The sequence below is a fragment of the Bradyrhizobium sp. HKCCYLRH2060 genome, from assembly GCF_051168135.1.
Lineage (GTDB): Bacteria > Pseudomonadota > Alphaproteobacteria > Rhizobiales > Xanthobacteraceae > Bradyrhizobium.
In genome coordinates, this window is sequence record NZ_JBNPUK010000007.1 from 115,344 (window position 1) to 171,587 (window position 56,244).

Here is a 56,244-nt window from a genome sequence, read left to right on the forward strand (position 1 = left end):
CCGCCGCGAGGTCGTGGGCGTGCATCTGCGGCGGCTGTTGTCGGGGCAGGAGAGCTAGGCCATGACAAAGACTCCCCTTCAATTCCGGCACAACGGCCGCGACGTCGCGCTGTTCGTCGAAGGTGGTACCAACCTCCTGGTCGTGCTGCGCGAGATGATCGGCGACGTCACGCCGAAATTCGGCTGCGGCCAGGGCGGATGCGGCGCCTGCACGGTGCTGATCGATGGCGATGCTCATCTCTCGTGCCTGACCCTGGCGGAGTCCGTCGAGGGCCGTGTGGTCGAAACGCTCGACGGCATCAAGGCCGGGCCGAACCTGCATCCACTGCAGCGGGCGTTCGCCGACGGCTTCGCCGCGCAATGCGGCTATTGCACGCCAGGCATGATCATGGCGGCCAAGGCCCTGCTCGACAAGACCCCGCAGCCGAGCCGCGAGCAGGTCGTTGAGGCCATCTCCGGCAATATCTGCCGCTGCACCGGATACGAGCCGATCATCAATGCGGTGTTGGCGGCGGCCGCGTCGCTGCGCGCGAGCGCGTGAGGAGAGATCGCCATGCTGGAATTGCGCAAGGACATCTTCGCCGACGAGCGCGACGACAATCTCAACGAGGTCGGCAAGGGCACCCAGCGCCAGGACATGCTGGGCCATGTCACGGGAACCTCGACCTATTTCAACGATCACAAGCTGCAGGGCATGCTGCATCTGAAGGTCGTCAGATCCACGCAGCCGCATGCGCGGCTGCGCCGCATCGACACCAGCGAGGCCGAGCGGAGCGAGGGCGTGCGGCGGATCATCCGCGGCGCCGACGTGCCGCGCAATCTCAACACGCTGCTCAGCCTGATCAATTTCGGCAAGGACGACGAACCGACGCTCGCCGTCGACAGGGTGCGCTACCGCGGCGAGCCGATCGTCGCCGTGGTCGCCGAGACGCCGCGCGCGGCGGCCGAGGCGGCGGCCAGGGTACGCGTCGACTATGAGACCTTGCCGGCGGTGTTCGACGTCGAGGAGGCGCTAAAGCCGGGGGCGCCCGTCGTCAACGAGACCTATCCGAAGAACACATTCACCTATCACGAGCGCTACGATCATCAGAAGCTGCGCTTCGGCGACGTCGAGCGTGGCTTCTCCGGCGCCGATCATGTCTTGGAACAGCGCTACCAGATGTCTCCGATCGAGCATGCGCCGGTCGAGACCAACGGCTCGATCGCCGCGCCCGACACCAACGGCCGCTACGTGGTCTATACCTCGACCCAGGCGCTGTTCTTCTCGCTCGACACCTGCGCCAAGATCCTCGATCTGCCGTCGAACACATTCCACTTCATCGGCGGCACGGTCGGTGGCGGCTTTGGTGGCAAGGTCGACACGCTGACCGAGCCGCTCGCCATTCTCGCTGCGATGTTGACGGGGCGCCCGGTGCGCTACGTGCTCGGGCGAGAGGAGGAGATGCAGTTCGGGCCGCCCCGCGGCGCCGAGCGCATCTACATCAAGGACGGGGTCATGCGCGACGGCCGCATCGTGGCGCGCCAGATCCGCGGCTATTTCGACTCTGGCGCCTATACGCGGCTGTCGAGCTACGCGGTCGTCAAATGTGCCGCGCACCTGCCGGGGCCCTACACGATCCCGAACGTCCATGGCGACATCTACTGTATCTTCACCAACCGCACGCCGGCCACCGCGATGCGGGGCTTCGGCATCACCGGTATGGACTTCGCGCTCGAATGCCAGATGGACAAGCTCGCGCATCTGATCGGCATGAACCCGATGGAGTTTCGTATCCTCAACGCCTATCGCGACGGCGATATGAAGGCGCATCGCCGCGAGGCCAAGAACACCGCCCTGATCGAATGCGTCCAGGTTGCGGCCGAGAAGGCCAAATGGCCGATCCGCGAGGAATTCCGCCGCATGTCGTCGCGCAAGGACGGCGGCGGCGCGCGGGCCGCCGTTCCCTCCACGCCGCGTGAGCCGGTGAGCGCGCGGCCTGCGCCGGCGCAGCAGCGCACGAGCTATGACCGGGGGCTCCCGGTTTCTCCACCTCCTGAGCCGCCGTCACCACCCCCACAGAGCCCGGCACCGGCTCCCGCACACGGCGCGACGCGGTTCTCGTCGGTATTCGGCACGAGGAGGCGCTGACATGACCAGGCACCGCGGCCGCGGCATGGCGGCGATCAACTATCCCATCGGCATGAATCTCGGCGGCGATCCGAGCCAGGCGCTGGTGCACTCCAATCCCAGCGGCAAGTTCACCGTGGCGCTGTCTTCGATCGATCTCGGACAGGGCATGAAGTCGGTGACGCGGCAGATCTGCGCCGAGACGCTCGGCGTGCCGGTCGAGGACGTCTATGTCGACACCGCCGATTCCGACACCGGCCCGCATTGCATGGGCTCGTTCGCCTCGCGCGGCACGCATCGCGTCGGCAATGCCGTGATGGCTGCCGCCAAGGAGGCGCGCGGCGTCATGATGGAGGCGGCGGCCGAGGAGCTCGAGGTCAACGCCAGCGATCTCGAGACCGATGGCCGCGGCAACATTCACGTCAAGGGCGCGCCGCATCGCTCGATCTCGGTGAAGGACGTCGCCATCGCCGCGCAGTTCCGTCAGGGCAAGACGATCTCCGGCCGTGGCATCTTCCTGGTGCCGCTGTCGGAGGTGGATCCTGAGACCGGCGAAATGTCCCCGGCGACCTGCTACGCGCATGCGTGTCTCGTTGCCGAGGTCGAGGTCGATGACGAGACCGGCGAGGTCGGTGTGGTCAGGATGGACAGTGCCTATGAGCTGGGACGCGCGCTCAATCCCCGCCTCGTCGAGCAGCAGCTGGTCGGCGGCGCCTGGATGGGCATGAGCCACGCGCTCTACGAGACGACGGAGCCGTATTACCCGGACCCGAAGCAAGGACCGCGCGACTTCGTCGAATACCTGATGCCGGGACCTGGCGACATCTGTCCGCACGACATCGCCGTGCTGGAGCGGCCGGCGCCCGACGGGCCGTTCGGCGGCAAGGGCCCTGGCGAAATGTGCGCCAATCCGGTGCTCCCTGCCATCGCGAATGCGATCTTCAACGCCGTCGGCGTGCGCATCGACGAGCTGCCGATCACGCCGGAGAAGGTGCTGCGCGCGATCAGGGCCCAGGGTGGCGCCCGGCCACAGACGCGGCGGTGACGCAGCATGGTGGTCCGCAGCAACATCGTCGGCATCGACTCGCCGCAGGCGCTGGAAAAGGCACTGCGGGCGGCCTACTATCTCGCCGATGACGGGCTCTCGACCGCGGCCTATCTCGCCCTCGCGCTGGGCAAGCCGCTGCTCTTGGAAGGCGCACCCGGCGTCGGAAAAACCGAGGCGGCGAAGGCGATCGCTGCAGTGCTCGGCCGCAAGCTGATCCGGCTGCAATGTTACGAAGGCATCGACGCCGCGGCGGCGCTCTACGAGTGGAACTATCCGCGCCAGATGCTCGCGCTCCGCCAGGCCGGCGAGGAGAGCATCGACATCTATGGTGAGACGTTCCTGATCGAGCGGCCGATGCTGGCCTGCCTGCGCGCGCCCGACTCGACGGTGCTGCTGATCGATGAGATCGATCGCGCCGACCAGGAGTTCGAGGCCTTCTTGCTCGAATTCCTCTCCGACTTCCAGATCTCGATTCCAGAGCGCGGCACAATCCGTGCCGCGGAGCGGCCGATCGTGGTGCTGACATCGAATCGGACCCGTGACCTGCACGAAGCGCTGCGCCGCCGCTGTGTCTATCATTGGATCGACTATCCCGATGCGGAGCGCGAGGCGCGGATCGTGATGATGCGCGCCTCCAGTGTGGCCGAGGCGACCGCGCGGGCCGTGGTGGCTGCAGTGGCGAAGCTCAGGCGCGAGCCGCTGAGCAAGGCGCCGGGGATCGCCGAGGCCGTCGACTGGGCCGAGGCCGCGACCTTGCTCAACCAGACCGGCGCGCGCTGGCCGGATGCGTTCAGGCGATCGATCGGCGTGGCGCTGAAGGACGAGGAGGATCTGTCCTTCATCGCGCCGCGGCTCGACGCGCTGCTCGCGGAGGCGATGACATGAGCGAGCTCCGGCTGCCACGGGCCACCGAGATTTTTGTCTCATTCGCTGCGCTGTTGCGGCGAAACGGCTTCGCGATCGCACCCGAGCAGACCACCGCCTTTCTCGCTGCGATCGAACTGCTGGGGCCGACCAGCCTCGACGATATCCGGCGGGCCGGGACGGCGACCCTGGCGCCGCCGCCCGAGCGGCTTGCGACCTACAATCTGCTGTTCGACATCCATTTCGGTATCTCGGAGACGACAGCCCTGAGCGAGACGGATCAGCAGGACGATGTCGTGCGTCTCCAGGAGGAGGGCGACGGCGCTGTCGATCCCGATATCGCCGAGGAGCAGAACGAGTCCGGTCTGGCGGCCACGCGTGCCGAGGCGCTGGTCGCGCGCCGCTTGGCTGCGACCACAGGCGGCAACGTCCTGCAGCGTCTCGCGCGCCAGGCGCGTGCCAAGCTGCCGAAGCGGCGCGGCCATCGGCGCATGCGCGCGCGGCGCGGCAGTTTCGTCGACCTGCGACGGACCCTGCGTGAGAGCGTAAGGCGCGACGGTGAGGTGCTGTCGCTGCGGCGGCTGAAGCGACGGCCTCGATTGCGACGATTGCTGCTGCTGATCGATGTCTCCGGCTCGATGAAGGCGCGGACCGAGGACAACATGCGGCTCGCCCACGTGCTGGTGCAGGCCGTACCCCAGGCCGAGGTGTTCACGCTTGGGACACGGCTGACACGTGTGACGCGGCCCTTGCGGCTCAAGCGGCGCGAGCAGGCGCTGCTCGCTGCCTCTCATCTCGTCAGCGACTGGGACGGCGGCACGCGTATCGGCGAGGCGCTGCAGGCCCTCGCGGTGCCGCGGTTCTCGACCTACGCGCGGGGCGCCGCCGTGCTGGTCATCTCGGATGGGCTCGAGCGTGGTGACCATCACGTGCTCCGTGACGCCGTGTGGAAGCTGTCGCTGCGCGCCTGGCGCCTGAGCTGGCTGACGCCGCTCGCGACGGGGCCCGGATTCAAGCCTCAAACCGAGGCGCTGCAGGCGATCGCGCCATTCGTCGACGACATCGCAGCCGGCGGGTCGGACGAGGCCATCGTCGCGCATGTGCTGTCGCTGGCACAGAGGAGGGCGGCATGACCGGATACGTCGATGCACATCATCACATCTGGCGGCAGGCCGATCTGCCCTGGCTGGTCGGGCCGATGCAGCCGCGGATTTTTGGCCCCTACGAGCCGATCCGGCGCGACTACGCGATCGGGGAATATCTCGACGACATCGCCGGCAGCGGCGTCAGGAAGTCGGTCTATGTGCAGACCAACTGGGCGAAGGACGGCTTCGAGGACGAGGCCGCCTGGGTGCAGCGAACTTCTGAGCAGCATGGCTTTCCGCATGCGATCGTCGCCTATGCCGATCTGAGCGTCGACGATACGCGGCCGCAGTTCGACCGGTTGGCGCGCTACCCGCTGCTGCGCGGGGTCCGGATGCAGCTCCACTGGCATGAGAACCCGCTCTATCGTTTCGCTTCGTCACCAGACCTTTGCAGCGATAACCATATCCGCGCCAACATCGCCCGGCTCGCCGACTACGGCTGGTCCTTCGACCTGCAGGTTTTCGCGCCGCAGATGGCTGGCGCCGCGGCGCTTGCCGAGAGCTGTCCGTCCGTGACTTTCATCCTTCAGCACGCCGGCATGCCGGAGGACCTGTCCGCACATGGTCGCGATCAATGGCGAGCCGGAATGCAGCGGCTGGCGAACTGCAGCAACGTCGTCAGCAAGCTCTCGGGCCTCGGCACCTTCATTCGCCGCAACGATCCGGCGCATGTTGTCGAGGTGGTGCGGGAGACGATCGGAATGTTCGGGCCCGAGCGCTGCCTGTTCGGTTCGAATTTTCCGATCGAGAAGCTCTGGACCGACTATCGCGCACTGGTGGGAGCCTATGAGGCTGCCATCCAAGACCTCGACGAGCATGCACGCGCGCAGGTCATGGGAGGGACGGCGCAGCGCGTCTATCGGCTGGAATGATACCGCCTGCAACGACAACAAAAGCAACAGGGAACGCTCATGGCGCTGGAAATCAAGATTCTCGACTATGGTGACATCGAGCTCGAATCGAGCTTCCTCGTGCTCGGTCGTGATTGCGGCCGCACCCGCCGGGTGCTGACGCTCGGCTTCCTGATCCTGGGCGGCCCGTATCCGGTCGTGGTCGATACCGGCTACCGCTCCAACCAGATCATGGAGACGCTGGGCATGCGCGGGCTGCAGTACCATGAGAACATGATCGAGAACCAGCTGGCGCGCCACGGCGTCCGCATGGGCGACGTCCGCTATGTCTGCCACACCCATCTGCACATCGATCACGCCGGCAAGGACGACCTGTTCCCGATGAACACGACGGTCGTGCTCAACCGCCGCGAGCTCGAATACTCCGTCTCCGGCCTGATGCATCCGCAATATCCGGCGCCGGACATCAAGCATCTCATCGACCGGCTGCATACCAAGAGCGCGCTGCGCTTCCTCGACCTCGAGCTCACCGGGCCAGTCGAGCTGATGCCGGGCGTCTATTGCGATGTTGCGAACGCCCATACCGAGGGCTCGATGAACATCCACGTCCACACCGCCGACGGCATCGCCACCATCTGCGGCGACGTCATCTACGATTTCAACGACCAGATCGTGACGCCGTTCAACGAGATCCAGGATGGCGAGCCGCGCACCACCGGCAATCACGGCACCACCAAGCGTGCCGAGAAGGCGGCGATCAAGAAGCTGTTGTCGAGCTCGCGCTATCTGCTGCCGGTGCATGATCGTCCCGCCAAGATCGAAGGCGGCGTCGTAACGGGGCGGCTGCACGACCAGGTGCCGGGTCCGATCGTGCAGTCGCTGCCGCAGCGGCACTGGTTCCCGGCGTGATCCGCACGAGGCACAACGATGACACACGTGACATTGCGCCCTGAGTTCGAGACCCTGGTCGACCCCTACGCGCCGGTGGCGCAGGTGGCGACCGGCTTCGAGTTCACGGAGGGGCCGATCTGGCATCCCGTCGAGCAGTTCCTGCTGTTCTCCGACATGCCGGCTGATGTCCGCCGCCGCTGGGATGCGAAGCACGGCGTGGTCGAGATGCGGCGGCCCTCGAACAAGTGCAACGGCATGACCTATGATGCCGAGCTCAACCTGATCGTCTGCGAACACGCGACGTCGTCGCTGGTGCGCGAGCGTCCCGACGGCCGCCGCGAGATCCTGGCGTCGCATTTCGAGAACCAGGAACTCAACAGCCCCAACGACGTGTGCGTCCACTCGAGCGGGGCGATCTACTTCTCCGATCCGTGGTATGGCCGCATGCCGGTCTATGGCGTGGAACGGCCGCGCCAGCTCGGCTTCCAGGGCGTGTACCGGGTGGCGCCGGGCGGCGGGCCACCGTGGCTGCTCGTTGACCGCCATCTGTTCGACCAGCCCAACGGGCTGTGCTTTTCGCCGGACGAGAAACTGCTTTACGTCAACGACACGGTGCAGGCGGTGATCCGCGTGTTCGACGTCGGCGGCGATGGTGCGCTGTCGAACGGACGCATCTTTGCAAGCGGCATCCGTTCCGAGCTCGAGCCCGGCGTGCCCGACGGTATGAAATGCGATCAGCGCGGCAATGTCTGGGTCACCGCTCCCGGCGGCGTCTGGGTCTACGCGCCCGGCGGCGAGCTGCTCGGCAAGGTCCGCGTGCCGGAGCTCGTCGCCAACCTCGCCTGGGGCGGGGCTGATTTCCGCACGCTCTATCTGACCGCGACGCATTCGGTCTACGCGATCGCAACCAAGATCGGTCCGCGCCACGAGACGTATATGAGCGGGCGGACTGGCAGCAACGCCGCGCCGGCCACCGCTTCTTCGGCCCCGCAGCTCGCTGCTGGCGACATGCAGCTCGACCCGCGCCGCTGCGCCATGATCATCCAGGACCTGCAGAACGATGTCATCATGGATGGCGGCGCCTTCGCCGAGTCCGGAGCGCCGGGGCACGCCAGGCAGCAGCGTGTTATCGACAATGTCCGGCGGCTCGCTGAGGCCGCCCGCGCGCGCGGCGTCGTCATCATTCACGTCTGGTTCGTGGTCGAGCCCGGCGCCCCCGGCGTGACCCTGAACGCGCCGTTGTTCGAGGGTTTGGTCGACAGCAAGGCGATGGTGCGCGGCAGCTGGGGGGCCGCGCCGGTCGCGGGGCTGGAGCCGCGGAGCGGGGACTTCGTCGTCGAGAAGATGCGGATGAGCGCCTGGGAGGGCACGCGGCTCGAGACCATTCTCAAGGCCACCGGGCGCGACGTCATCATCAACACCGGCGCCTGGACCAACATGTCGGTCGAGCACACCGCGCGGACCGGGGCGGACAAGGGCTACTTCATGGTGGTGCCGGAGGATTGCTGCTCGACCATGAACGCGGACTGGCACAATGCGTCGATCAACTTCGCCATGCAGAATGTTGCTGTCGTGACCACGGCCGACGCGGTGATCAGGGCACTTGGGTGAGGCATGCCAAAGCTGCTGCATCTCGTCGCCTCGCCGCGGGCGGATTCGGAATCCAGCGCCGGCGCGCGCGCCTTCCTGGACCGCTTCAGGCAGGCCCGGCCGGGATGGGACGTCGACGAGATGAATCTGTGGCGCGAGAATCTGCCGGAGTTCGACGGTGAGATTTTGCAGGCGAAGTATGCCCGCATGGGCGGCCGCACCTTCACCGACGGCCAGCGCGAGGCGTTCGCGGCGGCCGAACGCATGGCGGTGCGGCTCGATCTGGCCGAGCGCGTCGTGATCTCGACGCCGATGTGGAATTTCGGCATTCCCTACAAACTCAAGCACTGGCTCGACATCATCAATCAGCCGGGCCTCACCTTTCGCTTCGATCCGTCGCGTGGCTACCTGCCGCTCCTGAAGGATCGTCCGACGCTGGTGATCCTCGCCAGCGGCGGCGACTTCACCACCGGCATCAGCCGGGGGCGGACCGACCTCGCGACGCCCTATTTGTGCGAGGCGCTGCGCTTCATGGGTCTTCGCGACCTCCACTTCGTGGCGATCGGGCCGACCAGCGGACCGGCGACGCACACCGCCGCCGCACGTGAGCGGGCGCACAGGCGGCTCGTCGAGATGGCCGCACGATTCTAGCTGATGTGACGTTCCCGATTGCGGTCCGACGGCAGACGAGACGGACTCAGCCGACGAGGTCGACTGCGGCTCCGGCCTCGTCGATCAGGTGAACACGTTCGATCTCGGTGCGGGGCAGCAGCGCACGGATCTCGGGCTCCGACATCAGGCTGAACGCGGTCGAGAGCGCGTCCGCCGCCGTTGCATTGCCGGCGACCGTGGTCACGCTGCGATAGCGCTGCGCGCAGCCGCCGCTGTGCGGATCGAACAGATGATTGAAGCGGCCTTGTGGATCGAAGCGGAGGCCATAGGCGCCTGACGTCGATACGGCCCGATCGATGATCGGTAGCATCGCGGCGATCCGATCGGGATTGTCAGGGTCGGCGATCCCGACCTCCCAGGGCCGTGCGTCCGGCCGTGCGCCGATGGCGCGGGCTTCGCCCATGTCGACCAGGCTGTGCTGTACGCCCTCGCCGCGCAGCAGCTCGACGATCCTGTCCGTGACATAGCCCTGCGCGATGCCGTTGAGGGTGAGCGCCATGCCGCGCGGCATGACGATGCGATCGCGACTGACGCCGAGCCGCTGATGGCCGACCCGCGTCAGCGCCTCTTGCACGGCCGCCTGCGGCGGGCCGTCGGGATTGGCATCCGGGCGCGAAAAATGATCGGCGTAGAGCGTCCACAGCGGCTGCACGGTCGGGTCGAAGCGGCCGTCGGTCATCGCGGCGTAGCGCTGCGAGCGTGTGAGGATGTCGACCAGCTCGGGCGCGGGGTCCACCAGCACGCCGGTGCGGTTCAGCGTCACCAGCGCCGATTGCTCCAGATACAGGCTGAACAGGCGCTCGAGCCGCCGGGCTTCGCCGATCGAGACCGTGATCAGCCGTTCGGCTTCTTGCCGGTCGCGGTGATGAAGCTTGATCGTGGCGACGGCGCCGAGCAGCGTGCCGCGCCATTCGACCAGTCCGCTTGTGCTGTCGGCCGCATGCGCCCTGGAAGGAGCGACCGCGAGGCCCGCCAATGCGGCGCTGATGCGGATGAAGCGCCGACGCGAGAGCTGATTTGTCATCGTTGCACCCCAGGCGTGTCCTTGTGGCCCGGCTCGATCGCGCCGGCGTTGTCGTCGGGCGAGCTCAGCACATAGTCGCGCGGCACCCCGGTGAAGCCGACGATGCGGCCGCCGTGCTCGGCAGCGAATCGCTCGGCCGCGCTCCGATCCGAGAACGGCACCGCCTCGTCGCTGCCCATGCCGCTCCTGACCCGGCTGCCGATCACGAACACCGCCTTGCGCGCCTCGACCCAATTGTCGGCGCCCGGATTGTCCCAGCTCGCGGCTTTGCCCATGTCGGAGACGTAGATCGCCTGGATGTCCTTGGGCTCGTCTGGCAGCATCGTGAAGGCGATGGCGTCGCGCGCGGAGGAGAACCACACCGGCTCGATCAGGCTGGCGGCGAAGATCTGTCCCTTGGGACCGGAATGCTCGAGCAGGTTCATTCCGCAATAATGCCCGATCGCCTCCGCCGTCAGCTTGACCGGCGGCGGCGGCGCGGCGGCCTGCTTGTCGTTGCAGGCGGCGAGCGCAAAGGCGGCGATGAGCGCGCCGGCGTAAGCGAGGCGTTTCATAGCTCTCTCCGGGAGAAGGCCAGCGCGGCGCCTGCGAGCGGCACCAACGTCCACAGCACCAACGCGGTGAGCAGCACCTCAACCGACAGCGTACTGCTGCCGGCGAGCCCGGCCATGCCGGAGAACAGGCTGACATTGGCGAAGCCGGTCAGGTTGAACAGCCGGTAGGCGTCGGTCGGGTTGAGCAGCAGCAGCGCGCTGAGCAGGCCGCCGGAGACGTTGCGGCCCTGGTCGATGACCAGAAGGCCGAGCAGCGCCATGTCGTAGATCAGGACGAGCGCGAGCCACAGGCCAATGCAGACACCCGCTGCGGTGCCGCGGTCGCGCACGACTGCGCTGACCAGATAGCCGATCGCGACGAACACCGCGCCAAGCAGAACGGAGGAGCCGATCATCGCGGCGAAGGCGGTGAGCCCGTCGCTGTCGAAGTGGCTGCCGGCGATCAGCAGCGCCACCGCGGCTGCGCTATAGCCGAGGCAGGTCGCGAAGGCGAGCACGGCAAGATGTCCGAGGAACTTCCCGAGCAGCACCTGCCAGCGCGCCACGGGATAGCTGAGCAGCAGCAGCATGGTGCCGCGCTCCATGTCGCCGACGATGGCGTCGTGCGAGATCAAAAGCGCGATCAACGGGATCAGGAAGATGGTCAGGCTCGACAGGCTGACGATGACGACGTCGAGTGCGCGCGCGCCCACGGTGCCAGTCGGTGCGCTGCCGAGAAAGGTCAGCGACAGCGCGAGCCCTGCCAGCAGCAGGGTCGACGCCAGCACCCAGCGGTTGCGGATCGCCTGCTGGATTTCCTTCGCGGCGATGGTGATCACGGCATTCATTGCGAACGCTCCGCGTGGCGCAGGAAATGCGCGTAGAGCTCGTCGAGATTGGGCGGGATGAGCTCGAGATCCTGCACGGCGGTGCCCTCGGCCGTCGCACGGCGCAGCAGAGCGATCTTCTCGTCCGGCGCCGCGTCGATCTCGACAATGTGGCCGTTGATCCGACGATAGGAGGTCGCCTCCGGCAGCCACGAGGGCCGGCCGGATAGCGGCAGGTCAGCGACCTTGACCCGGATCCGAGTCGGCAGTCGCGCGAGGCGGCGCAGTTCGTCGAGCGTGCCGTCGGCGACCTTGAGGCCCTTGTTCATGATGATGACACGGCCGGCCCTCTCCTCCAGCTCGGTCAGCGCATGCGATGACAGCAGCACCGTCGTGCCCTCGGCGGCGAGCTTCTGGATCACCTCGTAGAACGTCTGGCGCAGCTCGGGATCGAGACCGGTGGTCGGCTCGTCCAGCAGCAGCACGCGTGGCCGGCCGATCAGCGCCTGCGCCAGGCCAAGCCGCTGGCGCATGCCCTTCGAGTAGGTATTGACGCGGCGCCCGGCAGCGTCGCCCAGCCCGACGACATCGAGCAGCGCCAGTGCGCCGCTCACCGGCTCGCGTTTGAGGCGGGCGTAGAAGGTTTGCGTCTCGCGGCCGGTGAGCGCGGCATCGAAGGCGACGTTCTCCGGCAGATAGCCGAGCCGACGCCGCGAGGAGAACTCGCCGGCGGCCGGGTTTTCGCCGAGCAGCGCGATCGTGCCCTTGGTCGGCCGGATCAGGCCGAGCATCATCTTCATCAGCGTGGTCTTGCCGGCTCCGTTGTGGCCGATCAGGGCCACCATCTCTCCGGCCGCGAGATCGAACGACACGCCCTTGACGGCTTCGACCTTGCCGTAATGCTTGATCACGTCGGCGATATGGACGGTCGCGCTCATCGGGCGCTGCTCCCGGCGGCAGTGCGGCGCGCCGGCGGTGGCGACATCAGCGGATGGCTATCGACCACCCCGCCGGGCAGGATCGCCGGAAACTGCGCCTGCGCCCAGCGGATGACCTGCACGGCCGGGCTGTTGATCAGGACCTTGGCGGCCGGCGCCGTCCACAGCACGCGGTCGATCAGATCGTTCGGCCGGTAGGCGGTGTCGGCAACGCCGTCGCCGTTGAGGTCGAAGCCGGGATTGTCGCTCCAGTAATTGCCGCGGCCGTTCTTCGACCAGTCGAGATGGCGGGTGCCGACATATTTGATCTGGCTGGCGTTGTTGACGAAGGCATTGCCCCGGATGTCGTTGCCTTCGGAGCCGGCGGTGAAGTGCACGCCGATCTCGCAGCCCTCGAACCAGTTATTGGTGATACGATTATTGTTCGTGTTGTAGATGAACACGCATTTCTCGGGGCCGGGACGGACGCCGCCGCTCGGCGTGAACACGCTCTTGTCGGTCAGCGGCACGCCTTCGTCGGTGCCGCGGTTCTCGGCGGTCGCCCAGCGCTCCGCCGGCTGCAAGCCGCCGATCACGCTGTTGCCGGAGATCTGCGAGCCGTTGGTCGCGTTGAACAGCATGCCGCGATCGCGGTCGTGGTCTGAGACGTTGTCCTTCACGACCAGGTTCTTCGAGAACATCATCGCATAGCCGATGATGTTGCCGACCGAGACGTTGCCGGTGATCTCGCCGTCATTGGCGTACATGTAGTGGACGGCAAAGCGCAGCTCGCTGAAGCGGTTGTGGCTGAACGTGTTGTTGCGGCTGGTAATGGCGAACACGCCATCGCGGCCATAGCGGATGTCGTTGTCGATCACCTTGGCGCCCGGCGCGTTCCAGACCGAAACGCCATTGCCGGTGCCGCCGGGCTGCGTCGCGCGCAGGCCGATGACGCTGTTGTGGCGGACCATGGCATTGGCTGATCCGTGCAGATAGACGCCGAACAGATTGCCTTCGATCCGGTTGTTCTCGATCAGCGTGTCGTGCGCGCCCTGGTCGACGAAGATGCCGGAATCCATCTTCTCGAGCGAGCGGCCGGATCCTTTGAGGACGAAGCCTCGAATGACGGTACCCGGTGCCGTGACGGTAATGACGCTCCCATGCCCATCGCCGGTGATCACCGCGCCGTGCGCGCCTGTCAGTGTCAGGCGATGGGTGATCCGCAGCGGCCCGCGATAGGTGCCTGCGGCCAGCGCGATCTCATCGCCGTCGGCGGCGCGATCGAGGACGCCCTGCAAGTCGGCAATATCGGCCGCGATCTGTCGTGTCGCCGCTGTTGCGCGGAAGGGCAGGCCGGCGACGACGAGCGCCGCCAGCCCCAGAGTCTTGATATGGCGCATGCGCCGCATCGCTCACGCGTTCTGCGGCGAGACCAGCATGCGTCCGCGCATTTCCATGTGCATGGCGTGACAGAACCATGTGCAGAAATACCAGTACACGCCGGGCTTGTCGGCGATGAACGTCACCGACGAGGTCTGCTGCGGATCGATCTCCATGTTGACGCCGTAGTTCACGATGCAGAAGCCGTGCACCAGATCCTCGACGTCGTCGATGTTGGTGACATAGACGGTCACCTCGTCACCCTGCTTGACCTCGAACTTCTCGAGCGCATAGGCGGGCGCGCTGGACCACATATAGACGCGCACCTTGTTGCCGTCGCGGATCACCTTGGCGTCGCTCTCCAGTGTGACGCCGTCGGCTGCGGCCTGCTTGCGGGCGTCGGCGAAGAACGGGTCGTCGCGCTTCCAGATCGAGGTCACGCGGCCCTCGAGCTTGGAGCGGTGCACGATGACGGCGTCGTGCGGCTCGGCGAAGCTCGGGCCGTCGTGCACCAGCTCCATCTTGTCGCCGGTGATGTCGATCAGCTGGTCGTTTTCCGGCTTCAGCGGCCCGACATTCAGGAAGCGGTCCTTGGAGAACTTGTTCAAGGACAGCAGCCATTTGCCGTCGGCTTCCTTGGTCTCGCCCATCGAGGCGTGGTTGTGGCCCGGCTGATAGTGGACGTCGAGCTTCTGGATGATGGGGTTGACCTTCTCGCCCTTGAAGGCTCGCTTGGCGAGATCGATGCTCCATTTGCAGACCTGGCTGTCGAGGAACAGCGTAGTGTAGGCATTGCCCCGGCCGTCGAAGGCGGTGTGCAGCGGCCCGAGGCCGAGCTCCGGCTCGGCCACGACGACGTCGCGCGGCTTGATCTTGTCGTCGAACAGGTTGTCGATCAGGCGGACGTCGATCACCGTGACCGTCGGCGCCAGCTTGCCATTGGCGACGACATGGATGCCGTCGGGGGCGGTGTTGAGGCCGTGCGGGCTGTTCGAGACCGGAACGTAGCGCGTGTAGGGCGAGCCCTTGCGGCCGTCGATGACGGGAACGCCGTTCATCTCCTTGAAGTCGCCCTTCTTGACGGCTTCCTCGATGCGCTTGATGTTGAAGATCGTCACCCAGTCCTGCTCGCTTGCCGTCATCTCGGCCAAGGTAACGCCCTTTTCCGAGTTGTAGCAGGTGGAGAAGGCATATTTGCCCTGGTAGTCGCAATCGGTGTTGTCGAGATTGCCGTCGACGATCACCTGCCAGGCAACCTTCATGGTATCGCCGTCGACGGCCGAGAACATCGACCAGTATTTCGACTTGTCGTCGAGCACCTTGCCGTCATTCGGTAGCGGCACCTCATATTCGCCGTTGCAGAACACGTAGCCGGTGCGCGGGAACTTCTGCGGCCGCATGCCGTGGATGGTGTACTGGTTCGGCAGCTCGATGATCTTGTCGCATTTCATCACGTCGGTGCGAATGCGGGCGAGGCGGGTGTTGGCCTTGTCGTTGATAAAGATGTAGCGGCCGTCATATGTGCCATTGGTGAACGACATGTGCGGATGGTGGCAGTCGCCGTTCATCCAGATGCCGAGCCTGTCCTTGAGCCGCTCGCGCGTCTCCGGCAGCAGCCCCTCGGTCATGATCTTGCGGCTCTCGTTGGTCTGGCCCCAGCCGGTGGCGCTGCACCGGTTGAAGACGGGGATGCGCATCAGCTCGCGCATCGACGGCATGCCGATGATCCGCAGCTCGCCGGTCTGGCCGCTGGAGAAGAACACGTAGTATTCGTCGAGCTCGCCGGGGGCGACCTCCGCCTTGCCGGCGCCCTGGGCCGAACGTGGTTGCGCGGCGGCCGGCGCGGTCTCGACGCTCTTGCCAAGTCCAATGCTGCCGGCTACGCCGGCCGCGCCCAGTGCGGCGGTGCCGACGATCTGCCGGCGGCTGATTTTTGTCTGGTCGTCGTCTTGCGCCATCGTCGTCTCCTTATGATGGATGGGTGAGATCGTTGGAGGGGGCCGTCGCCGCCATCGGCTGGCCGGCATGGGTGATCACGGTCTTCGGACCGGATTTCGCGGCGCGCATCGACGGCGATGACATCGCCTCGAATTTCTCGCGCTTGAGCCGGACCTGGATCATGTGCGGGCAGCGCTGATCGTCGTAGTAGAGCTCCTGGCAATGCATGCAGTAGATGCATTCATTGACGTTGATGTGTCCCTCGGGATGGATCGACTGCACCGGGCATTCCTTGGCGCAGCGCTGGCAGGGCGAGCCGCACTCCTTCCAGCGACGCAGCCATTCGAAGGTGCGGATGCGTCCGGGAATCGCCAGTGCCGCGCCCAGCGGGCAGAGATAGCGGCAGAAGAAGCGTTCGATGAACAGGCCGATGCCGAGCAGCGCCGCGGCATACAGCACGAACGGCCAGCTGCGCGAGAATTTCAGGATGATCGCGGTCTTGAACGGCTCGACCTCCGCGACCTGTTCGGCGAGCGCGACCGAATAAAGCGACAGGCCGAACAGGCCGAGGAAGATGATGTATTTGATCGGCCAGAGACGCTCATGCAGACCCCAGGGTACCGTGATCTGCGGCACCTTGAGCCATTTTGCCACTGTGTTGGTGAGCTCCTGCAGCGCGCCGAACGGACAGAGCCAGCCGCAGAACGGCCCGCGGCCCCAGAACAGCAGTCCAGCCGCCGTTGCCGCCCACAGGATGAAGATCAAGGGCGCCGCGAGGAAGAACTCCCAATGGAAGCCGGTCAGCAGCGCGTTGACGAAGGTGACGACGTTGACGACCGAGAGCTGGGCGTTGGCGTACCAGCCGAGCCAGACCAGCACGAACAGGAGATAGGCGCGGCGGACCCAGGTGTAGAGCCGGGGACGGCGCACCAGAACGTTCTGGAAGAAGAAGATCCCCGTGAGCACGGCCAGCGCCAGCGCGGTGATGCCGATGGCGACCATCTGCGAGCGCCAGATGCGCATCCATAACGGCTCTTCGGTGTCGTCGGCGACCGGTTGCGCCGTGGCCGGGGCGGGACGTGCGGTCGTCGCCTTCGCTGCCGGCACAGCGGGGCGCGTCTGCTGCTTCAAGTAGGCGTCGGGCACCGTGTAGTCGATATCGAAAGTCAGGAACGCCTTGTCGTGGCTGCCTGTGCTTCGTTGCACCAGGAGCTGGAGCTGCCATGGCTCGGTCGGGTCGAGCGTGAATTCGGGCGGCGTGACGAACAGTCCGATCTCGCGCAGGGCAGGGGCGCCGGCCGCGGCCAGCGCACCGAGGCGCATGTGGTTCTTGTCGCGGAACCGTGTGCTTCCGCCCTCCTGCAGCACCTCGATGCGGTCGAAGATGCCGCCTCGGACATAAGCGGAGCCCTTGAACGAGTAGATGCCGTCGCCGGCGACGACGATCGCCTGCTGTCCGGGCTGCAATCGCTGCTTGAGTCGCTGATAGCCCTCGTCGCCGAGCAGGCTGCGGCCGATGGTGGGCACGCTGACCATGGCCACATACAGATCAACGAAGGTGTCGCCGGCATCGCCGGGCTCCGGATTTTGCGCGGCCGCCGCATTGCCCGACTTGGCGAACGCATCGTTGACGTCGCCGATGCTGAGGTGCAGGCGCCGCACCGAGCCGTCGCCGAGCAGGCTGCTCCAGTCGCGGATCTCGCTCTTGTCGGGATCGACCGTCTTGGTCACGCCCGGCTGTGCCGCGGCGGCGCTCGCCGCAGCGCCGGCACCGATGCGGCCGCTGCGGATCAGGCGCGTGGCCGCGCGCACGATGCTGTCGTGCATCACCAGCACGGTGACCGTTGCACCTGAGACGATGTCGGCCTGCGGCGCGTGTTCTGCGCCTTGCGCAATCGGCATCATGTCCTTGCCGAGCAGGCCGTTGAGTGCGGCAACGATGCGTGGCTCGGGAATGCCGATCAGCACGATCGGCTCCTTGTGATCGACCAGCTTCAGCCCGGTGATGACGCCCTTGGGATCGATGCCGACGAGGATGTGGATCGGCTTGCCCGAATAGCCGACGGAATTGGCGAAATCGGAGTTGAGATAGACGTAACCCTTGAGCTGATCGCCGCGATACACCGGCATGATCGGCGGCTCGCCTTGCGGCACGCCGAAACGGTCCGCATTGGGGAAGAGATCGCCCGGCGTGATCTTCGAGAGGTAGGTTGCGAGATCGCCGGCCGCATGTGCTGCGCGCGGGGCCGCGATGGCGCAGAGCCCGATGAGGATTGCTACCAAGATAGCAGGCATGCGCCACCGATTGGTGGCGACATCACTCGCAACCATGATCACCTCAAGCAGAACAGCCGGCCTCCCGAGGGGGCCGTATTCCAGTCAGGACTGTTTCGGGGAAGGAAGGATCGTCGCCATTGACAATCCTTGAGCAGATAGAGTCAGGCTAAATTGACTCCTTAACGTGCCGGTTGTCTAGTGGGTCCCAATCCGACGGACGTTGCGCTGGATCAAACAGGCACGGACAATCAGGCGGACTATTATATGTTGTTGTCACGCACGCTCTCGCTCAAGTCGGAACCGGCCGGGAACCTGCATTCGATCGACGAGCTGTTCGCGCTCGCGAATGCGATGGAGCGGGAGGCGGCCGATCGCTACGACGAGCTGTCCGGAGAGATGCAGCGTCAAGGCCGGCTCGATCTGGCCGACGTCTTCGCAAGGCTGGCCGCGGCCGAGCGCGAGCATGTCGACAGTGTCGCACAGTGGTCGCAAGCGCGTACGGGGCGTGCCCCCGATGCGTCGCTGGTGCGCTGGCAGCCGCCAGAGACCTTTGAGCCCGACGCGGTGCGCGAAATCCAGGACTCGCAGTTGATGACGCCGTACCGCGCACTGTCGATGGCGGTGCGCAACGAGGAGCGGGCTTTCGCGTTCTGGTCCTATCTCGCGGCATTTTCCGACGATCCCGAGGTCAAGAGGGCGTCCGAGGCCATGGCGCGGGAGGAGCTCGGTCATGTCGCGACGCTGCGCAAGGAGCGGCGCCGCGCCTATCATCTCGAGACCGACGCCAGGCGCGCGGCGTCGGTGGCGTCGGACGCCGGCACGATCGACGCCGGCCGGCTGGAGCGTCGACTCGCCGAGCTGCTCGACGCGATGGCGGTGCGCGCCGCAGGCCGCCCGGCAGATCGCTTGCGCGAGCTTGCGCGGGAAGCCGCGGCAATGGCGTCGGACGTTGTGGACCTGTTGCGCCTGCCGGCTGAGCTCGCGCAAGCCGATGCAGCCGTGCTGGCGGAAGCGCTCGCTGACGCGTATCTGGAGCATGCGGAGCGAGCGACCGAATCGGACCGGCTCGGTCTCATGCTGCGGCTGGCGTCGCAGGCGATCGCGCGGCTGGCCTGGCTGCGGTCGCTCGGTTGAGTCCGACTGCAGCGCTGCTCGGCGAAAGACAAGGGTCGCCCAGCCAGGCTGGACGACCCGGTCATCATGAGGCTCAGTTGCGGGTCGGCGCCGGCACGGCGGTGCGGTTCGCCGGCACCGTGACGGGCTGGAAGGAGAACACGTCGCGACTGCGCGGATCGACGGTCACCTTGAGCCAGCGCACGTCGTTGTTGCCATTGCCCTGATTGTCGCCGAAGGTTTCGACGCGAACGAAGTTCTCAAGCCGCTGGCCGGCAGCGTTGAGGAACGGCTGGTCGATCCGGAAGTAGTGGGAATCGCCGTGGACGTAGGCGACCGGCTTGCGGAACGCCTCGACCTCGGTACGCAGCGCAGTCAGGAAGCTGACGAAGCCGTCGGGCTGCCCGTCGGTTTCGGCGAGCGTCTTGGGATCGCGCAGCGGCGCACGCGTCGGGTCGGCCTGGTCCCAGCCCGGGTTGCCCTGGGTGATGAACATCACAGCAGCGGAATTGCGCCTCTTGGCTTCAGCGAAGGTCTGCTGCATCCACAGAATCACGGCCGTATTGCGCGCATTGTATTCGTCCGGATCGGGGTTGGTGTCGCAGAGATTGTTGCAGGATCCCTGGATGTTGAGCGTCGCATAGGTCACGCGGCCGACGGTCCAGCGGCGATTCTCGACGCAACCGACCTTGGTGCCATTGGCGCTGAGGCACAGCGGATCGGTCTGCACCTCCTGGCGCAGCTTGCGCTGGCCGAGCGAGAACGGTGTCGAGAAGAATATCTTGCGCTCGTAGTCGAGCCGGTCGCGCGAGTTGAAGCCGCCGTTCGACGGGCGATCGCAATCGACCCAGTCGTTGTCGCCCGGCGTGAACATGGCCGGTGCCTCCAGGCTGTTGAAGAAGGCGAGCGCCTGGGCGTAGAGGCCGGCATCGCAGGCGGAATTGGAGCCCTGCTTCAGGTCGCCGTCATGCGCCGTGAACTTCAGCCGGTGGGCGTTCATGTCCGCGATCAGGTTCGGGACGCCGACGGTGGCCTGCAGCGTGGAGTAGGGTAGGTCGCCCCAAAGGCCGATGGCGTAGCTGTCGTCATCGTCGTCGAAGCCGTGGTCGTGCGCGAGGCTTGGCGCGGCAGCGGCGAACGCGAGCAACGACACCGTGACCGACAATGTGAGCAGTTCGTGAAAGGCAGATTTGAATGATGATCGAAGTGACATTCTGCAAGATCCCCCAAGACCTCGGTTGTATCGCGCCGCTTCACTCAAGCGGCGGCGGGACGATGCGGAGGGTCGATAACGGGGGCGTGACGATCAGCTGACAATCCGCTGACGGATTCACGATGTTGCGGATCGGTGCGTCACTGAGAGATTGTCGCAGCTGGCGACGCAAAAAGGCCCGCCGCATCGTCTGCGGCGGGCTGTTTTTCACGGCAATGATGTCAGCCGTGGACGCTCGGTCGATCAGCGATCGTCGCCGGAGTGTCCGTCGTGGTCGTGGTGGTGCCAGCCGCCGTCATGATCGTGGTCACCATCGTCGTCGCTGAAGGCGAACAGGTTCATCAGGTCGCCGATCGCCGGACGGTTCTTCGGCACATAGCGGTGGTCATCCCGGTCATGGATCGGGTTGGGCAGCCGGTCGCGGCTGACGGCGGAGATCGTGGGCAGCCGCCAGTTGCGCTCGATGAATTTCAGCAGCGACACGTGATCGTAATAGGTGTGGTCGACATGGCCCTTCTTGGCCAGCGGCGAGACCAGGATGAAGGGGATCCGGGTGCCGTCGCCGAGAAAGTCGACCGGCTGGACATAGCCGGAGTCGTAGTAGCCGCCGCCTTCGTCGGTCGTGATGAAGATCGCAATCTTGGCCCAGAGCTGGGGATTGGCCTTGACCCGATTGATCAGCGCCTCGAGGAATTTCTCGTAGAGATCCGTGGTCGAATCGGCGGGATGACCGGCGAGCGCCTCGAACGGACGCACGAACGACACCGCCGGCAGCGTGTTGTTCTGCACGTCCTTCACGAAGGCGCCGTAGTTCTGCAGCTTAGCTTCCTCCGCCGGGGTCTTCATGATCTTGTTGAAGCCCGTGAGCGGGTCGCAGATGCCGCAATAGGAGTGGAACAGCAGCGGCACGCCGTCGACGCTGCTGGCGAAGGTGGTGGTGTCGTCACCGCGGTCGGCGCTGTAGTACTTCCAAGAAACGCCTTTCGCCGTCATCACGTCGGCGATGGTCGGCGCGCTCTGCGGCGGCAGCACGAACTTGTCCGAGCCGAGCGCGTTCGGCTTGGCGCTGGTCTGGTTCCAGAACATGCTATAGTTGTTGACGAGGTAATAGTGGTTCGGCGCGCAGTTGTTGCTGGTGACGCCGTTCTTGAACAGCTGCTCGTTGACGGCGGCAACGCCGGGCGCGCTTGGGTCGGAGCAGTTGACGTAGGATCCGCCGCTGTAGCCGTCCTGCTTGTAGTAGTTGTTGGTGCCGGGGACGGGATCGGGATTCTCGATCTGGTTGGCGTAGGGCACGGCGGGGGTGCCGTTCAGCGTCTCGGGATTGGTGAAGAACGCAGCGTGGCCGGTGACGAGGGCCTGGAAGTTGGCTCCGGTGCCGCCCATGATCGCTTGGTGATAGTTGTCGCTGATCGCGTACTCGTCGGCGAGCTGCTTGAAGAACGGCGCGTCACCCGGCTGGGCCTTGCCGGAGGCGTCGGTGAACGGGTTCATGTTGTAGAACCCCATCGAGATGGCGCCTTCCATCGGGTTGAACCCGCCGGACGGATAAGGCTGCCCGTTCGACCCGGTGCCGATGGTCTGTTCGACCCACACGAACTTGTCGTGCTTGCCGCCGTCGATGTCCTGCCACATCTGGAAGAAGCGGTGTACCGGATCTCCAGTATAAGCGGCGTATGAGACGTATTTCGAAATCTGGTACGGCCCATTGGGAAGATTGGCCGGGAAGCGGGTGTCGAGGACGTTCTGCGGCAGGCCGATTCCATAGGTGGTGTAGGGTTGCGGCAGCGTCGCATAGGCGCCCGTGGACGCGGTCTCGGCAGTATAGCGAACCTCGTCGCGGCCGATCCGCTGCTCTGCCTTCTTGAAGTGCCGGCCCGGCGTGCCGTCTTCGTTGACGATTCCCTTGCTGAGCAGATTGTCGATCGTCTGCCCCGGCTTCGGCTTGTACGTGCCGAATAGATTGTCGAACGTGTGGTTTTCGCCGACGATGATGATGACGTGCTCGATCGGTGTGCTCGTCGCCGCTCCGGCGAAGGCTGGCGCGACGCTGGTCGCGGTAAAGACGGCGCTGGTCGCAAGGGCGAGCGCCTTGGACCGGGTGACTGTTCTGGTCATGACATCTCCAGACGGAGTGGGGTAGCGGCGCGCACGTGCTGATGTGGGCTCGCCTGCGGCAATTTATCGCGGCAACAAATTGCAACGTGGTGTCGGTCTTGCTTCGGTTTTGTGAAATGCGCCGAGCAGCGCGAATGCAGGAGACAAATGCGCCCCACCGCGCCAGCCATCGCGTGCCGCGCCGTCTTCACTCCATTGCTGCAGGGAGCCCGCCTTCGCCGAGCCATGAACCGGCAATGCCGGTCAGAGCTGGCCCGGGACCCAGTCCAGCGCGAGGGCCTGGCCCTGGGCGATCTGGCTGGCCGACATCTTCGAGGCCACGGCGTTGCGAAGCCGCAGGAAGTAGCTGCGCTGTGTCGACTTGGCGTGCCCGGCGGCGAGGTTGAGCCACTTGTAGGCGAGCACGACGTCCTGTGGAACGCCATGTCCCTTGTCATACATCAGGCCAAGCATCGCTTGGCCGAATGGATTGCCGGCGGCGGCGGCCTGGCAATAGAGATCGCTGGCGACCTCATAGGCCTGCGGGGTCCCGAAGCCGTTTTCATACATGAAACCCAGCATCGCCTGGGCGCGCGGATCGCCGCGCAGCGCGGGCGCTGTCAGCACGCGGACGGCGCGGACGAAGTCGCCGCGCGCATAGGCGATCCGTGCGGTGCTGACCGAATCTGCGCGAACGGGCGAGGCCAGTGCACCCAGCAGCAGGCTGGCTGCGGTGCAGACGATGGCGACGCGCCGCATCGTCGACCGAATCACTTGGTTGGGGTTAGCGGGTGGTGCGGACACGCAAATCATCCGTGATGCTCGCTCCGACCGATCCGCGGAGCTTGGAACGGAGTTCTTCGGCCACCTGATGCGCATCGCTGCCGTCGCGAATGATCTGCGGCCGGATGAAGATGATGAGCTCGGTCCGTGTGCCCTTCTTGCCCTGATGCGAGAACGCGTCGCCAAGAACCGGAATCTCGTCGAGGCCCGGAATGCCGTTGCGATTGCCGTTCTGCTGCTCGCTGATCAGGCCGGCCAGCAGCACGGTCTGGCCGTTGGCGACGGAGATCGCGCTCTTGACCTTGCGCTGCGACACCGTCGGCGTGAGACTCGTGGCGGTCTGGGCCGCGACGTTGCTGATCTCCTGCTCGACCTCGAGTCGCACATTGCCGTTGGCGGCGATGCGCGGCACGACGCGCAGGATGATGCCGGTGTTGCGATAGTCGATGGTGTTGACGACAGTATTGCTCGACGACAGTACGGTCGCGCTCCCGGTCGAGACCGGCACGACGTCTCCGACCTGCAGGGTGGCGGTTTGGTTGTTGATCACGACCAGCGAGGGATTGGAGAGCACCTTGACGCTGGTGACAGTATGGAGTGCGTCAAGGATCATGTTGGGCGAGGCTTCGTGCCCGATCAGGAAGTTGAAGCCGGGCAGAGCGCGGTTGATCAAGGCCGTCGTCGCCGCGGATGTTGTGGCCGTGGCCACCGACGTGGCTTGCGTATTGGTGATCGACCCCTTGTCGGTCCCGAGGCCGAGCACCTTGCTCGAGAGATAGGCCTGCACGCCGTAGGACAGCTCGTTGGTGAGCGTCACTTCGGCAATCGTCGCGTCGATGCCGACCTGCAGCACCGGCTGGTCGAGCTGCTGCAGCGTGCTGGAGATGATGCGGTAGTTCTCGCGGTCGGCATAGATGAGCAGAGAGTTGTTCACCGTGTCCGGGGTGATCCGGACATTCGGCATGATGGCCTGGCCTCCGCCAGCACCACTGCTGCGAGGCTCCAGCCCGGTCGAGGACGGCGTGCTGCTGGAGGACGATGTGCTCGAGGATGACATGCCCGAGAGACCACCGCCTTGGGATCTGCTCGTCGGATTGGCGCTCGAACTCGATGAGCCGGCTGCATTGGTGTTGAAGGACAGCCGATCGGCGACCGACGTCGTCGTGCCGTCGGAGCCCGGCGCGGCCTGGCCGTCGGCGCTGTCGGTGGAGGACGAGCCGGCGCCGCCGAACATGTCGGTGAGCACCTTGGCGAGCTGGCGCGCGTCGCCGTAGCGGACCCGGTAGACGTGGACGCTGGTGCGCCCGGAGTCGGCCTGATCGAGCCGGCGGATCCAGGTCGCCGCGCTCTGCAGCAGCGCCGGCTTGCGCGTCACGACCATGATCGCGTTCAGGCGATTGACGACCTGCAGCTTGACGAGATTCTGGCTCAATCCGTTCTCACCAGAGTCCATGATCTTTTCCAGCTCCGCCATCAACGGCTCTGGCGCCGAATTGCTGACCGGGAAGATGCCGACGGACTGGCCGCGCATCCAGTCGACGTCGAAGCTCATCACGGTTTCGATCGCGGAGCGTCGCTCGGCTCCTGTGCCCTGGATCAGAAGCAGGTTCCGGGTGGTGTCGGCGCGCACGCTGCCGGCGCGGGTCGCGAAGCTGTCCATCAGCTTGAGGATCGTCTGCGCACCGACATATTGCAGCGGCACGACGGAGACGCCGTAGCCGGGCTCGGCGCGGCCGGCTTCGCCGTCGACGCGTCCGGCTCCGATGGCGTCGCCGAGCGGGGTCAGCTTGTAGCCACCGCCTTCGCGGACCAGCACGACGCCGGACAGGCGCAGCGCGCTCTCCAGCACGAACAGGATGTCTGATTTCGGCACCGGCCGCGCCGACACCAGGCTGACGCTGCCCTGCACGCGGGGATCGATCGCGTAGCCCGCGCCGAGGATGTCGCCGATCACGACCTTCGCGACCACTGCGATCGGCGTGTTCTCGAAATTGAGATCATAGCCCTTGCCGTCCGCCGCCGGCAGCGGTCTGACCTCGGCGACCTCCTGAACCGTGGTCCCTTGATAGGTCCGCGCGCTCGCGCGCTCGACCTCGGGGCGTCCCTGGATCGATGCGACCGGTGCATTGTCGCGCGGCAGGATGTCGAGCGAGCGCACCTTGTCGATGACATCGACATCGGCAGGCGCGCTGGCCTGGGAATTGAGCGTTGCCATGTTGCAGGAGGCGAGCAGCACCGCGATCGCCAGCAACGAGGCATGTCTGACAACCGCAGCGGACTGGCTTCGATTGCCGATACCAAACATGGACTTACCGATCTACTCGTGTTGACCGGCCGAAACGGGGCAGCGCCTCGGTTTGACCGCGCAGCCTGCATAACGGTCCAATATGACACTTATGTATAATTGGCGGCTGCCGTCCGACCTTTGCGCCGCGTGTGTGTCTGAAATGTCGGCGCCTCCGGCATTCGTACGGCCGTCATGTTCGCGATCAATAACGTGGGTCACCAGTAGCGGCGTGCCGAGACGATGGGCCGGCACGGGCGCCACCCGGATCACGCCATGAGCGGTACACTGTCGACCCAATTCCATGCCTATCTTCGCGAGCGCCATCCCCAGGCGGCGGGCGAAGGCGGAGCTGCGGCCGAAACGCAGATCGCGCTCTGGGACAGGTTCGGCCTGACCGCCGACGTTTTCGCGGAGGAGGTCGCCGGCTTCACCGGATTGGAGCGCGTCGCACTGCGCGAACTGCTGGCGGCACTGCCCGCGGTGAGCGAGTTCTCCGACCGCTTCCTCCGCGAGGTGCTCGGCTATCCCTACAAGGATTCTGACGGCGCCGCCGTGTTCGCGATGGCCGATCCGACCGATCAGGCCGTGCGCCGGGCCGCGGAGCTGGTGCTCGGCCCGCAGACTCTCTTCAAGGTCGCCTCGCATGAGGATATCGCCGTTGTCCTGGACCAGCGGTTAGAGGATTCCGGCGAGCCCGACATCTCGCCGGCGCAGGAGCTGCGCGACGACGACATCGAGAGTCTCCGCGATCTCGCCAGCGGCGCGCCGGTCGTCCGCGCGGTGAACGATCTGATCGAGAAGGCCGTGGAGATGCGCGCCAGCGACATCCACATCGAGCCGTTCTCGACCGGGCTCGTGGTCAGGCTGCGCGTCGACGGCCTGTTGCGTCCGATCGCGGCGCCCGCGGGCGTGTTGCCGCAGGCGGTGATCTCGCGCATCAAGATCGTCGCCGGCCTGAACATCGCCGAGCGGCGGCTGCCGCAGGACGGCGCCGCGCGCATCCGCGCCGGCCGCGCCGAGATCGACGTTCGCGTTGCGATCATGCCGACCCAGCACGGCGAATCGGCGGTGCTGCGCATCCTGCCGAAGGATCGCTCGCAGCTCGTCGCGAGCCGTCTCGGTCTCGCCACCCGCGACGACGCCGCACTCCGGCGCCTGATCACGCTGCCCCACGGCATGATCGTGATCACGGGGCCGACCGGCAGCGGCAAGACCACGACTCTGGCGACGATCCTGTCGCTGCTCAACACACCGGAGCGCAAGATCCTCACCGTCGAGGATCCGGTGGAGTACGAGATTCCCGGCATCAACCAGTCGCAGATCAAGCCGGCGATCGGGCTGACTTTCGCGAGCGCGCTGCGTTCCTTCGTGCGTCAGGACCCCGACGTCATCATGGTCGGCGAGATCAGAGACAGCGAGACGGCGCATGTCGCGGTCCATGCCGCGCTGACCGGCCATCTCGTGTTGACCACGCTGCATACCGAAACCGCGGCCGCGGCGGTGCCGCGCCTGCTCGATCTTGGTGTCGAAGGCTTCTTGTTGCGCTCGACCTTGCGCGCGGTGATCGCGCAGCGGCTGGTGCGTCAGCTCTGCGATCATTGCAAGGCGCCGGAGGCGCTCGATGAAGAGACATGCCGCCAGGATCCTCGTCTTGGTCATCTCGGCCTCGTCCCCGGCGACATCACCTGGCACCCGAGGGGATGCGAGCGATGCGGCCAGAGCGGCTATCGCGGCCGGGTCGGCGTGTTCGAGCTGCTCGAGCTGACCAACAGCCTGCGCGAGCTGATCGCGGACAGTGCCGACGGCCTCGCGATCGATCGGCTGGCGATCCGGGAAGGCATGACGACGATGCTCGACGACGGCGTCTCCAAGTGCCGCGCCGGCGTCACCTCGGCCTCCGAGCTGCTTCGTGTCCTCGTGGCGCGGTGAGGTGGATCGTGCCGAGCTACCGCTATCGCGCTCTGACGCAGTCCGGTGAAATCGTCGTCGGATCTCTCGTCGCGCCGTCGCGCAGCGAGGTCGAACGGCGCATCTCGTATCTGCAACTTCTGCCGATCGAAACCGTGGAGGAGAAAAAGGAGCGGACCGGCGCTGCGTCCGGGCTCTCGTTCGGCGCTCCGTCCGCGACTGAAGTGACCACGTTCACGCGCGACCTGGCCCTGCTTCTCAAGGCCGGCGCGCGGCTCGACGACGCGCTCGATCTGTTGTCCGGCGATTCCGATATCGGCCGCCTCCGTCCCGTGGTGGCGCGGCTGCGTGCGGCGATCATGGCCGGTGAAAGCTTCGCCGATGCGGCGGCCGCCCAGCCGCAGTTGTTCTCGCCGATGTATGTCGCGCTGATGCGCGTCGGCGAATCGTCGGGAACACTCGATCACGTGCTGACCGCGCTGGCCGGCGAACGCGAGCGGTCGGAGGCGACGCGCCGCAAATTGACCGACGCGATGCAATATCCTGCCTTCGTGTTCCTCGCGGCGATCGGCGTGATGCTGTTCTTTCTCGTGGCCGTGCTGCCGAATTTCTCGGCCGTGCTGCGTGACTTCGGTGGCCGTACCGATACGGCGCTCGGCTTCTTCATGACGCTGTCGGATCTGCTGCGCGCCAATGCAGCCGCGATCTCACTCGGCTGTGCGGCGCTGCTCGCGGCAGGCTGGTGGCTGTTGCGTCAGCCCGTGGTTCGCGCCGGCCTGGCCAGCGTCGTGGCCGTCATGCCCGGCATCGGCAGCCTGCTGCTGTTCTATCGGACCAGCCTGTTCTGTCGCAATCTCGGCCTGCTGCTCGGCTGCGGCGTCAATTTGAGCACTGCACTGCGCATCCTCGTTGACGTGATGTCCGTGACGTCTTCGCGCGCACCATGGTCGGCGGCGGCGGATCGCGTCCGTCACGGTGGCAAGCTGTCCCAGGCGCTGTCGGCCGACAACATGCTGCCGCCGATGGCGCTGCGCATGCTGCGGCTCGGCGAGGAGACCGGCCAGTTGCCGACGCTGTCGACACGGATCGCTGAGTTCTACGAAGCCAAGCTGCAGCGCGGCCTGGATCGCGTCGTCGGCATCGTCGGCCCCGCCGCCATTCTGCTCATCAGCGTGGTTGTCGGCGGCCTGATCGTCTCGATCATGACGGCTTTGCTTTCTGTGACGCAACTGGTCGGCTGATGGCTACCAAGGAGAATGACATGAGATCGGACACGCAGAGCAAGCCGGCCAAGAGTGCCGACCGTGAACACGAGCGCGGCTTCACGCTGGTCGAGATGCTGGTCGTGATCACGATCATCGGGCTGATCATGGGTCTCATCGGCCCGCGCGTGTTGAACTATCTAAGCGAGTCCAAGACCAAGGCGGCGCGGATCCAGTTGCAGAGCTTCTCGGCGGCGCTCGACCTGTTCTATCTCGATGCCGGCCGCTACCCCTCGACCTCGGAAGGTCTCGGTGCGCTGGCGCAACGGCCGGCCGGATTGAGCGCCTGGAACGGTCCCTATCTCAAGGGCGGAGCAGTGCCGAAAGATCCGTGGAATACGGCCTATGTGTATCGGGCGCCAGGCGATCACGGCCCGTACGACATCCTGTCCTATGGCGCCGACGGCCAGGAGGGCGGCAGCGGGACGGCGGCGGACATCGTGCTGGGAACGCCGACGCAGACGAGCGCGCGCAGTGAGTGACGGCGGCCAGCGCGGCTTCACGCTGCTCGAGATGGTTTGCGTGCTCGCGATCGTCGCGCTGCTGGCGTCCGTCGCGCTGCCTTATCTGCCGCGGCAGACGTCGCGGCCGCGGCTGCAGGCCTACGCGTTGCAGGCGGCGACACTGCTGAAGTCGGACCGTGCCTCATCGATGCGGACCGGCGCGCGCGTCGACACGGAGATCGACACGTCGCGCCGCTTGATCCGCTCCGGCAGCAGCGCGGCTGCGCTGAAGCTGCCCGACGACGTCGCATTCCTGGCGACGTTGCCGCGCAGTTGCCAGCATCGGCCGGTGCTGGCGACCATCACCTTCTTTCCTGACGGGCTGTCCTGCGGCGGCGCCATCACCTTGTCGCGCGCCGATCTGAGCCTGGAGATCAGGGTGAACTGGCTGACGGGGAGGATCGACATTGTCTCGCGCGTGCTCGCCAATGGTTGAGATCGACCGCCGGAGTGAAGCCGGATTTTCGCTGATCGAGGTGCTCGTCGCGCTTGCCATCGTGAGCGTGTCGATCATCGCCATCGGCGCCGTGGTGTCGCGCAACGCGGCCATCGTTCGCAAGCTCGAACAGCATGTCACTCTGGTCACCGACATGAGGCTGGCGTTGGCAACGATGCTGGCCGATCGCGGCCGGCTGCAGCCGGGCAGCATCGATCAGCGCTCCGGCTCCGGGTCGGTGGTGCTGCAGGTCAGGCCGCTGGGCGGCGATTGGAATGAGCCGGCGGGACAGACCGGCTGGATCCCGGAGGCGGTGACCTTGCGCGTCAAGACCGGCTCGGGCGCGGTCGCCGATGTGCAGACGGTTCGCCTGGCGCGAGGAGCGCGATGATGACCGCCCGATCCGATCGATCCCGAGAGCAGGGCTTCGCACTGATCGAGGCACTCGGCGCGCTCGCGATCGCCGGCATCGTGTTGTCGGCGCTTGCCGCGGTGACGTCGCAATGGCTACCGGCGTGGAAGCGCGGATTGGATCGCGTCCAGCGCGCCGAGATGGTGGCCGCTGCGCTGCGGCGGGTCGGCGATGATCTCGCTGCCGTGCAGTTCGTCTCGGCCAATCGCGAGCAGAAGGGACCGTTGTTCGTGGGCGACGAGGTCTCGGCGATGTTCGTGCGCGCCGAACTCGGCCCCAATGCCGGACATGGTCTCGACATCGTGCGCATCGGCGAGGAAGGGAGCAGGGGCGAACGCGCTCTGCGGCGATCGCGTGCCATGTTCGAGCCCGTGCCGGTCGGCCAGCCCGTGACCGAGCATTTCCGGTTCCGCGATCCCGTGGTGCTGCTGTCGGCGCCGTTCCGGATGTCGTTCGCCTATGCCGACGGGACGATGGCGTGGACGTCGGAGTGGCGCGATGCGACCAAGCTACCATCCGCCGTGCGCATGACGGTTTATGACGACAGCCGTGGCGGTGCCGCCGTTCTCGTCAGCGCAGTCCGTATTCACGTCGATGCGCCGGGCGGCGGCTTTGCGGATCCCGGAGCGGCAGGCACCGCGAATCCGTCGGCGGGTGCGGGCGACCCGCCGCAGCTGAACAAGAGCGAGCCGATCGACTGATGCTGGTTCGCTCCTTTACCAGAGGTTCTGCCCAGAGGCGCGGCGCACAGGATGGCTTCATCCTGATCGCGGCGCTGTGGATGCTTGCGGCGTTGGCGGCCCTGGTCGTTGTCGTCTCGCAGCAACTCGGCAGCTCGGCGCGGTTGCTGCGGCTCGAGGACGAGGCGGTCGAGGCCGATGCGCTGGTCTCGGCGGCCATCGAACTGTCGGCGTATCGTCTGCTGCTGTCCAAGGACGAGGAGCGGCCGAGGCAGGGCGGTTTCCGCCTGGCGCTTGCAGGCAACGACATTGCGGTCTCGTTCGTCAACGAAGCGGCGCGGATCGATCTCAATACCGCGTCCAAGGACATGCTCGAAAATCTCTTCGTCACGCTGGGCGTCGAGCGCGATGCTGCCAAGGATCATGCCGAGCGGATCGTTGCGTGGCGCTCCAAGCCGTCCGACACCGCCAAGGCGCAGGCGGAGGAGGCGCGCTATGCGGCGGCCGGTCTCAAGCGGGTGCCGCGCCTGGCGCCATTCGCGCATGTCGGCGAGCTGTCGCTCGTCCTCGGCCTTCCCGCATCGCTGGTTGATCGGGTGCTTCCGCTGGTCACCGTCTTCAACGGTTCTCCGGGAATCGATCCGACGATCGCGGCGCCGGAGGTCGTTGCCGCATTGCCGGGAATGACGCCGCTGATCCTGAAGGATTTCCTCAACGCACGGGCGTCGTTGTCACAGGATGCCGATACGCTCGCCAAGATGTTGGGGCCTGCTGCGAAGGACGCCGCCAAGGGCAAAAGCAAGGCTTATCGGCTGCGCATCGTCGTCGGTCCGGCGGGCGGGCTTCGTCACACTGCGACGGCGGTGATCGTTCCCGGCGAAGGCGAGGAGCCCTATCGGCTGCTGGCGCGCCAGGACGAGGGACCGCAGCCGAGGGGAGCGCTTCAGGCGCGGAGGATGCCATGAAGCTGACCGAAGCGATCGAGCGCGGACTGACGGTGTGGACGGAAAGCGTCGCTACAGCGATCGAGGCCGTCGCCGATCGGCAGCTCAGACGCCCGCGAGTCGTGATCCGCTACGATCAGCCAGAAGCGATCGTCATGACGGTACAGACGCCGCCGAAGGCGAGACCGATGCTGGCGGCGGCACGGCTGAATCCGGCTTTGGGAGCGGCGCAGGTCGGGCTCTCGCCGGAGTGGCTGCGAACCTTGCGCGGTGCTGTCCTGGACATCCATCTGGCCGCCGAGAACGTTCTGATCAGGCCTCTCGACTTTCCCAAGCAGGCGGAGCCTTTTCTGGACGGCATGATCCGGACCCAGATCGGCAGGTTGACGCCGTGGAATCTCGGACAGGTCCTCTACGGCTACAGCGCCCCGCGCGCAGCCAGTGATCGGATCGCGTTGACGCTCGCGGCAACGCCGCGCGCTCTGGTCCAGCCCTTGCTCGCCTTTGCCGATCAGGTCGGCATTGCCAAGCTCGTCATCACCGCCGACGTCGGCCCAACCGATGGCGGTCCGATCCAGATCTTCAAGACGTCGCTGCGTTCGTCGCTTGCCGGCGGCCGTGATCTCGGGCGCGTGCTCAAGCTCAGCTGGCTGTCGGTCGCTGCGACCACGGCGGTGCTGCTGATCGCGACGACGCTGATCGGTGGATATCTCGATGGCGAGATCGAGGACGCACAGGCGCAGGTCACGCGGCTGCGTGCGGCGCTGCGGCCCGCGATGGGCGCCACCGCCGCCGACGGGCTGCTCGCCAAGCGCAAGCAGACCAGCCCCGCCAGCGTGATCGTGCTCGACACGTTGTCGAAGATCCTCCCCGACGGGACGTATGTCGTCGAGATGCATGTCGAGAACGATCGGCTGCAGATATCCGGCCTGACCCAAGATGCACCCGCGCTGATCCGGCTGATCGAGCAGTCGCCGCAGTTCAGCCGCGCCACCTTCTACGCGCCGACGACGCGCACCGCCGGCGAAGCGGGCGAGCGCTTCCACATCGAGGCGCGCATCAACGCCTATTTCGGAGACCGGGCATGAACTGGTCGACATCGCTGCGCCGCATGTTCGTGAACTCACCGGCCGTTTCTGCGATCCTCTATGCGGCGACCATTGTCGCACTGCTCTGGCTTGGTGCCGCTGGGGTCGTCGATCTCGTCGCCAGGCGCGACCAGCTCAATGACACCAACGCGCAACTGGCGCAGTTTTCCGGACGCAAACGGCCAGCCGGCAATTCCGCCGCAGGCAGCGCGACGGCTCCGGGTGGATCGGTGTTCGTGGAGGGACGAACGGTCACCATCGCGGGCGCGGCGCTGGTCCAGCGCCTCACGGAGGCGATCAGCAAGGTCGGCGGCAGCGTGCTGTCGACCCAGGTCGAGCTGCCGGCGGCACGCGCCAACACCAACCTGATCAGCGTGGTGGCAAGCTGCGAGCTCGAACAGCCGGCGTTGCAGCAGCTGCTCTATGATCTCGAGGCCGGATTGCCGTTTCTCTTCGTCGATCAACTGCATGTGCAGCAGCCGCTGGCCGCCGCAGCCGGCGGCGTGGGACGATTGACCGTGCTGGTCACCGTGTCGGGTCAATGGCAAGGAAAATCGTGATGCGATCGTTCGTAGGCTCGGGCCTCGTCACCTTTGCCACCGTGTGCGTGCTTGCAGCTTCGCTCAGCCGTGCCTGGAGCGAGACGGCGGATGGTCTCGAGCCGGCCACGCCCGTCCAGGCCGCGCCCGCGCCCGGCGCCTCCGAACCGCCGGCCGCCATGTCAGAAGCTCCCAGCGCAGAAGCTCCGGGGGGCAGGAGTGCCAACCCGCTGTGGGATGTTCCGATCAGTACCCTTTCGGCGACACGTGATCGTCCGATCTTCTCGGCGTCGCGGCGGCCGCCGCCGGTTGCCGCACCCGTCACGGTGATGCGGGCGCCGCCGCCTGCGCCGCCGAGGGATCCGGAACGGCCAAACCTGCAGCTCGTCGGCACGGTGATCGGCGACGAGGAGAGCTTCGGCATCTTCGTCGACGCGGCGTCGCAGGCATCGCTGCGCTTGCGGGTCGGCGCTTCGCATGAGGGATGGGTGCTGCAGTCGCTGCGACCGCGTGAAGCCTCGCTGCTGAAGGCGCCGGAGACCGTCACTCTGCAAATGCCGCAGCTCGGCACAGCCGGCAGCGGCGACGTGCAGGCGGGACCGATAACCCCGCCGGCGCCGCAGGCCGGACGCGAGCGGATGGCGCGGCGGGCGCGCTGAGGTCAGTGGCTTACGGCAATCAGAAGGTCACGAGCAATTCGCGGCCGGTGGCCTGCAGGGCGAGTACGGCCAGCAGGCCGAGGACGAGGAACGGGCCGAACGGCAGCGCCGTCTGGCCCGTCAGCCGTCGTCCCATGACGAAGAGAGCGAGCGCCGCAGCGAGTGCCGTCGTCGTGGCGATGAGCAGCAGGATCGGCAGATTTGGCAGGCCGGCCCAAAGCGTTGCAGCCATCAGAAACTTGACGTCGCCGAGGCCCAGTCCCTGGCGGCCGCGGGCCATTGCGTAGAGCAGCCGCAGCAGCAGCAGCGCCAAGCCGATCGCGAGGGCTGCGGCGCAATTCCACAGCGCCTCGGGCAGGTCGACGAGCGTCGCCAGTCTTGCGAAGCCGCTGGCGGCGACCAGCGCATTCATCCAGTCGGGCAGCAGCCCGCTGCGCAGATCCGTCCAGATCAGGCCGGCGCAGGTCAGGAGCAGCACGGCAATGGCTGCGATATTGATGGCGTCGGTCACGCGAGGTGGGGATTGGCGGTGTCGGATCACCCGAGCATAGGCCTGCTCAGGACGCGAGCGATAGTCCCGCCATCATCAGGCCGATCGCGGCGACCCAGCCACCGACCGCGCGCACGGCGATTCCGCGCCAGCTCGATACCGGCTCGGTTTCGGGACGCCGGAAGGTGAGCGCGAGCGCCATCACGAGGGTGATGGCGACATAGCCTGCACTGGCGAGCCCGGCGGCGTACAGGAGACGGTCGGTCTGCGGCACGAGCTCGCCGGCATTCGCTGCGCCGCGCATCAGCCCGAGCATGAATGCGATCGCGCTCAGCAATGTCACGGGAATGCGCAAGGCCGCGGCCAGCAGCAGCCCGAGAATGAGAATGGTCGCGGCGTCGACGAGCGGGGAAGCCGGGGCGAGCCCCGACCCGGCGGCGAGCGCCAGCCCCGCGCACAGGCCGAGCGGAAACACCACGACCAGCCAGCGTCCGCTCGCCGCACCGAGCGAGCCGGCCAGCAATCCCAGCGCGGCCCAGACCACGACGTCTTGCAGGGTGAGCAGCGGATGCAGGGCGCCGGCGTAGAAGTCACCGAGCCGGGCCGATACGATATGCGCATCGGCGAGCTGCGCTTGCGCCAGCAGCAGCACGGATGCGAGCAGGGCGGTCCGGTGGTACGTCCTCATGCCGCGACTCCGAGGCTCGCGATCAGGAAGTAGCCGCCGAGCGCGGCGATGGCTGCGCCGACGCCCTGGATGATACGCTCGCCGCCGGGCCAGCGCGCGAGCGCGCCGATGGTGATGCCGCAGGCGTGGAGAAGACCGGTCGCGACCACGAAGCCGCAGCCATAGGCCAGGGGATTCGCCGCCGTCGGGAGCTCGATGCCGTGCGCGTGGCCATGAAAGATGGCGAAGATCGCAACAATGATAGCCGCAATCGCGAACGGGACACGGACGCGCAGGGCGACAGCGAGGCCAAGGACCAGCGCTGACAGCGCGATGATGAGCTCCGGGACGGGCAGACCGATCTTGAGGATTCCCAGGACGGCTCCGAACGCCATCACCAACGGGAAGACGACCGGCAGGATCCAGATCGCCGCGCCGCCGAGCTGCGCGCCCCAGATGCCGACTGCGACCATTGCGACCAGATGATCCAGCCCGGTCAAGGGATGCAGCAGACCACTGGCGAGGCCGCCGCCGACGCCGGTCTGCTCATGGGCAAAGCCAGGATTCGCAGTCAGCAGCGAGAGCAAAGCCGCACCCAACACGGCGTGCAGGAGTTTGCGCGCGATCATGTTCGTCCCATTCATCATCATGCGGCCGCCAGAACCCGCACCAGGCGGCCCAGGAACCAGAACATCGAGACCGAGCCGATCGCATAGGCCGGCAGCTCGGCGCCCCAGCGCGGCAGCGCCGCGCCGAGCCGGCGATGCGCCCAGATCAGTGCCAGCACCAGCAGCACGAACAGGATCTGCCCGACTTCGACGCCGACATTGAAGAAGAGCAGCGCCGCGGGCAGGATTCGCCGCTCCAGGCCGAGGCTCGCGAGCGCGCTGGCGAAGCCGATGCCGTGGACGAGACCGAAGCTGAAGGCGACGGCCCAGGCGTAGCGGGCGGTCAGCCCGATCTCGCCGCGCTGCTGCTTGATGATCTCGACGCCGACGAACACGATGCTGAGCGCGATGCAGGCGTTGAGCGGGCCTTCGGGAACGCCGATCAAGCCGAACGCCGTTGCAGCCAGCGAGGCGCTGTGGCCGATCGTGAAGGCCGTGATCGTCTTGAGCAGGCGCCAGCCGCCCTGGACGATCCAGATCAGCCCGAGCACGAACAGCAGGTGATCGGCGCCGAGCAGGATGTGGTCGATGCCGAGGTTGACGTAGGTCTTGGCAAGCTCGAGCCAGGTCTCGAGCGTCGGCGCATCGGTGCCCAGCACCGTCACGACCGGATTGGCCGCTGAGATCGTGTAGCTGCGCGTCTCTCCAGCGAGCGACGTCACGCGGATGATGGCAGCCGACATGTCCTCGCCGAGATTGCCGATCGTCATCTGTCCGACGAGGCCCTTGTCGCCGCAATTGAGTTCCGGCAGGCGCAGGTAGCAATGCGGCGGCATCTTGAGCTCGATGCGGTTGACGCCATCCTTCGGCAAGGTCGTCCATCGCCCGATATACGCGCCGGGCCGCATCTCGCGAAATTCGAGCACGGCGATCGTCGCCTGATGCGCAGCCGCCGGCCGCCCAGGCAGCAGCGCTGCGAGCGCGAGCACGATGGCGATCAGGGCGCGCGCGCCGGTCACGGCTCGTACCTGATCGTGTAGTTGGCCTTGAGCCGGCTCACCGCCTCCCAGGCCCGTTTCCGTGTCTCTTCAGTGTGCCAGATCTTGGCTGCCTCGGCGCGGATGTCCTCGAGTTTCGCAGGCGCGCCCGGCGTCCGGGCGTCGAGACGAACCACGTGCCACCCGTCTTTCGACTGCAGCAGGATCCATTCCTGGAGGGGCGCCTTGAGCAGGCCTTCGCTGAAGCCGTCGCCGAAGCCGGCGGCCAGGCTCGGCACCGGCCGGTCGAGAACCGCGCGCGTCTGATCGCGCAGCTCCTCCGATTCGCGCTGCTCGCGAATGTCGTCCAGATAGCGCCGCGCCGTCGGTTCGTCGCTGGGTGGCGTCATGAAGAAGCTGACACGCTCGGGCTCGTCGAACCGCGCATGATTGTCGGCGAACCAGGCGCGCAACTGCTCGTCGCTTGGCTGCGGCACGCGCACCTGATCGAAGATCAGATATTGCAGCTTGAACGCGACACGGTCGCGGATCATCTCGTCACCGCGGTCGACGCCGAGCGTCTTGCCTTCCCGATAGAGGATTTCGCTGGCGACCCAGGCCTCGACCATCTTCTGCAGCTCGGCCTCGCTCGGGGTGCGCTGCTTGTCCTCGTCGAACGTGTCGATGAAGGACTGGCGCAGCGCCTTGGTCACGGTGATGACCTTCTCGTCCTTCGCTGGCGGATGGATGATGGCGTCGGCCGCGAAGATCAGTCCGCCCAGAACAAGGAAGTGCAGGAGCGGCTCCCTGCCGAGCCCACGCAGGGCGGTCACGAATGATATTCGCGCTGGGGAAGAGCTGTTGCCATCTTGCTGATTGGAGCGTGCAGAGGCGCTCTCAAAGGTCTGCGCCGCATTCGACATGGCAGGGGCTGACATACGTTCTTTACAACTCGGGCTGCGCTCGTTGCGCGGCGCGTATATGCAACGGCACAGTTGCCGTTGTCACCGGGCAAACGTCAGTGTCACAAAAATTTCGCAACGATTGCGGATCGCGATGGCCGTGGAGATGGCACCAGCAAAAATAAATCCTTCAACAAACTGTCTCCGAGTTTTGGTTTGGTCGCGCCGCGAATGACGACGGCGCATCGGTCGCGTTGTCATCTCGGTTTGGAGATCGATCGAATTCTTTAGGGGCGACGATAATGGTTCCATCTACCAAGAAAATCCTGCTGACAGCGGCCTCGGTCTCGCTGGCTCTGTCACAAAGCGCCAACGCCGGGGAGCGTTGGGGGGAAACGAGCAAGAACAATCCGTATGTCGCGGGCGACATGCACAACCACAACACCTGCACCGACGGCTCGGTCGCAGCCGGCTATGCGATCGATCGCTCGGTCGGCAAGGGCACCGCGGCTGCTGGCGGCAATAATTTCGACCTCGACTGGTTCACCCTGGGAAACCACGGCGGTTCGGGCAACCGCGATTGCCGCTTCAGCGATGCGAGCGCCAACATCCCGGGCGACAACACCACGACGTATTGGAGCCAGACGCTCGGCAAGACCATCGACGGCATCACGATCACCAGCCTGAAGGGCACGCCGAACGGCACCGACACCAACGCCAAGATGTGGCGCTGGCAGTCGATCAAGGAAGTCGAGTATCCGACCATCGTCAATCGCACCGCGACCTACAACAAGGTGCTGGTCGAAGGCCTCGAGTGGATCCTGCCCGGTCACGAGCATGGCGACGTCGCCGTGATCGCCGGCCAGAACCCGCGTGGCTACGGCAATGCCGACAAGATGGCCGAGTTCGAATATCGTTTCGACCGCGGGGACACTGACTCGATCGGTCCGGTCGATGCCAGCAACAACCCGGTCTGGGCCGGCAAGGACAATGTCAACAATTCCGGCACGGCCGGTCACCAGAAGGCCGTTGCCGGCATCGCCTGGCTGCAGGCGAACCATCCGCTGCAATCCTACGCGGTGCCGACCCATACCGAGCGGCAGGGACCGTTCAACCCGAACGGCTCGGCCGGCTACAACATCGAGCACTTCCGTGACTTCAACAATGCCGGCCCGACGGTCGCGTTCGGTATCGAAGCCCCGGGTCACATGGCCGAGGGCGGCGTGAACGGCGGCTCGGGCTCCTATGGCTCGGGCGCGGTCGGCGGCGGCACCTACGGCATGCAGGGCGTCTACACCGCCAAGGTTGGCGGGCTCTGGGACGGTCTGCTCGGCGAAGGCCGCAACTTCTTCCTGTTCCAGAGTTCGGACTGGCACAGCCGCGGCGTCTATGGCGCGCGCGATCCGGGTACGACGGCGGACTTCATCCCCGGCGAGTACACCAGGCTGTACGTGCCGAACGAGCGGCGCTTCTCCCAGCAGTCCATCATCGACGGCATGCGCTCGGGCAACTCCTATTCGGTCAACGCCGACATCATCGACTCCGACATGGAGTTTCGTGCGAAGGGTGAATGGGACTACGACTGGAAGACGATGGGCGAGACGCTGGTCGTGCGTCCCGGCGAGAAGGTCACGCTCGAGATGGAGATGACCGTTCCGGCGTCCAACAACAGCCCGTACAGCTTCAACAATCCGCTGCTGCTGCCGGTCGGCATCAAGCAGCCGTTGAACAAGCCCTCGCTCGACCACGTCGATCTGATCACCGGCGACATCACCGGTCCGATCGCGCCGGGTGCCCCGGGCTATGCGGTAGCCAATGCCAAGGGTGTCGATGGTGCGGCCATCGTCTACAGCCCGTCGGCCAAGATCGCGAAGCAGATCCAGGCGACCAAGATGCGGAGCCGCAAGCTGCGCGACGGTTCGACCCGCCTCAGCTTCACGACCACCTTCATCGCCGGCCAGACGCCGTTCTACATCCGCGCCCGCGGCACCAACATCCCGCCGGCGACTCCGAACGTCTCCGACAGTGCCGGTAACCCGCTGCTCGATCTCAACAACGCCAACGTCAGCTGCACCGATGCGGCGTGCCCGTCGCACCTCGGAACGGTCAATGGCGTCAAGAAGGTCACGAACGACGTGCAGGCCTGGTCGAACGTCTGGTTCTATGGCAACCCGATCTTCGTCCGAACCTACGGCACGCCCAAGCTGCTGGTCGAAAAGAATCAGGAACTGGCCCGCAAGCTGGCTCACGAGCATCACCACTGGCACGACTGGGACCACTGGGGGCACTGGGGCCACTGGGGTCGCTGGGCGTTCAACCGCGACTGATCGATCGGCACCAATCCGGCGGGACGATATCGTCCCGTCGGATCCTGCTCACTCCGAGCGCCGGTTTGCGAACCGGCGCTTCGTCTTTGAAGCCTGTTTGACCTGGGGTTCGTCGAGATGATGTCTCGCTTGTCCGCCGTGAGTTTTGCCGTCCTTGCCCTCGCGAACGCGGTCGCGTCGGCGCATGACGAGGAACCGACGCAGGAGGCATGCGATGCCGCGGTGGCCGAGGCACGCGCACAGGCGGCGACCTTGCCGGCGGACGACGTGTCGCGCTATTTCGCCGAGCGGGACATTCAGCAGGCGCTGGTCGAGGCCGGCAATGGCGAGTTCGATGACTGCGTCGAGAAGGCCGAGCGGGCCGTGCTGGAAGTACGCGACCGGCCCCACAGCCTGAGGCCCGGCGAGCGGCTCAATATTCTTCGTGCCGACGAAATGCCGACGCGCTGACGGGCGCGCACCGCGTCTCGCCTCTCGTCATCCGGCTGTCATGCAAGTCGGCAATTTGTCGGTCCTGTTGCGGCGCATGCAAGGCCTTGAGACATGGACCAGATCGAAGCTCTTTTTCCAATACCGTTGTTGCGTTCGCCTGGGCTCTTGAGCGCCGAGCTCAAGGACGCGGCGGTAGCAGCGATACGCAATTCGAAGATCGAGAACAATCTGCGGTCCGGACAGTTGTTTCACACCGAGGTCGCCGATCCCCGCGCCAACAACCTGTTTCAGACCATCGCCGAGCTCGCCGTGCCCAAGCTGGTCGATTTCGGCGAGCTGCTGTTCGGCGAGAAGCTGCGCTGGACGGTCAAGGAGATGTGGACGAACATGCTGGAGACCGGCGGCAACCAGACCCTGCACGCCCACGCCAACAGCTTCATCTCCGGCATCTTCTATCTGACGCCGTCGCATCCTGGTAGCCGCACCGTGTTCGTGCGGCCGCCGGGCGGCAGCGACTTCTCGTTCCGCCACCATACCCGCAGTGCCGCCGTCGGCCCGTTCAATGCCGGCAAATATGTGCTGCCCGAGGCGGAGCCCGGCGATCTCGTGCTGTTCCCGAGCTATCTCTACCATGAGGTGCCGCGCAATCAGGGCGACCAGCGCATCACGATCGCCTTCAACGCGATTCCTGATCATCTGGATTGCTGGGGCTACCGCGTCAGCTTCGCGTCCTGACGCGCTATTGTTCGAACTCGCGCGACCGCAGGTCGCGCGCCTCGTGTCGCGACGGCGCGGCGGCATCGATCGCCCGAAGCAGGCGTTCTGCAGCCGCGCGATCCGATCCGAGCAGCGCTTTCACCATGCTCATCAGCGGCGCATAGGCCGGCTCGAACTCGGCGCTGGCGCGAATGGAATCCAGGAGGCCGGGCGCGGCGGCTGCAATGAGCGCCGGTCCGCGCGGTTCGCCGGTCAGCGCCGCGCCGGCCTGGATGAATCGGTTGCGAGCCTGCCAATAAGCGCCGAGCCGCTGCTCCCAGCTTCCACGCTTCGAGTCGCCCAGCAGTTCGCCCGCGTCCGTCTTTGTCTGATTGAGGACCGTCAGCAGCAACTGCCATGGGGCCGCGGAGAGAGCGTGGACGTTGCTGCGCGCGTCGAACGTGACGAACGGGAAATCGTCGGTGTTGTGCGGTCCCGGACCGGCGAAGCTCGCGAGTGCTTTCGCGCCGGCGACATACTGGCCGAGAAGGTCGATCGGCTGATCGAAGCCGAGCGGTTGAATGATCGGGTGAAGCTTCCGGTCGGAAAACCGTGCGGCGAGGAGCTCGGGATCGATCGGGTCCGGGGCCGCCGATCCGATCAGGGCCAGCATCGGCGTGCGCACGCTGTAATGGTTCAGCCAGGCTGACCCGTGTGGGAAGACCGCGAGAAAGCTTCTGATGATCGCCCGCAGCGACGGTGCATCGAGCTGATAGAGCGGCAGCCACTGGCAGAACACGCCCTCGGCCGCCAGCCTCCGCTTGACGGCCGCGAAATGTTCGACCGTGTACAGCGCGCCGCTGCCATCCAGCGCCGGGTGGAACAGGTCGGCCACGATCACGTCGTAGCGTCCGTCGTCGGCGACGATGAAGCGCCGGGCGTCGGCAACGGCGATCGGCGGTCTTTCCTTCTCGGCCGCGGGGTTGTCGAACCAGGACAGCAGCGCGACGACCTCGGAGGAGAGTTCGACCGCGCGCACGTCGAGATCCGGCATCTGCGCTGCGCCGAGCACGGTCGCGCCGGTGCCGACACCGAGGAAGAGCGCGCTGCGCGGCGCCGGATGCAAGAGCAGCGGCAGCATGGCCTGGCGGAAATCGGACCGCACAGAGCTGGTACCGCCCATGCGGAAGTGGCCGTTCACTTCGAGATAGCGTGCCCCCGAGGCGTCGTCGACGACGCTTGCCGTCGCCATCGATCCCTCGCGCACGGCGAGAAGCTTGCCGCCCGGCGGGACCTTGATGAGCAGGGGGGCGGGAAGGCACAACAGCGCGAGCGCAAGCAGAGCGGGCGCCGCGGCCCACCGCAGCACGACGCGTTGCGGCTGCAGCAACAGCAGATATCCGACGGCAACGAGGATCAATGCCCTCCAGATACCGAAAGCGGGAATCAGCAGCTGTGCTGCGGCCAGCGGTGCAATGGCTGCGCCGACGCTGTTGATGCCGACGGCCCAGCCGACCGATCCCCGGCCGTCACGGACCTCCTGCATGAGCTGGCCGAACAAGGCACCCATCGCCATCGCGGGCAGTAGCAGCAGCGCCAGCGCGATGCCGAGCTCGCCGGCGACGCCGAGGCTCGCCGCGCTATCGGCGAAGCCGCCAAGCAAGGGCGTCATGATCGCCGTGCCGAGGCCAACGAGTGCGGTGAGGCTGATCAGAACGGTTCTGCCGCGTGCAACCGTGGGCCCCAAACGCTGCCAGATCATGCCGCCGATCGCGGTGCCCAGCAGATAGGCCGCCAGCAGACAGGCGAAGCTATAGACCGTGTCCTGCATCATCTGCGCGGCCAGGCGCACGACCAGCACTTCGAACGCGATGCCGAGCAGGCCGGTGACGAACAGAGTTGCCGTCAGGCGGAGGCCGGTGACAGCATGCCTGCTATCGTCACGCGCGCGAGCGTCGGCCTGCACGGCTCGGCCGAGGCGAAGCGCTGCGAGCGCGCAGGCCGCGTTGACGGCTGCCAGGCAAAGCAGCGTCGTCGACAATCCAAGCGCGGGGATCAGCACGAAGGTGGACAGCAGCGTGCCGGCGACGGCGCCGGCGGTGTTCGCGCCATAGACGCCGGCGCTGACGGACCGCGTGCCGTGCGCTGCGGACGTCATGCGTTCCAGCGCGGTCAGCGTGCCGCCCATTGCCACCGTGGCCGGCAACAGCACCAGCGTCGGCAGCAGGAAGCTCGCGCTCCACAACAGGAGGGGGGAGGGAGCCGTGCCGAGCAGCGGCGCCAGGGCGCGCGCGCTCGCCGGAAGCAACCAGATCGCACATAGCCCCCACAGGCCGATGACCGCTTCGAGGACGGCATAGAGCCGGTGCGGATTGGCGACGCGGCGGATCCGGCCATCGAGGACGAAGGCGCCCACCGCGAGCCCAGCAAAAAATCCGGCGATGGCGCCGAGCACGGCCATCATCTCCGTGCCCAGGGCGAGGGCGAGCTGGCGCGTCCAGACGATCTCATAGCCGAGCCCGGCGAGGCCGGATGCCGCAATCAGCAGCTTCAGCGCCCCCAGCCGGGCCGTGCTCTGGCGGGCGACGAGATCGACGCCGGATGACCTGGCGCCTTGCTTCTCCGCGACCAGATCATTGTCGCGCGGGTCTGCGTGGCGTGCCTCGGTCAAGGTTTGGTACCTGCAATTCCCGTGATCGGTCTTCGGATGCAGCGCGCCGTGCGGAGTACTGGTCCGAGCGCTGGATCAAGCTCGGCGGCACGGGCCGCCAAGGTCGAGATCGTTTCCTTGTGTTCGTGTTTCGTGACGGTGGTTTGACAGAGGCCGCGGGAGCACTAGCGTCGTCTGAACGATTCCAGGGGCAATGATTTTTGGTGAGACTGCCACGCGTGCGGATCGTGGATCGGGCTGGTCGCCCTATTGGGCCGGCAGGCCCGCGTCGACCATGAGCTGAACGATCCTGGCCGCGGCCTCGCGATACACCGGACTGGTGTTCTTCATCGGCGGCGCAACGTTGAGCGCGGTCGTGCCGGGCCGCAGCTTCAGTCCCTTCTGGATCGCGGCTCTCGCTTCATCGATCTGTCCGGCCCTCTGATAGGCGGCCGCCAGCAGCATATAGGGACGCCCGGACGCGGCCGTGATGGCGATCGAGCGCCGCAGCCACGGCAGGGCTTCCTCCGCGCGATCCATCATCATGTGCGCCCACCCGACGCCCAGGAGCCATGTCCAGCGTGAGACCGCCGGCGTGTCATAGCGGTCGGCCTGCTGGAAGGTCGCCAGCGCATCCTCGAAGCGGCCGAGATGGAGCTGCCCGAGGCCGACCAGATACAGCGCGAGGCCGTCCCATGGATCGAGACTCAGCGTTCTGGCGCAGATGACCAGGCTTTCGACGAAATGATTGGTTGCGCTGAGGGAAGCGGCAATAGGTCTCGAGCACCGCCCCGACAACCATGACGATCTCGCCGGCCCGGTCGTCGCCTCAGCGGCGGAGGCGGCGGCGACGTCGAGCACGGTGGTCGGGGCGGGGGAGGGAAGGTCCACCTCGGGCGAAGAGACCTTGATCTCTGCCTCCGACGCGATGTCCGCGGTAAAGACGTATCCCCCCATTGGCCGCGCAGGACACGCTGCCCGAACAGTTGATCAAACGACGGCCGAGTAATGATCTGAAAGATCAACCTGGGCTGCTTGGCCTGCCTCAAGGTGAGCGTTTCAGCCTCGGGACGCAATGCGTTCCGAGAGCCCCAATCAGCGAGCTCGGTCGAAAGAAAGCAGGGACGGCGCGAGATCAATCGAACGATCGTCGCCCTCCGCGTTCCGGACTGAGCTCGGATGTGATCCAGTCGGCAAAGGCGCGGACAGCCGTGCGTTGGTGAGCATTGCGGGGAAATACCAGGCGATGGCCGACGTAGCGGACGTCGGTCGCGCGGCCGGCTAGCGGCGCCACCAGCCGGCCGGATGCCAGCTCACGCTCGGCCAGCAGGGTGGATTCAAGGGCAACGCCGAGACCTTCGGTCGCGGTCGCAAGCGCCAGGAAGCTGCGGTCGAAGCGCATGCCATGAAGAGCGGGAGGCTCGAGACCGTTGGCGGCGAACCATTGATGCCACTGGATCTGCTTGACATCGGAGCGGATCAGCGTTCGTTCCAGCAGGTCGGCAGGCCGCTTGATCGTGGCCGCCAGTGCCGGCGAGCAGAGCGGCGTCACCGTTTCCTCGGCCAGCGGAACGATTTCGACACCTTCCGCATGCGGCTGGCCATAGACGATATCGATGTCGAAATCGTCGTTCTTGAATCGCGCATAGTCGGTGTTCGCCGCAAGCCGCACCTCGAGCTTGGGGTGGGCGGCGAGAAATCGCGCCAATCGCGGCGTCAGCCACTGCGCAGCGAAGCTCGGCGCCGAATGGACGCGGACCAATTGGGGACCGCGCGCGGCGACCTCCTCCAGGCCGCGGCGCAACTGGTCGAAGGCGGCGCCGGCATGGCGCATCAGGTTCTCGCCGGCAGGTGTCAGCCGCACCGAGCGGGCGGTGCGCTCGAACAGCACCGTGCGCAGGGTCGTCTCCAGCTTGCGGATGGCGTGGCTGACTGCGCTCGGGGTCAGGTGAAGCTCATTCGCTGCATCGCGAAACGAGCCAGTCCGTGCAGCGGCCTCAAACGCTTTGATTGACGAAATCGGGACGTTGGATAGCATCGGATGAGTGAACCAGATTCATCTATCCGTGACAACTGCGCGTTTGTCCCCGCCGGTCAGGCCCGCCATGGTCAAGCCCAACACAACGACACTTTGGGAGGACCAAGGATGCTGCTCAGCGGCAAGACGGCGATCATCTCGGGCGCAGCTTCCAGGCGCGGTATTGGGCTGGCCACTGCGCGACGGTTCGCCGCCGAAGGGGCGCGCGTCGCCATCCTCGACCTCGATGCGGCGGCGGCCGCCGACGCGGCGGCCACGCTCGGCCACCAGCATCTCGGGATCGGCTGCAACGTCGCCGACAACAACTCCTGCAACGACGCCGTCGCGCAAGTCATCGCCACATTCGGCGTCATCGACATCCTCATCAACAACGCCGGCATCACCCAGCCGGTCAAGCTGCTCGACATCACGCCCAACGACTGGGATCGCATCCAGGACGTCAATCTCAAGGGCGTGCTGTTCCTGTCGCAAGCGGTGATCCCCCACATGCGCGCGCGCAAGCAGGGCTCTATCGCCTGCATGTCGTCGGTTTCGGCGCAGCGCGGCGGCGGCATCTTCGGCGGGCCGCATTATTCCGCGGCCAAGGCCGGCGTTCTCGGTCTCGCCAAGGCGATGGCGCGCGAATTCGGCATCGACGGCATTCGCGTCAACTGCGTCACGCCGGGCTTGATCGGCACCGACATCACGGCCGGCAAGCTGACCGACGAGATGAAGGCCAAGATCCTCGAGGGCATTCCGCTCAACCGGCTCGGCACCGCCGACGACGTCGCCGGCATCTACACCTTTCTGGCGTCGGACCTCTCCGCCTATGTCACGGGCGCGGTCATCGACGTCAATGGCGGCATGCTGATCCACTAACCAAGGTCTCAAGAGATGGACACCGCAACCAGCCGGCTCGCCAACGCGCCGACATTGGCGCAGCGCGCCTACGACATCCGGCGCAACGCGCTTCGCATGGGCGAGGTGCAAGGGCAGGGCTACATCGCCCAGGCTCTCGACATCTCCGACGTGCTGGCAGTCGCCTACTTCCACGCCATGCGCTACCGGCCCGAGGATCCCAACTGGGAGGAGCGCGACCGTTTCCTGCTGTCGAACGGACACTATGCGATCGCCCTGTACGCCGCGCTGATCGAGGCCGGCATCGTTCCCGAGGCCGAGCTGGAAACCTATGGCAGCGACGACAGCCGGTTGCCGATGTCCGGCATGGCGTCCTACACGCCGGGCATGGAGATGTCGGGCGGCTCGCTCGGCCTCGGCCTCAGCATCGCCGTCGGCATGGGACTCGGACTGAAGCGCAAGACGTCGAGCTCGCGCGTCTACACGCTGTTCTCCGACGGCGAGCTCGACGAGGGCTCGGTGTGGGAGGCGATCTCGTCCGCCAGCCACCACAAGCTCGACAACCTCATCGGCATCGTCGACGTCAACAATCAGCAGGCCGACGGCCCTTCGACCCAGGTCATGGGCTTCGAGCCTTTGGTGGATCGGCTGGAAGCGTTCGGCTGGTTCGTGCAGCGCGTCGACGGCAACGACCTCGACGCCGTGGTCGCCGCCTTCGATGCCGCCAAGACCCACGCGGCGCCGAAGCCGCGTATGATCGTGGCGGACACGCTGATGGGCAAGGGCGTGCCCTTCCTCGAACAGCGCGAGAAGAACCACTTCATTCGCGTCGAGCCGCACGAGTGGCAGCTCGCGATTGCCGCACTCGACGCTGGGAGGCCGTGATGAAATCGACGAGACCCGCACCGGATCTGAGCAAGCCGCGCCTGACGACCTCGGCGATGATCGCCTCGATCGCTTCCGAGGGCCAGCGCACCAGGCCGGCGCCGTTCGGCCACGCGCTGGTCGCGCTGGCGCGCAGCCGGCCGGAGGTGGTCGGCATGACCGCCGATCTCGGCAAGTATACCGACCTGCACATCTTCGCGAAGGAATTCCCCGAGCGCACCTACCAGATGGGCATGGCCGAGCAGCTGCTATTCGGCGCCGCATCCGGCATGGCGGCCGAAGGCTTCATGCCGTTCACCACGACCTATGCCGTGTTCGCCTCGCGCCGCGCCTACGACTTCATCCACCAGACCATCGCCGAGGAAGATCGCAACGTGAAGATCGCCTGCGCGCTGCCCGGCCTGACCTCCGGCTACGGCCCGAGCCACCAGGCGGCCGAGGATCTCGCGCTGATGCGCGCGATGCCGAACTTGACGGTGATCGACCCCTGCGATGCGCATGAGATCGAGCAGGTCGTGCCGGCGATGGCCGCCCATCAAGGCCCGGTCTACATGCGGCTGCTGCGCGGTCAGGTGCCGCTGGTGCTCGACGAGTACGACTACACATTCGAGCTCGGCAAGGCCAAGCTGCTGCGCGACGGCCGGGACGTGCTGATGATCTCGTCCGGGCTGATGACGATGCGCGCGCTCGAGGCCGCCAAGGCGCTGTCCGATGATCGCGTCGACGTCGGCGTGCTGCACGTGCCGACGATCAAGCCGCTCGATGCCGAGACCATCGTGCGCGAATCCGGCCGCTCCGGCCGTCTCGTCGTCGTCGCCGAGAACCATACGGTGATCGGCGGACTGGGGGAGGCGGTCGCCGGGGTGCTGATGCGCGCAGGCGTGCACGTACCGTTCCGGCAGATCGGCTTGCCCGACGAATTCCTCGACGCCGGCGCGCTGCCGACCTTGCACGATCGCTACGGCATTTCGTTGTCGGAAGTCGTCAAGCAGGTCAAGGGCTGGCTCAAATAGCGGACCAGCCGCTGACATGACCCGCCGGCGCGCGGACGCGCCGGACCATAACAACAATTTCATACTGGAGGGACGGGAATGCGCAAGGCAACGACGCGTCGGCGATTCATGGCAGGAGCAATGGTGGGGGCTGCGGTGCTGCCGTTCACCGGGCGATTCGCCAAGGCAGCGGAGTTCACGATGAAGCTCGCGACCGGACAGGATCCGTCGCATCCGGTCAACAAGCGGGCGCAGCAGGCGGCCGATCGCATCAAGGAGGCGAGCGGCGGCCGGCTCGATATCAATCTCTACCCGGCCAACCAGCTCGGCTCCGACACCGATCTGATCTCGCAGGTCCGCGTCGGCGCCGTCGATGCGATCAACATCGCGAGCTCCGTGCTTGCCACCCGCGTGCCGCTCGCCGGCATCGTCAACACCGGCTTCGCCTTCACGTCCTACGACCAGGTCTGGAAGGCGATGGACGGCAGCCTTGGTGATCACATCCGCAAGGACATCGAGAAGACCGGCGTCATCGCGCTCTCCAAGCCCTGGGACAACGGATTTCGCCAGGTCACGTCCTCGACCCGCGAGATCAAGACGCCGGACGATCTCAAGAGCTTCAAGATCCGCGTGCCGGCGGCGCCGATCCTGACCAGCCTGTTTCAGGCGCTCGGTGCCGGTCCGACACCGATCAACTTCAATGAGGTCTATACGTCGCTGCAGACCAAGGTGGTCGAGGGCCAGGAGAACCCGCTGCCGATCATCGCCACCGCCAAGCTCTACGAGGTCCAGAAATACTGCTCGCTGACCAGCCACGTCTGGGATGCCTACTGGATTCTTGGCAACCGCGCTGCCTTCGGCAAACTGCCGTCCGACCTGCAGACGCTGGTCACGAAGGAATTCAACAAGTCGGCGGATGACGAGCGATCCGACATTGCCGCGCTCAGCCAGAGCCTGCGCGCCGATCTCGCCGCCAAGGGCTTCACCTTCGTGGATGTCGACAAGGAGGCATTCCGTGGCGCGCTCGGCAAGAGCAGCTTCTACAAGGACTGGCGCGGCAAGTTCGGAGAGGAGGCCTGGAAGATCCTGCAGTCGAATGTGGGAGAGCTCGGATGAACTCGGTCGACGCGTCTCTGGCAGCCTCCACGAAGCACGGCGTCGTCGAAAGCCTCGAGCGGGCGCTGACGAAGCTGATCGAGATTCCCGCGATCGTCGCGCTGGTCGCGGAAGTCGGAATCCTCTTCACCGGTGTGACGGCGCGCTTCGCCTTCAACCGGCCGCTGACCTGGGCTGACGAGCTCGCGTCGATCACCTTTCTCTGGCTCGCGATGCTGGGCGCCGTGCTCGCGCTCAGCCGCGGCGAGCACATGCGGATGACCGCGCTGATCGACCGCGTCGCACCGCGCACCCGCGCGGTGCTGGAGAGCGCGGCGCTGATGGCGCCGGCGCTGTTCCTGGCGATCCTGCTGCATCCTGCGATCGACTATGCGAGCGGACAGGCGTTCGCGGAGACGCCGGCGCTCGGCCTGCCCGACAGCGTGCGGGCCGGCGCGGTGCCGGTCGGCATCGGCCTCATGCTGGCCACCGCCCTGCTGCGCATGGCGCGCCACGGCTCGCGCGACATCGCGATCACGCTGGTGATCCTGGCGGCCACGGCGCTCGTGTTGTGGGGCGCGGCGCCGGCGCTCAAGGCGCTCGGCAACTGGAATCTGATCGTCTTCTTCGCGATCCTGCTCGGCGCGGCCGTGCTCGCCGGCGTCCCGATCGCATTCTGCTTCGGGCTCGCCACGGTGGCTTATCTCCTCACGGTCACCTCGGCGCCGCTCGAAGTCGTCACCAGCCGCATTGACGAGGGCGTCTCATCCCTCGTTTTGCTCGCGATTCCCTTGTTCATTCTGCTCGGCCATCTCATCGTCATGACCGGCATGGCGGCAGCGATGGTCGGCTTCCTGGTGTCGCTGGTTGGCCATGTCAGAGGCGGCCTGTCCTACGTGCTGCTCGGCGCGATCCTGCTGGTCTCGGGCATTTCCGGCGCCAAGACGGCCGACATGGCGGCGGTCGCGCCGGTGCTGTTTCCGGACATGAAGCGCCGCGGCATTCATGACGGCGAGCTGGTGTCGCTGCTCGCAGCCTCGGGCGCGATGGCCGAGACCATTCCGCCCTCGATCGTGCTGATCATTATCGGCTCCGTCGCCGGCGTCTCGATTTCGGCCTTGTTCACCGGCGGCATCCTGCCCGGCCTGGTGCTGGCCGCCGCGCTGGCGGTGGTCGCCAAGCGCCGCATGGTCGAGCCGGAGGGCGTGATCCGACCGCGGCCGACCTGGGCCACCATTCGCTCGGCGCTCATCACGGCGCTGCCGGCACTGCTGCTGCCGGTGCTGATCCGCACCGCGGTCACCGAGGGCGTCGCCACCGCGACCGAAGTCTCGACCGTCGGCATCGCCTACACGATCCTGGTCGGACTGCTCGTCTATCGCCGCTTCGACTGGCGCAGGCTCTATCCGGCGCTGGTGCATACTGCCGCTTTGTCGGGGGCGATCCTGTTCATCATCGGTGCGGCCACCGCGATGGCCTGGGCGCTGACGCAGTCGAACTTCTCGCATGCGCTCGCGGCGATGATGGTTTCGGTGCCCGGTGGCAAATACGGCTTCCTGCTGATCTCGATCGCCGTGTTCATCCTGCTCGGCAGCATCCTCGAAGGCCTGCCGGCCATGGTGCTGTTCGGCCCGCTGCTGTTTCCGGCGGCCAAGCTGCTCGGCGTGCACGAGGTGCACTACGCGATGGTGATCATCCTCGCGATGGGCATCGGCCTGTTCGCGCCGCCCTTCGGCCTTGGGTACTACGCGGCGTGCTCGATCGGACAGATCCATCCCAACGCCGGACTGACCCGCATCTGGCCCTATCTCGGCGCGCTCGTGCTCGGCCTGCTGCTGGTTGCCTTCGTGCCGTGGCTGTCGATCGGCTTTCTCTGACCCCCCGGGTCGGCTGAAAACGTGAGGACCGAGATGCCAGTCGCGAGCTCGAGGCCCAGGACATCGAAAAGAGCTTCGGTGCACCCACGTCCTGCGCGGCGCCAACCTGCGGATTCGTTCCGGCGAGATCCACGCTCTGCTGGGCGGCAATGGATCTCCCGCAGCGGCACCAATCGACGGCTGCCTGATCGATCTCCGGTACAACATTGTTTTACCGGGAGACCAAAAATGGGTCGAAATCAGCGGAAATCGGCGTAAATGGACGCTGATGGGATGCTTCCGGCGCGACTTCTGAATGACTGATATCTCAAATAAAATTGCAAAATCAAACGCTTGGCGTTTCTCCGTCGCCCCTATGATGGACTGGACCGATCGGCACTGCCGGGTGTTCCATCGGCTGCTGTCGCGCCGGGCGTTGCTCTATACCGAGATGGTCACGACCGGCGCCGTCATTCATGGCGACCGGCAGCGGCTGCTCGGCTTCGATGCCAGCGAGCATCCGGTGGCGCTGCAGCTCGGCGGCTCCGATCCGTCAGATCTGGCGACGTCGGCCAGGATCGGCGAGGATTTCGGCTACGATGAGATCAACCTCAATGTCGGCTGTCCGTCGGACCGGGTGAAGGACGGCCGCTTCGGCGCCTGTTTGATGGCCGAGCCCGCGCTCGTGGCCGCCTGCGTCGCCGCGATGAAGCACGCCGTTCGCATTCCCGTCACCGTGAAGTGCCGCATCGGCATCGACGATCAGGATCCGGAGGTCGCGCTCGATGCGCTGGCGGACGCGGTCGTCGATAGCGGCGCCGACGCGTTGATCGTGCACGCGCGCAAGGCGTGGCTGAACGGCTTGTCGCCAAAGGAGAACCGTGACGTTCCGCCGCTCGACTACGACAGGGTGTACCGGTTGAAGGCGAGGCTGCCGCACGTGCCCGTCATCATCAATGGCGGCATCGGCAGCATCGAAGCTGCGCAAGGTCATCTCGCGCATGTCGATGGCGTGATGCTTGGGCGAGCGGCCTATCAGGAGCCGTGGCGGCTGCTCGATGTCGATCCCGTCCTGTTCGGCGAGGTCGTGCCGCATCGGACCATGAAGGATGCGTTGGCGGCGCTCGAGCCCTACATCGTGCGCCAGCTCGGGCAGGGCGCGCGGCTGCACGCGATCACGCGGCATCTCGTCGGCGCCTATCACGCGGTGCCCGGCGCACGCGCATTCCGCCGCCATCTCGCCGAGCGTGGCGTCAAGCCAGACGCCGGCATCGAGGTACTGCGCGAGGCGGTCGCGATGGTCGAGGAGCGCCCAGCGGTTGCTGCGCTGGCCTGAGCGGCTCAGGCCAGCGGCAGTTCGGCGACGGCCTGGCGCGCGATCTCTCTGCTGGCTGCGACGAGGCCCAGCTCCTCAGCTGCGGTCGGGAAAGCCGTGCAGCATCAGCCGGTCGGAGCGCACTTCCCAGCGCTCCAGCCGGTCGAGGAAGCTCATGCCGAGCAGGTTGGTCTTCATCTGGCCGTGCGGCACCACCAGCGCCGGCACCGAGCGCTCCACCAGTTTGCCGATCGCGAGCCGGTCCAACGTCAGCCGCGCCGCCTTGGTATGGCCACCGGCAGTTTCGACGTCGACGTCGTAGGCGAGCAGTTCGAGCGGCAGGCCCGCGGCCTTGGCGGTCTCGTAGGTCAGAACCACCGATGTGGCGCCGGTGTCGACCACCATCGGCGCGGTGACGCCGTTGATCTTGGCGCGCAGCGCGAACTCGCCGCCTCTGGTGCGCTCGATCTCGACCGCGTTGGTCGGAGGGCTCGCCTTGGCTCTGAGCGCGCGGCTGCGCAGAACCTCCGACACGGTGTCGCTCGCGAGCGCCGCCTGCTCGGGATCCTTGTAGACGATCACGGCGCCCGCGGTGAGCACCATGGTGATGAAAACGAGCGCGACCTTGTTCATGCCGCGCCTCCCGTTGGCACGGAGGCGCTCAGTCGCGGCGGCGCGCCAGCGCGGGCAGGCCGGCGTCGTGCATGCGGGACGGCAGCCCGTCCATCAGCGCCAGCCGCTCGTCGGGCGACATGCGGCCCCAGCGGGCGATCTCCGGCAGCGTGCGTCCGCAGCCGAAGCAGAGCTTCGTCTTCGGGTCGATCATGCAGACGGCGATGCAGGGCGTATCCTGGCTCATGGCGCGAGTTTGAAAGGTTCTGCCACTGTCGTGCAAGTGCAATCATCTCACAGTCCCGTTCCGGCATTCATGATCGGCTTGCGCACCCGGCGCTTCTCCTGAGCGGGGGTGATCGCGTGCTCCGGCTGCAACGGCGGCGCCTCGTCCGACAGCGGAGCGAGCGCCGACATCACCCGCTCCGGCGGGAAGGTGACGATCACCTCGGTGCCGATGCGGACCTTCGATTTCAGCGTGAACGTGCCGCCATGCATTTCGATCAGGTTCTTGGCGATCGGCAGGCCTAATCCCGCACCCTGTTCGGCCGACTTGATCGAGTTGGAGCCCTGGCCGAACGAGGCGAGCACGATCGGAATCTCGTTCTCGGGAATGCCCGAGCCGGTATCCTTGACGCTGAGATATTGTCCGCCCGAGGCCGTCCAGCCGGCCTTCAGCCAGATTTCGCCGCCCTGCGGCGTGAACTTGATGGCGTTGGAGAGCAGGTTGAGCACCACCTGGCGGATCGCGCGCTCGTCGGCCCACAGCCGCGGCATCTTCTGCTCGAACACTTCGTGGATGGTGATGCCGCGGCTCGTGGCGCGCAGCTTCAGCAAATGGTGGCAGTCGGCGATCACGTGCACCAGCGCCACGGCTTCCTCGTTCAGCTCGTAGCGGCCGGCCTCGATGCGCGAGAGATCGAGGATCTCGTTGATGAGGTTGAGCAGGTGGACGCCCGAATTGTGGATGTCGGCCGAATATTCCTTGTAGACCGGCACCGCATGCACGCCGAAGATCTCGCTCTTCATCACCTCGGAAAAGCCGAGGATGGCGTTCAGCGGCGTTCGCAGCTCGTGGCTCATCTGCGCGAGGAATCGCGACTTCGCGACGTTGGCGGCCTCCGCACGGTAGCGCGCCTCGTCGGAGATCGCCTTCGCCTGCTCGAGCTCGCCGATCAGGGCGTCCTTCTCGGCGCGTGCTTCGAGCGTGGCGAGCGTCGTCGCGTGCAGCTGATGGGCGAGCAGCACGAAATAGCCTTCGGCCGCGACGGCGAACCCGGCGAGCAGGTAGTTGTCGAACGTGCCCGACAGCGCGAGGCTCAGCGTGATCGCGACCGTCACCGGCGCGGTGACGGCGACGGCTGCGATCGGCAGGTTGGCGGCGAGCATGCTGGAGACCGCGATCACCAGCAGCATCAGGAACATCATCAGCGTGCCCGACACCGCCGCGAGCGCCGGATGGATCAGGATCGCCATCCAGCACACGCCGTAGAGCAGGTCGAGCAGCACGAAGCGCGTGCGCCAGCGCCGCGTCGCCGCCAGCGACGGCTGGTCGGCGAGGAAGTTCGAGCAGTTGCGCACGATCGCCGCATGAATGCAGAGCACGCCGAGCGTCCAGGCGCCGGCCGCGATCGTATGCAGCCACACGCTGAGCATCAGGCCGGTTGCCACCACCAGCAGCACGACGATGTAGGAGGCGGAGATGCGGGTCTGCGCGTATTGGCGCAGCAGCTCGCGGTCGAAGGCCGGACGCGTTCCCGATGTCGACGTTAACCGGTCGCGCGCCTCGCGCACCCGCTGCTGCGCGGCCCGGCGCTGGCTTGCTGGTGCAAGCGCCGGCGGATCTGCCGGAAGCTCGACGACCTCAGGCTTTTCAGCGGGTTTACTCATCAAACAACACAAATCCTGCCCGCGAGGTACGGGCTGCTTTCTGCATTGTCTATAACTGGGCCCAAATCCTTAAGACGGATTATAGACAACGAAAAATTTGCGTTAACCGCGCGTTAAATTAACCATTGTGGCGAGGCTCAGCGGAGCTGCATGCGCAGGCGGCGCCAGCCGATCACCACGCCGGTGATGCTGAAGACGAGGCCGATCGCGCAGAGGCCGACGATGAGAAACGTGCGCAGCGCCGCCTGCGCAAGCAGGGCCGGAAAGTCGAGCGTGTGCAGCGCCTGATAGAGCCACCGATAGGCGCGCCGGGATGGGTCGAGCTTCTCGAGCACTGCGCCGGAGGCGGCGTCGACCTGATACCAGGTGTCGCCGCAGATCACGCGATGGACCGGCGCGCCCGGCACATCGGAAACAAACGGATAGTCGTCGCCCGGCTCGACTTCGGACGAGCGCGCGCAGTCGCCGCGCAGGCGGGACGCCGCGGCATTGACGTCGGCCGGCTGCAGGAAGCGGCCGACGATGCGTGCCGATGCGCCGTCCAGCAGCGAAATCTGCTGCTGACTCGGCGCGCGCCGGATGCGCTGATAGAGGCGGCCGCCGAAGGCGAACCACTCGATCTCGCGGACCCCGCCATGCACCGCCGCGAGCGCGCCCGCGGTCGCGTCGGTCCAATCCGGCGCGCCGACGAGAATGGCTTGCTCGGACGGCGTCAGACGGCCGGTCGCAAACAGCCTGCCATGGTCCATCGACAGCCAGCCGCTGACCATCCACGTCAGCACGAACTGCATGCAGATCAGGCCGGCCCAATGATGCCACAGGTGCCAGCCGCGGTAGCGCGAGCACAGCCGCGCCTCATGATATCTCAGCCGCATCGGGCCGAGCAGGGCGCCGCTCACGGCGGCGACGACCGCCGCGAGCGACAGCCACCACACGGCAGCGTTCCAGGCCGCCCAGTCCTTGCGCAGGATGGTCGGATAGATCCAA

53 protein-coding genes (2 of these 53 running past the window's edge) are annotated in these 56,244 nt (G+C 66.2%); 30 read left to right on the plus strand and 23 right to left on the minus strand.

Going from position 1 to position 56,244, the window contains the following annotated elements; translation table 11 throughout:
- The 10 genes in view from ACQR10_RS16050 to ACQR10_RS16095 are tightly spaced (at most 39 nt apart) and all read left to right on the plus strand, a layout consistent with a single transcriptional unit that may run on beyond the window.
- Positions 1–58 carry the final stretch of an FAD binding domain-containing protein gene (locus ACQR10_RS16050; protein WP_434912002.1) on the plus strand. It extends 764 nt beyond the left edge of the window, so the window shows 58 of its 822 coding nt (coding positions 765–822); its start codon lies beyond the left edge, outside the window; its stop codon occupies positions 56–58.
- A 3-nt stretch (positions 59–61) separates the two neighbouring features.
- A complete protein-coding gene (locus ACQR10_RS16055) occupies positions 62–541 on the plus strand; it encodes a (2Fe-2S)-binding protein (protein WP_316216171.1) in 480 nt (159 codons plus the stop codon).
- A 12-nt stretch (positions 542–553) separates the two neighbouring features.
- A complete protein-coding gene (locus tag ACQR10_RS16060) occupies positions 554–2,128 on the plus strand; it encodes a xanthine dehydrogenase family protein molybdopterin-binding subunit (RefSeq protein ID WP_316216172.1) in 1,575 nt (524 codons plus the stop codon).
- Position 2,129: 1 nt separating this feature from the next.
- Complete coding sequence (locus ACQR10_RS16065) at positions 2,130–3,152, plus strand: xanthine dehydrogenase family protein molybdopterin-binding subunit (protein WP_315802958.1); 1,023 nt, start codon at positions 2,130–2,132, stop codon at positions 3,150–3,152.
- Between the two features lie 6 nt (positions 3,153–3,158).
- Positions 3,159–4,040 carry an AAA family ATPase gene (locus ACQR10_RS16070; RefSeq protein WP_316216173.1) on the plus strand — a complete coding sequence of 294 codons (882 nt, stop codon included), beginning with the start codon at positions 3,159–3,161 and terminating at the stop codon, positions 4,038–4,040.
- Positions 4,037–5,152 (plus strand): VWA domain-containing protein, encoded by a 1,116-nt coding sequence (locus ACQR10_RS16075; RefSeq protein WP_434912003.1) that lies wholly within the window; start codon positions 4,037–4,039, stop codon positions 5,150–5,152. Before ACQR10_RS16070 ends, ACQR10_RS16075 begins: the two co-directional genes overlap by 4 nt.
- Entirely contained in the window at positions 5,149–6,036 is an 888-nt protein-coding gene (locus ACQR10_RS16080; protein WP_434912004.1) for an amidohydrolase family protein, read from the plus strand. Before ACQR10_RS16075 ends, ACQR10_RS16080 begins: the two co-directional genes overlap by 4 nt.
- A 39-nt stretch (positions 6,037–6,075) precedes the next feature.
- Positions 6,076–6,924, plus strand: a complete 849-nt coding sequence (locus ACQR10_RS16085) for an MBL fold metallo-hydrolase (protein ID WP_316180577.1) — start codon at positions 6,076–6,078, stop codon at positions 6,922–6,924.
- A gap of 18 nt (positions 6,925–6,942) precedes the next feature.
- Positions 6,943–8,517, plus strand: coding sequence for an isochorismatase family protein (locus ACQR10_RS16090; protein WP_316216176.1), 1,575 nt, complete (start codon positions 6,943–6,945; stop codon positions 8,515–8,517).
- Positions 8,518–8,520: 3 nt separating this feature from the next.
- Positions 8,521–9,147: an FMN-dependent NADH-azoreductase gene (locus tag ACQR10_RS16095; protein ID WP_316216177.1), complete on the plus strand. Its 627-nt coding sequence runs from the start codon at positions 8,521–8,523 to the stop codon at positions 9,145–9,147.
- A 46-nt stretch (positions 9,148–9,193) separates the two neighbouring features.
- Here the strand turns inward: ACQR10_RS16095 and ACQR10_RS16100 are convergent, their stop codons facing one another.
- Genes ACQR10_RS16100 through ACQR10_RS16130 form a run of 7 tightly spaced genes read right to left on the minus strand, consistent with a single transcriptional unit; the run spans position 9,194 to position 18,118 of the window.
- A complete protein-coding gene (locus tag ACQR10_RS16100) occupies positions 9,194–10,192 on the minus strand; it encodes an FAD:protein FMN transferase (protein ID WP_316216178.1) in 999 nt (332 codons plus the stop codon).
- Complete coding sequence (locus tag ACQR10_RS16105; protein WP_316216179.1) at positions 10,189–10,746, minus strand: nitrous oxide reductase accessory protein NosL; 558 nt, start codon at positions 10,744–10,746, stop codon at positions 10,189–10,191. The genes ACQR10_RS16100 and ACQR10_RS16105 overlap by 4 nt, the downstream gene beginning before the upstream one ends.
- Positions 10,743–11,573, minus strand: a complete 831-nt coding sequence (locus ACQR10_RS16110) for an ABC transporter permease subunit (RefSeq protein WP_315802967.1) — start codon at positions 11,571–11,573, stop codon at positions 10,743–10,745. The genes ACQR10_RS16105 and ACQR10_RS16110 overlap by 4 nt, the downstream gene beginning before the upstream one ends.
- Positions 11,570–12,490, minus strand: coding sequence for an ABC transporter ATP-binding protein (locus tag ACQR10_RS16115; protein ID WP_316216180.1), 921 nt, complete (start codon positions 12,488–12,490; stop codon positions 11,570–11,572). The genes ACQR10_RS16110 and ACQR10_RS16115 overlap by 4 nt, the downstream gene beginning before the upstream one ends.
- A complete protein-coding gene (locus tag ACQR10_RS16120) occupies positions 12,487–13,878 on the minus strand; it encodes a nitrous oxide reductase family maturation protein NosD (protein ID WP_316216181.1) in 1,392 nt (463 codons plus the stop codon). Before ACQR10_RS16120 ends, ACQR10_RS16115 begins: the two co-directional genes overlap by 4 nt.
- A 3-nt stretch (positions 13,879–13,881) precedes the next feature.
- A complete protein-coding gene (nosZ, locus tag ACQR10_RS16125) occupies positions 13,882–15,807 on the minus strand; it encodes a TAT-dependent nitrous-oxide reductase (protein ID WP_316216182.1) in 1,926 nt (641 codons plus the stop codon).
- Positions 15,808–15,817: 10 nt separating this feature from the next.
- On the minus strand, positions 15,818–18,118 hold the full coding sequence (locus tag ACQR10_RS16130; RefSeq protein WP_410051413.1) for a 4Fe-4S binding protein: 2,301 nt from the start codon (positions 18,116–18,118) through the stop codon (positions 15,818–15,820).
- Positions 18,119–18,328: 210 nt separating this feature from the next.
- Here ACQR10_RS16130 and ACQR10_RS16135 point away from each other — a divergent pair, with 210 nt between their 5' ends.
- A complete protein-coding gene (locus ACQR10_RS16135; protein ID WP_316216405.1) occupies positions 18,329–19,198 on the plus strand; it encodes a ferritin family protein in 870 nt (289 codons plus the stop codon).
- Between the two features lie 73 nt (positions 19,199–19,271).
- Here the strand turns inward: ACQR10_RS16135 and ACQR10_RS16140 are convergent, their stop codons facing one another.
- From ACQR10_RS16140 to gspD, 4 genes are all read right to left on the minus strand, one after another.
- Entirely contained in the window at positions 19,272–20,390 is a 1,119-nt protein-coding gene (locus ACQR10_RS16140) for a hypothetical protein (RefSeq protein WP_316216184.1), read from the minus strand.
- Between the two features lie 243 nt (positions 20,391–20,633).
- Positions 20,634–22,508 (minus strand): alkaline phosphatase family protein, encoded by a 1,875-nt coding sequence (locus ACQR10_RS16145; RefSeq protein ID WP_316216185.1) that lies wholly within the window; start codon positions 22,506–22,508, stop codon positions 20,634–20,636.
- A 243-nt stretch (positions 22,509–22,751) separates the two neighbouring features.
- Entirely contained in the window at positions 22,752–23,246 is a 495-nt protein-coding gene (locus ACQR10_RS16150; protein WP_316216186.1) for a tetratricopeptide repeat protein, read from the minus strand.
- A 25-nt stretch (positions 23,247–23,271) separates the two neighbouring features.
- A complete protein-coding gene (gspD, locus tag ACQR10_RS16155; protein ID WP_316216187.1) occupies positions 23,272–25,575 on the minus strand; it encodes a type II secretion system secretin GspD in 2,304 nt (767 codons plus the stop codon).
- 255 nt (positions 25,576–25,830) lie between these two features.
- Between gspD and ACQR10_RS16160 the strand changes: the two genes are divergently transcribed.
- Genes ACQR10_RS16160 through ACQR10_RS16205 form a run of 10 tightly spaced genes read left to right on the plus strand, consistent with a single transcriptional unit; the run spans position 25,831 to position 33,988 of the window.
- On the plus strand, positions 25,831–27,486 hold the full coding sequence (locus ACQR10_RS16160; RefSeq protein WP_316216188.1) for a GspE/PulE family protein: 1,656 nt from the start codon (positions 25,831–25,833) through the stop codon (positions 27,484–27,486).
- 8 nt (positions 27,487–27,494) lie between these two features.
- On the plus strand, positions 27,495–28,706 hold the full coding sequence (locus ACQR10_RS16165) for a type II secretion system F family protein (RefSeq protein ID WP_316216189.1): 1,212 nt from the start codon (positions 27,495–27,497) through the stop codon (positions 28,704–28,706).
- A gap of 20 nt (positions 28,707–28,726) precedes the next feature.
- Positions 28,727–29,209: a type II secretion system major pseudopilin GspG gene (gene gspG / locus ACQR10_RS16170; protein ID WP_316216190.1), complete on the plus strand. Its 483-nt coding sequence runs from the start codon at positions 28,727–28,729 to the stop codon at positions 29,207–29,209.
- Positions 29,202–29,666: a prepilin-type N-terminal cleavage/methylation domain-containing protein gene (locus tag ACQR10_RS16175; RefSeq protein ID WP_316216191.1), complete on the plus strand. Its 465-nt coding sequence runs from the start codon at positions 29,202–29,204 to the stop codon at positions 29,664–29,666. Before gspG ends, ACQR10_RS16175 begins: the two co-directional genes overlap by 8 nt.
- The gene (locus ACQR10_RS16180; RefSeq protein ID WP_316180603.1) at positions 29,659–30,057 is read left to right on the plus strand and encodes a PulJ/GspJ family protein; all 399 of its coding nucleotides are present in this window, start codon (positions 29,659–29,661) and stop codon (positions 30,055–30,057) included. The genes ACQR10_RS16175 and ACQR10_RS16180 overlap by 8 nt, the downstream gene beginning before the upstream one ends.
- Positions 30,057–30,779, plus strand: a complete 723-nt coding sequence (locus ACQR10_RS16185) for a PulJ/GspJ family protein (protein WP_316216192.1) — start codon at positions 30,057–30,059, stop codon at positions 30,777–30,779. Before ACQR10_RS16180 ends, ACQR10_RS16185 begins: the two co-directional genes overlap by 1 nt.
- Positions 30,779–31,723 (plus strand): general secretion pathway protein GspK, encoded by a 945-nt coding sequence (locus ACQR10_RS16190; RefSeq protein WP_315802983.1) that lies wholly within the window; start codon positions 30,779–30,781, stop codon positions 31,721–31,723. Before ACQR10_RS16185 ends, ACQR10_RS16190 begins: the two co-directional genes overlap by 1 nt.
- Positions 31,720–32,790 (plus strand): PilN domain-containing protein, encoded by a 1,071-nt coding sequence (locus tag ACQR10_RS16195; protein WP_316216193.1) that lies wholly within the window; start codon positions 31,720–31,722, stop codon positions 32,788–32,790. Before ACQR10_RS16190 ends, ACQR10_RS16195 begins: the two co-directional genes overlap by 4 nt.
- On the plus strand, positions 32,787–33,350 hold the full coding sequence (gene gspM / locus ACQR10_RS16200) for a type II secretion system protein GspM (protein ID WP_315802985.1): 564 nt from the start codon (positions 32,787–32,789) through the stop codon (positions 33,348–33,350). The genes ACQR10_RS16195 and gspM overlap by 4 nt, the downstream gene beginning before the upstream one ends.
- On the plus strand, positions 33,350–33,988 hold the full coding sequence (locus ACQR10_RS16205) for a hypothetical protein (protein ID WP_316216194.1): 639 nt from the start codon (positions 33,350–33,352) through the stop codon (positions 33,986–33,988). The genes gspM and ACQR10_RS16205 overlap by 1 nt, the downstream gene beginning before the upstream one ends.
- Positions 33,989–34,007: 19 nt before the next feature.
- Here ACQR10_RS16205 and ACQR10_RS16210 read toward each other — a convergent pair whose 3' ends face one another.
- From ACQR10_RS16210 to ACQR10_RS16230, 5 genes are read right to left on the minus strand one after another with little or no spacing between them, the layout of a single operon-like run.
- The gene (locus ACQR10_RS16210; protein WP_315802987.1) at positions 34,008–34,499 is read right to left on the minus strand and encodes a prepilin peptidase; all 492 of its coding nucleotides are present in this window, start codon (positions 34,497–34,499) and stop codon (positions 34,008–34,010) included.
- A gap of 46 nt (positions 34,500–34,545) precedes the next feature.
- Positions 34,546–35,166 (minus strand): HupE/UreJ family protein, encoded by a 621-nt coding sequence (locus ACQR10_RS16215; RefSeq protein WP_316180613.1) that lies wholly within the window; start codon positions 35,164–35,166, stop codon positions 34,546–34,548.
- Positions 35,163–35,774 (minus strand): HupE/UreJ family protein, encoded by a 612-nt coding sequence (locus tag ACQR10_RS16220; protein ID WP_315802989.1) that lies wholly within the window; start codon positions 35,772–35,774, stop codon positions 35,163–35,165. Before ACQR10_RS16220 ends, ACQR10_RS16215 begins: the two co-directional genes overlap by 4 nt.
- Before the next feature lie 17 nt (positions 35,775–35,791).
- Positions 35,792–36,772, minus strand: a complete 981-nt coding sequence (locus ACQR10_RS16225; protein ID WP_316216195.1) for a HupE/UreJ family protein — start codon at positions 36,770–36,772, stop codon at positions 35,792–35,794.
- Positions 36,769–37,653 (minus strand): peptidylprolyl isomerase, encoded by an 885-nt coding sequence (locus ACQR10_RS16230; protein WP_315803165.1) that lies wholly within the window; start codon positions 37,651–37,653, stop codon positions 36,769–36,771. Before ACQR10_RS16230 ends, ACQR10_RS16225 begins: the two co-directional genes overlap by 4 nt.
- Before the next feature lie 281 nt (positions 37,654–37,934).
- Between ACQR10_RS16230 and ACQR10_RS16235 the strand changes: the two genes are divergently transcribed.
- The 3 genes from ACQR10_RS16235 (at position 37,935) to ACQR10_RS16245 (ending at position 41,126) form a co-directional block, all read left to right on the plus strand.
- The gene (locus ACQR10_RS16235; RefSeq protein WP_316216196.1) at positions 37,935–39,959 is read left to right on the plus strand and encodes a hypothetical protein; all 2,025 of its coding nucleotides are present in this window, start codon (positions 37,935–37,937) and stop codon (positions 39,957–39,959) included.
- A 120-nt stretch (positions 39,960–40,079) separates the two neighbouring features.
- Complete coding sequence (locus ACQR10_RS16240; RefSeq protein WP_316216406.1) at positions 40,080–40,409, plus strand: hypothetical protein; 330 nt, start codon at positions 40,080–40,082, stop codon at positions 40,407–40,409.
- A gap of 93 nt (positions 40,410–40,502) precedes the next feature.
- Positions 40,503–41,126, plus strand: coding sequence for a 2OG-Fe(II) oxygenase family protein (locus tag ACQR10_RS16245; protein ID WP_316216197.1), 624 nt, complete (start codon positions 40,503–40,505; stop codon positions 41,124–41,126).
- 4 nt (positions 41,127–41,130) lie between these two features.
- Here the strand turns inward: ACQR10_RS16245 and ACQR10_RS16250 are convergent, their stop codons facing one another.
- From ACQR10_RS16250 to ACQR10_RS16260, 3 genes are all read right to left on the minus strand, one after another.
- Positions 41,131–43,551 carry a spermidine synthase gene (locus ACQR10_RS16250; RefSeq protein ID WP_410051414.1) on the minus strand — a complete coding sequence of 807 codons (2,421 nt, stop codon included), beginning with the start codon at positions 43,549–43,551 and terminating at the stop codon, positions 41,131–41,133.
- 453 nt (positions 43,552–44,004) lie between these two features.
- A complete protein-coding gene (locus tag ACQR10_RS16255; RefSeq protein ID WP_434838958.1) occupies positions 44,005–44,694 on the minus strand; it encodes a tetratricopeptide repeat protein in 690 nt (229 codons plus the stop codon).
- 178 nt (positions 44,695–44,872) lie between these two features.
- Positions 44,873–45,775 carry a LysR substrate-binding domain-containing protein gene (locus ACQR10_RS16260; protein ID WP_316216200.1) on the minus strand — a complete coding sequence of 301 codons (903 nt, stop codon included), beginning with the start codon at positions 45,773–45,775 and terminating at the stop codon, positions 44,873–44,875.
- A gap of 108 nt (positions 45,776–45,883) precedes the next feature.
- Here ACQR10_RS16260 and ACQR10_RS16265 point away from each other — a divergent pair, with 108 nt between their 5' ends.
- The 6 genes from ACQR10_RS16265 (at position 45,884) to dusA (ending at position 52,776) form a co-directional block, all read left to right on the plus strand.
- Positions 45,884–46,633, plus strand: coding sequence for an SDR family NAD(P)-dependent oxidoreductase (locus tag ACQR10_RS16265; RefSeq protein ID WP_315802997.1), 750 nt, complete (start codon positions 45,884–45,886; stop codon positions 46,631–46,633).
- A 15-nt stretch (positions 46,634–46,648) separates the two neighbouring features.
- Positions 46,649–47,497: a transketolase gene (locus ACQR10_RS16270; RefSeq protein ID WP_316216201.1), complete on the plus strand. Its 849-nt coding sequence runs from the start codon at positions 46,649–46,651 to the stop codon at positions 47,495–47,497.
- Positions 47,497–48,510, plus strand: coding sequence for a transketolase family protein (locus ACQR10_RS16275; RefSeq protein ID WP_434838959.1), 1,014 nt, complete (start codon positions 47,497–47,499; stop codon positions 48,508–48,510). The genes ACQR10_RS16270 and ACQR10_RS16275 overlap by 1 nt, the downstream gene beginning before the upstream one ends.
- A 120-nt stretch (positions 48,511–48,630) precedes the next feature.
- Complete coding sequence (locus tag ACQR10_RS16280; RefSeq protein WP_434838960.1) at positions 48,631–49,605, plus strand: TRAP transporter substrate-binding protein; 975 nt, start codon at positions 48,631–48,633, stop codon at positions 49,603–49,605.
- Positions 49,602–51,461, plus strand: a complete 1,860-nt coding sequence (locus ACQR10_RS16285) for a TRAP transporter large permease (protein WP_316216204.1) — start codon at positions 49,602–49,604, stop codon at positions 51,459–51,461. Before ACQR10_RS16280 ends, ACQR10_RS16285 begins: the two co-directional genes overlap by 4 nt.
- A 295-nt stretch (positions 51,462–51,756) precedes the next feature.
- Positions 51,757–52,776, plus strand: coding sequence for a tRNA dihydrouridine(20/20a) synthase DusA (gene dusA / locus ACQR10_RS16290; protein WP_316216205.1), 1,020 nt, complete (start codon positions 51,757–51,759; stop codon positions 52,774–52,776).
- A 75-nt stretch (positions 52,777–52,851) separates the two neighbouring features.
- On the opposite strand, the gene ACQR10_RS16295 is transcribed toward dusA, so the two are convergent.
- The 4 genes from ACQR10_RS16295 to ACQR10_RS16310 form a co-directional block, all read right to left on the minus strand.
- Positions 52,852–53,388, minus strand: a complete 537-nt coding sequence (locus ACQR10_RS16295; RefSeq protein ID WP_316216206.1) for a TIGR02281 family clan AA aspartic protease — start codon at positions 53,386–53,388, stop codon at positions 52,852–52,854.
- 28 nt (positions 53,389–53,416) lie between these two features.
- On the minus strand, positions 53,417–53,614 hold the full coding sequence (locus ACQR10_RS16300; protein WP_316216207.1) for a DUF1289 domain-containing protein: 198 nt from the start codon (positions 53,612–53,614) through the stop codon (positions 53,417–53,419).
- A gap of 47 nt (positions 53,615–53,661) precedes the next feature.
- Positions 53,662–55,257, minus strand: a complete 1,596-nt coding sequence (locus ACQR10_RS16305) for a sensor histidine kinase (RefSeq protein WP_316216208.1) — start codon at positions 55,255–55,257, stop codon at positions 53,662–53,664.
- A gap of 137 nt (positions 55,258–55,394) precedes the next feature.
- Positions 55,395–56,244: the 3' portion of a PepSY domain-containing protein gene (locus ACQR10_RS16310; protein WP_316216209.1), read on the minus strand. The gene runs 581 nt beyond the window's last position; the window shows 850 of its 1,431 coding nt (coding positions 582–1,431); its start codon lies off the right edge, out of view — the gene reads right to left on this strand; its stop codon occupies positions 55,395–55,397.

Excerpts from the sequence above, each read along its gene's own strand:
- ACQR10_RS16055 (WP_316216171.1), top strand. The coding sequence starts at position 62 with ATGACAAAGACTCCCCTTCAATTCCGGCACAACGGCCGCGACGTCGCG.
- ACQR10_RS16060 (WP_316216172.1), top strand. The coding sequence starts at position 554 with ATGCTGGAATTGCGCAAGGACATCTTCGCCGACGAGCGCGACGACAAT.
- ACQR10_RS16065 (WP_315802958.1), top strand. The coding sequence starts at position 2,130 with ATGACCAGGCACCGCGGCCGCGGCATGGCGGCGATCAACTATCCCATC.
- ACQR10_RS16070 (WP_316216173.1), top strand. The coding sequence starts at position 3,159 with ATGGTGGTCCGCAGCAACATCGTCGGCATCGACTCGCCGCAGGCGCTG.
- ACQR10_RS16075 (WP_434912003.1), top strand. The coding sequence starts at position 4,037 with ATGAGCGAGCTCCGGCTGCCACGGGCCACCGAGATTTTTGTCTCATTC.
- ACQR10_RS16080 (WP_434912004.1), top strand. The coding sequence starts at position 5,149 with ATGACCGGATACGTCGATGCACATCATCACATCTGGCGGCAGGCCGAT.
- ACQR10_RS16085 (WP_316180577.1), top strand. The coding sequence starts at position 6,076 with ATGGCGCTGGAAATCAAGATTCTCGACTATGGTGACATCGAGCTCGAA.
- ACQR10_RS16090 (WP_316216176.1), top strand. The coding sequence starts at position 6,943 with ATGACACACGTGACATTGCGCCCTGAGTTCGAGACCCTGGTCGACCCC.
- ACQR10_RS16095 (WP_316216177.1), top strand. The coding sequence starts at position 8,521 with ATGCCAAAGCTGCTGCATCTCGTCGCCTCGCCGCGGGCGGATTCGGAA.
- ACQR10_RS16100 (WP_316216178.1), bottom strand. The coding sequence starts at position 10,192 with ATGACAAATCAGCTCTCGCGTCGGCGCTTCATCCGCATCAGCGCCGCA.
- ACQR10_RS16105 (WP_316216179.1), bottom strand. The coding sequence starts at position 10,746 with ATGAAACGCCTCGCTTACGCCGGCGCGCTCATCGCCGCCTTTGCGCTC.
- ACQR10_RS16110 (WP_315802967.1), bottom strand. The coding sequence starts at position 11,573 with ATGAATGCCGTGATCACCATCGCCGCGAAGGAAATCCAGCAGGCGATC.
- ACQR10_RS16115 (WP_316216180.1), bottom strand. The coding sequence starts at position 12,490 with ATGAGCGCGACCGTCCATATCGCCGACGTGATCAAGCATTACGGCAAG.
- ACQR10_RS16120 (WP_316216181.1), bottom strand. The coding sequence starts at position 13,878 with ATGCGGCGCATGCGCCATATCAAGACTCTGGGGCTGGCGGCGCTCGTC.
- nosZ (WP_316216182.1), bottom strand. The coding sequence starts at position 15,807 with ATGGCGCAAGACGACGACCAGACAAAAATCAGCCGCCGGCAGATCGTC.
- ACQR10_RS16130 (WP_410051413.1), bottom strand. The coding sequence starts at position 18,118 with ATGGTTGCGAGTGATGTCGCCACCAATCGGTGGCGCATGCCTGCTATC.
- ACQR10_RS16135 (WP_316216405.1), top strand. The coding sequence starts at position 18,329 with ATGTTGTTGTCACGCACGCTCTCGCTCAAGTCGGAACCGGCCGGGAAC.
- ACQR10_RS16140 (WP_316216184.1), bottom strand. The coding sequence starts at position 20,390 with ATGTCACTTCGATCATCATTCAAATCTGCCTTTCACGAACTGCTCACA.
- ACQR10_RS16145 (WP_316216185.1), bottom strand. The coding sequence starts at position 22,508 with ATGACCAGAACAGTCACCCGGTCCAAGGCGCTCGCCCTTGCGACCAGC.
- ACQR10_RS16150 (WP_316216186.1), bottom strand. The coding sequence starts at position 23,246 with ATGCGGCGCGTCGCCATCGTCTGCACCGCAGCCAGCCTGCTGCTGGGT.
- gspD (WP_316216187.1), bottom strand. The coding sequence starts at position 25,575 with ATGTTTGGTATCGGCAATCGAAGCCAGTCCGCTGCGGTTGTCAGACAT.
- ACQR10_RS16160 (WP_316216188.1), top strand. The coding sequence starts at position 25,831 with ATGAGCGGTACACTGTCGACCCAATTCCATGCCTATCTTCGCGAGCGC.
- gspG (WP_316216190.1), top strand. The coding sequence starts at position 28,727 with ATGAGATCGGACACGCAGAGCAAGCCGGCCAAGAGTGCCGACCGTGAA.
- ACQR10_RS16180 (WP_316180603.1), top strand. The coding sequence starts at position 29,659 with ATGGTTGAGATCGACCGCCGGAGTGAAGCCGGATTTTCGCTGATCGAG.
- ACQR10_RS16185 (WP_316216192.1), top strand. The coding sequence starts at position 30,057 with ATGACCGCCCGATCCGATCGATCCCGAGAGCAGGGCTTCGCACTGATC.
- ACQR10_RS16190 (WP_315802983.1), top strand. The coding sequence starts at position 30,779 with ATGCTGGTTCGCTCCTTTACCAGAGGTTCTGCCCAGAGGCGCGGCGCA.
- ACQR10_RS16195 (WP_316216193.1), top strand. The coding sequence starts at position 31,720 with ATGAAGCTGACCGAAGCGATCGAGCGCGGACTGACGGTGTGGACGGAA.
- gspM (WP_315802985.1), top strand. The coding sequence starts at position 32,787 with ATGAACTGGTCGACATCGCTGCGCCGCATGTTCGTGAACTCACCGGCC.
- ACQR10_RS16205 (WP_316216194.1), top strand. The coding sequence starts at position 33,350 with ATGCGATCGTTCGTAGGCTCGGGCCTCGTCACCTTTGCCACCGTGTGC.
- ACQR10_RS16215 (WP_316180613.1), bottom strand. The coding sequence starts at position 35,166 with ATGAGGACGTACCACCGGACCGCCCTGCTCGCATCCGTGCTGCTGCTG.
- ACQR10_RS16220 (WP_315802989.1), bottom strand. The coding sequence starts at position 35,774 with ATGATCGCGCGCAAACTCCTGCACGCCGTGTTGGGTGCGGCTTTGCTC.
- ACQR10_RS16230 (WP_315803165.1), bottom strand. The coding sequence starts at position 37,653 with ATGTCGAATGCGGCGCAGACCTTTGAGAGCGCCTCTGCACGCTCCAAT.
- ACQR10_RS16235 (WP_316216196.1), top strand. The coding sequence starts at position 37,935 with ATGGTTCCATCTACCAAGAAAATCCTGCTGACAGCGGCCTCGGTCTCG.
- ACQR10_RS16240 (WP_316216406.1), top strand. The coding sequence starts at position 40,080 with ATGTCTCGCTTGTCCGCCGTGAGTTTTGCCGTCCTTGCCCTCGCGAAC.
- ACQR10_RS16245 (WP_316216197.1), top strand. The coding sequence starts at position 40,503 with ATGGACCAGATCGAAGCTCTTTTTCCAATACCGTTGTTGCGTTCGCCT.
- ACQR10_RS16250 (WP_410051414.1), bottom strand. The coding sequence starts at position 43,551 with ATGATGGCCGTGCTCGGCGCCATCGCCGGATTTTTTGCTGGGCTCGCG.
- ACQR10_RS16255 (WP_434838958.1), bottom strand. The coding sequence starts at position 44,694 with ATGGGGGGATACGTCTTTACCGCGGACATCGCGTCGGAGGCAGAGATC.
- ACQR10_RS16260 (WP_316216200.1), bottom strand. The coding sequence starts at position 45,775 with ATGCTATCCAACGTCCCGATTTCGTCAATCAAAGCGTTTGAGGCCGCT.
- ACQR10_RS16265 (WP_315802997.1), top strand. The coding sequence starts at position 45,884 with ATGCTGCTCAGCGGCAAGACGGCGATCATCTCGGGCGCAGCTTCCAGG.
- ACQR10_RS16270 (WP_316216201.1), top strand. The coding sequence starts at position 46,649 with ATGGACACCGCAACCAGCCGGCTCGCCAACGCGCCGACATTGGCGCAG.
- ACQR10_RS16275 (WP_434838959.1), top strand. The coding sequence starts at position 47,497 with ATGAAATCGACGAGACCCGCACCGGATCTGAGCAAGCCGCGCCTGACG.
- ACQR10_RS16280 (WP_434838960.1), top strand. The coding sequence starts at position 48,631 with ATGGTGGGGGCTGCGGTGCTGCCGTTCACCGGGCGATTCGCCAAGGCA.
- ACQR10_RS16285 (WP_316216204.1), top strand. The coding sequence starts at position 49,602 with ATGAACTCGGTCGACGCGTCTCTGGCAGCCTCCACGAAGCACGGCGTC.
- dusA (WP_316216205.1), top strand. The coding sequence starts at position 51,757 with ATGACTGATATCTCAAATAAAATTGCAAAATCAAACGCTTGGCGTTTC.
- ACQR10_RS16295 (WP_316216206.1), bottom strand. The coding sequence starts at position 53,388 with ATGAACAAGGTCGCGCTCGTTTTCATCACCATGGTGCTCACCGCGGGC.
- ACQR10_RS16300 (WP_316216207.1), bottom strand. The coding sequence starts at position 53,614 with ATGAGCCAGGATACGCCCTGCATCGCCGTCTGCATGATCGACCCGAAG.
- ACQR10_RS16305 (WP_316216208.1), bottom strand. The coding sequence starts at position 55,257 with ATGAGTAAACCCGCTGAAAAGCCTGAGGTCGTCGAGCTTCCGGCAGAT.